This window comes from Streptomyces sp. NPDC005761 (assembly GCF_040630635.1).
Taxonomy (GTDB): domain Bacteria; phylum Actinomycetota; class Actinomycetes; order Streptomycetales; family Streptomycetaceae; genus Streptomyces.
On the sequence record NZ_JBEXXX010000050.1, the window covers coordinates 1 to 56,361 of the forward strand.

The 56,361-nt window shown below is 71.5% G+C and carries 53 protein-coding genes (1 of these 53 only partly in view); 17 read left to right on the forward strand and 36 right to left on the reverse strand.

Translation table 11 applies throughout. The features are described from left to right. Positions 1-107 precede the first annotated feature (107 nt). The 9 genes from ABZ434_RS31295 to infC all read right to left on the reverse strand — a co-directional run bounded on the left by ABZ434_RS31295 (position 108) and on the right by infC (position 9,964). The gene (locus ABZ434_RS31295; RefSeq protein ID WP_359143731.1) at positions 108-638 is read right to left on the reverse strand and encodes an NUDIX domain-containing protein; all 531 of its coding nucleotides are present in this window, start codon (positions 636-638) and stop codon (positions 108-110) included. Between the two features lie 51 nt (positions 639-689). Next, positions 690-2,030: a transcriptional regulator gene (locus ABZ434_RS31300; protein ID WP_359143734.1), complete on the reverse strand. Its 1,341-nt coding sequence runs from the start codon at positions 2,028-2,030 to the stop codon at positions 690-692. A 429-nt stretch (positions 2,031-2,459) separates the two neighbouring features. Continuing rightward, positions 2,460-4,970, reverse strand: coding sequence for a phenylalanine--tRNA ligase subunit beta (gene pheT / locus ABZ434_RS31305; RefSeq protein WP_359143737.1), 2,511 nt, complete (start codon positions 4,968-4,970; stop codon positions 2,460-2,462). Continuing rightward, on the reverse strand, positions 4,970-6,097 hold the full coding sequence (gene pheS / locus ABZ434_RS31310) for a phenylalanine--tRNA ligase subunit alpha (protein ID WP_359143740.1): 1,128 nt from the start codon (positions 6,095-6,097) through the stop codon (positions 4,970-4,972). Before pheS ends, pheT begins: the two co-directional genes overlap by 1 nt. Positions 6,098-6,222: 125 nt before the next feature. Next, on the reverse strand, positions 6,223-7,374 hold the full coding sequence (locus tag ABZ434_RS31315) for a PAS domain-containing sensor histidine kinase (protein WP_359143743.1): 1,152 nt from the start codon (positions 7,372-7,374) through the stop codon (positions 6,223-6,225). Positions 7,375-7,495: 121 nt separating this feature from the next. Then, the gene (locus tag ABZ434_RS31320; protein WP_359143746.1) at positions 7,496-8,338 is read right to left on the reverse strand and encodes an RNA methyltransferase; all 843 of its coding nucleotides are present in this window, start codon (positions 8,336-8,338) and stop codon (positions 7,496-7,498) included. A gap of 109 nt (positions 8,339-8,447) precedes the next feature. Continuing rightward, positions 8,448-8,831, reverse strand: a complete 384-nt coding sequence (gene rplT / locus ABZ434_RS31325; protein WP_003970214.1) for a 50S ribosomal protein L20 — start codon at positions 8,829-8,831, stop codon at positions 8,448-8,450. Positions 8,832-8,937: 106 nt separating this feature from the next. Beyond that, positions 8,938-9,132, reverse strand: coding sequence for a 50S ribosomal protein L35 (rpmI, locus tag ABZ434_RS31330; RefSeq protein WP_003970213.1), 195 nt, complete (start codon positions 9,130-9,132; stop codon positions 8,938-8,940). A gap of 121 nt (positions 9,133-9,253) precedes the next feature. Further along, positions 9,254-9,964, reverse strand: coding sequence for a translation initiation factor IF-3 (infC, locus tag ABZ434_RS31335; protein WP_359143749.1), 711 nt, complete (start codon positions 9,962-9,964; stop codon positions 9,254-9,256). Positions 9,965-10,305: 341 nt separating this feature from the next. On the opposite strand from infC, the gene ABZ434_RS31340 reads away from it, so the two are divergent. Then, positions 10,306-10,668, forward strand: coding sequence for a DUF1844 domain-containing protein (locus tag ABZ434_RS31340; RefSeq protein ID WP_136327541.1), 363 nt, complete (start codon positions 10,306-10,308; stop codon positions 10,666-10,668). Between the two features lie 154 nt (positions 10,669-10,822). Here ABZ434_RS31340 and ABZ434_RS31345 read toward each other — a convergent pair whose 3' ends face one another. After that, positions 10,823-11,551 (reverse strand): SseB family protein, encoded by a 729-nt coding sequence (locus ABZ434_RS31345; protein WP_359143753.1) that lies wholly within the window; start codon positions 11,549-11,551, stop codon positions 10,823-10,825. A gap of 86 nt (positions 11,552-11,637) precedes the next feature. Between ABZ434_RS31345 and ABZ434_RS31350 the strand changes: the two genes are divergently transcribed. Continuing rightward, entirely contained in the window at positions 11,638-12,549 is a 912-nt protein-coding gene (locus tag ABZ434_RS31350; RefSeq protein ID WP_359143756.1) for a serine hydrolase, read from the forward strand. A 6-nt stretch (positions 12,550-12,555) separates the two neighbouring features. Here the strand turns inward: ABZ434_RS31350 and mycP are convergent, their stop codons facing one another. Next, complete coding sequence (gene mycP / locus ABZ434_RS31355; RefSeq protein WP_359143759.1) at positions 12,556-13,749, reverse strand: type VII secretion-associated serine protease mycosin; 1,194 nt, start codon at positions 13,747-13,749, stop codon at positions 12,556-12,558. Then, on the reverse strand, positions 13,746-14,510 hold the full coding sequence (locus ABZ434_RS31360; protein ID WP_359143870.1) for a hypothetical protein: 765 nt from the start codon (positions 14,508-14,510) through the stop codon (positions 13,746-13,748). Before ABZ434_RS31360 ends, mycP begins: the two co-directional genes overlap by 4 nt. A gap of 654 nt (positions 14,511-15,164) precedes the next feature. On the opposite strand from ABZ434_RS31360, the gene ABZ434_RS31365 reads away from it, so the two are divergent. Further along, positions 15,165-16,367: an amino acid deaminase/aldolase gene (locus ABZ434_RS31365; RefSeq protein ID WP_359143762.1), complete on the forward strand. Its 1,203-nt coding sequence runs from the start codon at positions 15,165-15,167 to the stop codon at positions 16,365-16,367. A gap of 263 nt (positions 16,368-16,630) precedes the next feature. Here ABZ434_RS31365 and ABZ434_RS31370 read toward each other — a convergent pair whose 3' ends face one another. Genes ABZ434_RS31370 through ABZ434_RS31380 form a run of 3 tightly spaced genes read right to left on the reverse strand, consistent with a single transcriptional unit; the run spans position 16,631 to position 20,166 of the window. Continuing rightward, positions 16,631-17,419 (reverse strand): 3-oxoacyl-ACP reductase, encoded by a 789-nt coding sequence (locus ABZ434_RS31370; protein WP_359143765.1) that lies wholly within the window; start codon positions 17,417-17,419, stop codon positions 16,631-16,633. A gap of 6 nt (positions 17,420-17,425) precedes the next feature. Beyond that, entirely contained in the window at positions 17,426-18,790 is a 1,365-nt protein-coding gene (locus tag ABZ434_RS31375) for an aldehyde dehydrogenase family protein (protein WP_359143768.1), read from the reverse strand. 8 nt (positions 18,791-18,798) lie between these two features. Continuing rightward, entirely contained in the window at positions 18,799-20,166 is a 1,368-nt protein-coding gene (locus ABZ434_RS31380) for a glutamine synthetase family protein (RefSeq protein WP_359143771.1), read from the reverse strand. A gap of 114 nt (positions 20,167-20,280) precedes the next feature. Here ABZ434_RS31380 and ABZ434_RS31385 point away from each other — a divergent pair, with 114 nt between their 5' ends. After that, the gene (locus tag ABZ434_RS31385; RefSeq protein ID WP_359143774.1) at positions 20,281-20,976 is read left to right on the forward strand and encodes a gamma-glutamyl-gamma-aminobutyrate hydrolase family protein; all 696 of its coding nucleotides are present in this window, start codon (positions 20,281-20,283) and stop codon (positions 20,974-20,976) included. A 207-nt stretch (positions 20,977-21,183) separates the two neighbouring features. Next, positions 21,184-22,248, forward strand: a complete 1,065-nt coding sequence (locus tag ABZ434_RS31390; protein WP_359143777.1) for a methyltransferase domain-containing protein — start codon at positions 21,184-21,186, stop codon at positions 22,246-22,248. Positions 22,249-22,263: 15 nt separating this feature from the next. Here ABZ434_RS31390 and ABZ434_RS31395 read toward each other — a convergent pair whose 3' ends face one another. Both ABZ434_RS31395 and ABZ434_RS31400 read right to left on the reverse strand, forming a co-directional pair. After that, a complete protein-coding gene (locus tag ABZ434_RS31395; RefSeq protein WP_359143780.1) occupies positions 22,264-23,223 on the reverse strand; it encodes an aminoglycoside phosphotransferase family protein in 960 nt (319 codons plus the stop codon). 69 nt (positions 23,224-23,292) lie between these two features. Then, a complete protein-coding gene (locus ABZ434_RS31400) occupies positions 23,293-24,225 on the reverse strand; it encodes a LysR family transcriptional regulator (RefSeq protein ID WP_359143783.1) in 933 nt (310 codons plus the stop codon). Positions 24,226-24,295: 70 nt separating this feature from the next. Here ABZ434_RS31400 and ABZ434_RS31405 point away from each other — a divergent pair, with 70 nt between their 5' ends. Further along, positions 24,296-25,441, forward strand: coding sequence for a TDT family transporter (locus ABZ434_RS31405; protein WP_359143786.1), 1,146 nt, complete (start codon positions 24,296-24,298; stop codon positions 25,439-25,441). Between the two features lie 22 nt (positions 25,442-25,463). On the opposite strand, the gene ABZ434_RS31410 is transcribed toward ABZ434_RS31405, so the two are convergent. The 3 genes from ABZ434_RS31410 to ABZ434_RS31420 all read right to left on the reverse strand — a co-directional run bounded on the left by ABZ434_RS31410 (position 25,464) and on the right by ABZ434_RS31420 (position 29,878). Beyond that, positions 25,464-26,009 (reverse strand): helix-turn-helix domain-containing protein, encoded by a 546-nt coding sequence (locus ABZ434_RS31410; protein ID WP_359143789.1) that lies wholly within the window; start codon positions 26,007-26,009, stop codon positions 25,464-25,466. A 175-nt stretch (positions 26,010-26,184) separates the two neighbouring features. Further along, the gene (locus tag ABZ434_RS31415; protein WP_359143792.1) at positions 26,185-28,821 is read right to left on the reverse strand and encodes an ABC transporter permease/substrate binding protein; all 2,637 of its coding nucleotides are present in this window, start codon (positions 28,819-28,821) and stop codon (positions 26,185-26,187) included. Then, a complete protein-coding gene (locus ABZ434_RS31420; RefSeq protein WP_359143795.1) occupies positions 28,814-29,878 on the reverse strand; it encodes a glycine betaine/L-proline ABC transporter ATP-binding protein in 1,065 nt (354 codons plus the stop codon). Before ABZ434_RS31420 ends, ABZ434_RS31415 begins: the two co-directional genes overlap by 8 nt. A 320-nt stretch (positions 29,879-30,198) precedes the next feature. Here ABZ434_RS31420 and ABZ434_RS31425 point away from each other — a divergent pair, with 320 nt between their 5' ends. Together ABZ434_RS31425 and ABZ434_RS31430 are read left to right on the forward strand one after the other, a co-directional pair. Continuing rightward, positions 30,199-31,107 (forward strand): 5'-3' exonuclease, encoded by a 909-nt coding sequence (locus tag ABZ434_RS31425; protein WP_359143873.1) that lies wholly within the window; start codon positions 30,199-30,201, stop codon positions 31,105-31,107. 81 nt (positions 31,108-31,188) lie between these two features. Continuing rightward, on the forward strand, positions 31,189-32,031 hold the full coding sequence (locus tag ABZ434_RS31430) for a siderophore-interacting protein (protein WP_359143798.1): 843 nt from the start codon (positions 31,189-31,191) through the stop codon (positions 32,029-32,031). Positions 32,032-32,125: 94 nt separating this feature from the next. Here the strand turns inward: ABZ434_RS31430 and ABZ434_RS31435 are convergent, their stop codons facing one another. Then, the gene (locus ABZ434_RS31435) at positions 32,126-32,764 is read right to left on the reverse strand and encodes a MerR family transcriptional regulator (RefSeq protein WP_359143801.1); all 639 of its coding nucleotides are present in this window, start codon (positions 32,762-32,764) and stop codon (positions 32,126-32,128) included. Positions 32,765-32,871: 107 nt separating this feature from the next. Between ABZ434_RS31435 and ABZ434_RS31440 the strand changes: the two genes are divergently transcribed. Beyond that, positions 32,872-33,834: a hypothetical protein gene (locus ABZ434_RS31440; RefSeq protein ID WP_359143804.1), complete on the forward strand. Its 963-nt coding sequence runs from the start codon at positions 32,872-32,874 to the stop codon at positions 33,832-33,834. Then, positions 33,831-34,304, forward strand: a complete 474-nt coding sequence (locus ABZ434_RS31445) for an ABA4-like family protein (protein WP_359143807.1) — start codon at positions 33,831-33,833, stop codon at positions 34,302-34,304. The genes ABZ434_RS31440 and ABZ434_RS31445 overlap by 4 nt, the downstream gene beginning before the upstream one ends. Before the next feature lie 11 nt (positions 34,305-34,315). Here ABZ434_RS31445 and ABZ434_RS31450 read toward each other — a convergent pair whose 3' ends face one another. From ABZ434_RS31450 to ABZ434_RS31460, 3 genes are all read right to left on the reverse strand, one after another. Next, complete coding sequence (locus ABZ434_RS31450; RefSeq protein ID WP_359143810.1) at positions 34,316-35,095, reverse strand: ABC transporter permease; 780 nt, start codon at positions 35,093-35,095, stop codon at positions 34,316-34,318. Next, positions 35,092-36,123 carry an ATP-binding cassette domain-containing protein gene (locus tag ABZ434_RS31455; RefSeq protein ID WP_359143813.1) on the reverse strand — a complete coding sequence of 344 codons (1,032 nt, stop codon included), beginning with the start codon at positions 36,121-36,123 and terminating at the stop codon, positions 35,092-35,094. The genes ABZ434_RS31450 and ABZ434_RS31455 overlap by 4 nt, the downstream gene beginning before the upstream one ends. Positions 36,124-36,338: 215 nt before the next feature. Beyond that, a complete protein-coding gene (locus ABZ434_RS31460; protein ID WP_359143816.1) occupies positions 36,339-37,001 on the reverse strand; it encodes a PadR family transcriptional regulator in 663 nt (220 codons plus the stop codon). 190 nt (positions 37,002-37,191) lie between these two features. Here ABZ434_RS31460 and ABZ434_RS31465 point away from each other — a divergent pair, with 190 nt between their 5' ends. The 6 genes from ABZ434_RS31465 to ABZ434_RS31490 all read left to right on the forward strand — a co-directional run bounded on the left by ABZ434_RS31465 (position 37,192) and on the right by ABZ434_RS31490 (position 42,615). Beyond that, positions 37,192-37,776, forward strand: a complete 585-nt coding sequence (locus ABZ434_RS31465; RefSeq protein ID WP_359143818.1) for a sigma-70 family RNA polymerase sigma factor — start codon at positions 37,192-37,194, stop codon at positions 37,774-37,776. After that, on the forward strand, positions 37,773-38,549 hold the full coding sequence (locus ABZ434_RS31470; RefSeq protein ID WP_359143821.1) for an anti-sigma factor: 777 nt from the start codon (positions 37,773-37,775) through the stop codon (positions 38,547-38,549). Before ABZ434_RS31465 ends, ABZ434_RS31470 begins: the two co-directional genes overlap by 4 nt. Before the next feature lie 191 nt (positions 38,550-38,740). Continuing rightward, a complete protein-coding gene (locus ABZ434_RS31475; RefSeq protein WP_359143876.1) occupies positions 38,741-40,279 on the forward strand; it encodes a molybdopterin-dependent oxidoreductase in 1,539 nt (512 codons plus the stop codon). A gap of 102 nt (positions 40,280-40,381) precedes the next feature. Beyond that, positions 40,382-41,032, forward strand: a complete 651-nt coding sequence (locus ABZ434_RS31480; RefSeq protein ID WP_359143824.1) for a fasciclin domain-containing protein — start codon at positions 40,382-40,384, stop codon at positions 41,030-41,032. A 49-nt stretch (positions 41,033-41,081) separates the two neighbouring features. Further along, positions 41,082-42,035 carry an ADP-ribosylglycohydrolase family protein gene (locus ABZ434_RS31485; RefSeq protein WP_359143827.1) on the forward strand — a complete coding sequence of 318 codons (954 nt, stop codon included), beginning with the start codon at positions 41,082-41,084 and terminating at the stop codon, positions 42,033-42,035. Positions 42,036-42,168: 133 nt separating this feature from the next. After that, on the forward strand, positions 42,169-42,615 hold the full coding sequence (locus tag ABZ434_RS31490; protein WP_359143830.1) for an SPW repeat protein: 447 nt from the start codon (positions 42,169-42,171) through the stop codon (positions 42,613-42,615). A 346-nt stretch (positions 42,616-42,961) separates the two neighbouring features. Here ABZ434_RS31490 and ABZ434_RS31495 read toward each other — a convergent pair whose 3' ends face one another. The 12 genes from ABZ434_RS31495 to ABZ434_RS31550 form a co-directional block, all read right to left on the reverse strand. Beyond that, positions 42,962-45,796 (reverse strand): DEAD/DEAH box helicase, encoded by a 2,835-nt coding sequence (locus ABZ434_RS31495; RefSeq protein ID WP_359143879.1) that lies wholly within the window; start codon positions 45,794-45,796, stop codon positions 42,962-42,964. Positions 45,797-45,840: 44 nt separating this feature from the next. Next, positions 45,841-46,749: a diacylglycerol kinase gene (locus tag ABZ434_RS31500; protein WP_359143832.1), complete on the reverse strand. Its 909-nt coding sequence runs from the start codon at positions 46,747-46,749 to the stop codon at positions 45,841-45,843. Positions 46,750-46,767: 18 nt separating this feature from the next. Beyond that, the gene (tatC, locus tag ABZ434_RS31505) at positions 46,768-47,724 is read right to left on the reverse strand and encodes a twin-arginine translocase subunit TatC (RefSeq protein WP_359143835.1); all 957 of its coding nucleotides are present in this window, start codon (positions 47,722-47,724) and stop codon (positions 46,768-46,770) included. A gap of 49 nt (positions 47,725-47,773) precedes the next feature. After that, the gene (tatA, locus tag ABZ434_RS31510) at positions 47,774-48,064 is read right to left on the reverse strand and encodes a Sec-independent protein translocase subunit TatA (protein WP_359143882.1); all 291 of its coding nucleotides are present in this window, start codon (positions 48,062-48,064) and stop codon (positions 47,774-47,776) included. A 227-nt stretch (positions 48,065-48,291) separates the two neighbouring features. Then, the gene (locus ABZ434_RS31515; RefSeq protein ID WP_359143838.1) at positions 48,292-48,489 is read right to left on the reverse strand and encodes a hypothetical protein; all 198 of its coding nucleotides are present in this window, start codon (positions 48,487-48,489) and stop codon (positions 48,292-48,294) included. A gap of 47 nt (positions 48,490-48,536) precedes the next feature. Beyond that, positions 48,537-48,815, reverse strand: a complete 279-nt coding sequence (locus tag ABZ434_RS31520) for a hypothetical protein (RefSeq protein WP_359143840.1) — start codon at positions 48,813-48,815, stop codon at positions 48,537-48,539. An 18-nt stretch (positions 48,816-48,833) separates the two neighbouring features. Then, complete coding sequence (locus ABZ434_RS31525) at positions 48,834-49,790, reverse strand: WYL domain-containing protein (RefSeq protein ID WP_359143843.1); 957 nt, start codon at positions 49,788-49,790, stop codon at positions 48,834-48,836. Positions 49,791-49,803: 13 nt separating this feature from the next. Then, positions 49,804-50,757, reverse strand: coding sequence for a WYL domain-containing protein (locus tag ABZ434_RS31530; RefSeq protein WP_359143846.1), 954 nt, complete (start codon positions 50,755-50,757; stop codon positions 49,804-49,806). 114 nt (positions 50,758-50,871) lie between these two features. Next, the gene (locus ABZ434_RS31535) at positions 50,872-51,243 is read right to left on the reverse strand and encodes an FKBP-type peptidyl-prolyl cis-trans isomerase (protein WP_359143849.1); all 372 of its coding nucleotides are present in this window, start codon (positions 51,241-51,243) and stop codon (positions 50,872-50,874) included. Positions 51,244-51,286: 43 nt separating this feature from the next. Next, the gene (locus ABZ434_RS31540; protein WP_359143852.1) at positions 51,287-52,243 is read right to left on the reverse strand and encodes an FKBP-type peptidyl-prolyl cis-trans isomerase; all 957 of its coding nucleotides are present in this window, start codon (positions 52,241-52,243) and stop codon (positions 51,287-51,289) included. A gap of 140 nt (positions 52,244-52,383) precedes the next feature. Continuing rightward, positions 52,384-53,745 (reverse strand): Pup--protein ligase, encoded by a 1,362-nt coding sequence (gene pafA, locus ABZ434_RS31545; protein WP_123468669.1) that lies wholly within the window; start codon positions 53,743-53,745, stop codon positions 52,384-52,386. Between the two features lie 217 nt (positions 53,746-53,962). Further along, positions 53,963-55,222: an MFS transporter gene (locus ABZ434_RS31550; protein ID WP_359143855.1), complete on the reverse strand. Its 1,260-nt coding sequence runs from the start codon at positions 55,220-55,222 to the stop codon at positions 53,963-53,965. A gap of 133 nt (positions 55,223-55,355) precedes the next feature. Here ABZ434_RS31550 and ABZ434_RS31555 point away from each other — a divergent pair, with 133 nt between their 5' ends. After that, positions 55,356-56,361: the 5' portion of a LacI family DNA-binding transcriptional regulator gene (locus ABZ434_RS31555; protein WP_359143858.1), read on the forward strand. Its footprint extends 32 nt past the window's final position; only the first 1,006 of its 1,038 coding nucleotides appear in the window; it begins with the start codon at positions 55,356-55,358; the stop codon falls past the right edge of the window.

Genomic DNA, 56,361 nt, shown 5'->3' on the forward strand with positions numbered 1-56,361 from the left:
GGGGCGGGGTGGGGACAATCGGGGGGGGGGTTTAACACGGTAGGGTATCAACAACACCCCCCCCGGGGGGGGGGCCCGCGCCCCCCCCGCACGTGCGGGGGGCGGCTTCAGCCCAGCCGTAAGTGGTGCAGCATCATCAGCCCGGCGGCCATCCCCGCGGCCGGGACCTCACCGCGGGCGATCATGTCGGGCACCAGTTTCAGCGGTATCCACTCGCGGCGTGAGGACTCGAAGCCGTCGACCGGGTCGCCGGTCCAGCCCGCCTCCTCGCCCCAGTAGAAATGGTGCCGGGCGTCGGTCAGCCCGTTCGACGGCTCCACGGTCAGCAGCGGATGCAGGGGCCCGGGACGCCAGCCGGTCTCCTCCTCCATCTCCCGGGCGGCCGCGGCCGCGGGCTGCTCCCCGTCCTCGACCACGCCCGCGGCGAGCTCCCAGCCCCAGCTGTCGGTGATGAACCGGTGCCGCCAGAGCAGCAGGACCTCGTTCGCACCGTTCACGACCGTGGCCGCCGCGACGGCGCGGAGCCGGATCACGAAGTGGTCGAGGTGGTGACCGTCGGGGAGTACGACATCCGCCAGATTGACCCGGAACCACGGATTCTCGTACACAGTCTGTTCGTTCAGGTTCGTCCACTGCACAGTTCTGCCACCTTCTGACTTGTAGGTGGCCATATCGCAGCAGACCGTGGCTCACAGCGGTACACGCAGCGCCCCGTCGACGAGATCCGCGGCCCGTTCCGCCTCCGCGCTGCCGCTCGCGACCAGGTGTCCGCGTACCGCCCGCAACCGGTCACGCAGTCGCTGCGACTCCATGCCCCGGGCGCGCTCCGCCATCTCCGCGGCCGTGACGGCGGCCCTGTCGGCGTCACCCTGCCGGAGCTCGATCGTGGTCAGCATCGCCAGCCGGTGGACCCGGCCCCGGTCGTGTGCGGGGGTCCGCACCGCCGCGGCGGCGTGCTCCCTCGCCGCCGGCAGGTCCCCGAGGCGGAGCAGGGCCTCCGCCACCTGGACGTCGACCAGACCGGGCTGGACGTACCCCGTCTCGTCCGGCTCCGCACCGGCCCGGATCCGTTCCGCCTCGGACTCGGCGCGCCGGATGCACCGCAGGGCGCTCGGCCCGTCACCGAGGTGCGCGTACGCCTTGGCCTGCATCGCGTGGAGATCGGCCGCGAGCGCGGGGGTGATGTCGCGTCCGGCGGCCCGCAGCGCCGCCTCGGCGAAGGCGACCGACTGCCGGAAGTCGGCGAGGAAGAGCGACTGGTTCACCATCAGGGCGATCACGTAACCGCCGAGCCCGCGGTCCCCGCTCGCCTTGGCCAGCCGCAGCGCCTGGTGGAAGTAGCGCTGGGCGAGCCCGTGCGCGTCGGAGTCGTACGCGCAGATGCCCGCGACGGCGACCAGCCCGCCTGTCGCGCGGTGCAGTTGCCGCCCCATCGCATCGCTGTAGCCGCCGCGCAGCAGCGGGGCCGTCTCGGCGTTGAGGAAGCCGACGATGCGCGAACGCGTCGCGATTCCACCCGCCTTGCGATACATCAGTTCGTAGTGGGCACGGGCGGCCCGCAGGGTTGCTATGTCGGCCGGGCCGACGCGTTGCGGCCCGGCCCGGGACACGTCGGTGTCCTCCGGCGGGTTCTCCCATTCCCAGACGGGCATCACCGCGGTGGTCCCGGTGACGGCCGGGGCGGCGACGACATGCGGGCGCTGCTGCTCGTCGGAACGCCACAGGGCGGTGGCACGCTCCACGAATCCGGTGAGCGAGGAACCCTGCGCGGGCGCGTGGCCGCCGAGGCCCGCCATGCCGATGTCGTCGAGTGAGAGGGCCCTGCGCAGCCGGTCCCCCAGCACCTCACAGATCAGGTCGGGCACCTGGCCGCGCGGCCGCTGGCCCTTGAGCCAGCGCGCGACGGCGGTGTGTTCGTAGCGGAGGCAGAGCCCCCGGGTGCGGCCGGCCTGGTTCACGTGTGCGGCGAGCCCGGCTCGCGAGACCCCCGCCTCGTCGATCAGAGCCTCTAGCAAAGTGTTGGGCTCCATTGCCCCCATTGCCCCCTCCGATGGGTCGGCACGCCAGGACGTGTCGCCCCAGTGGAGCACGATTCACACGGGGTGTGAACGGAATGCCCGAACCGTCCCGCTGCGCACGCTGTCGCACCGGTCCGCGGATCGCTTGAATGAGTCCCTCGCAAGAGGCGGCCGGGTCGTCTGCTCCCCCTCGTACAGCACGACGACCCGCTCCCGCGCCGTCCGCTCTGCCGACCTGCCCGACACTCCGTGGCAGGGCGGACGGCGCCGGATCGCACGACCCACTGCCCACGGATCGGAGGGTTGTTGCGGGGCCGGCCGGACACCGGGTTCCCCCGGGCCGGGCCGGAGCCCGCGTGCGGTCCACCACCTCTGGGCGAGCACACAGGAGGGGCGTATCCGGTGGCCGGATACGCCCCTCCTCACTGTGCGGGTGCGCCGTTAGGCGCCGCGCAGCACCGCTCCCGTACGCTCGGCGGCCACGGCCACCGCCGCGTCACGGGCGGCGCTCGCCTCGTCCACCGTCAGCGTGCGGTCCGCGGCACGGAACCGCAGCGCGTACGCCAGGGACTTGCGGCCCGCGCCGATCTGCTCACCCGTGAACACGTCGAACAGCCGCAGCGACTCCAGGAGTTCACCTGCTCCGTCGCGGAGCGCCCGCTCCACGTCGGCCGCGGGAACGTCCTGGTCCACGACGAGTGCGACGTCCTGGGTCGCCACCGGGAAGGTGGAGATCCGCGGCGCCTGGAGGGCGCCGTCCACGGCCTGCTCCAGGACGTCGAGCTCGACCTCCATGGCACAGGTGCGCTCCGGCAGGTGGAGCTCCTTGATGACGCGCGGGTGCAGCTCGCCCGCGTGCCCGAAGAGGGTCTCCTCGCCGTCGACCGTGACGTACAGCGCGGCGCAGCGGCCCGGGTGCCACGGCGCGTGCTGGTCGGCGCGGACCGTGAGGTCGACACCCGCCTCACGGGCGATGGTGCGGGCGGCCTCGACGGAGTCCGCCCAGCCGGCCGGGCGGGCCTTGCCCCACCAGCCGGCCTGCTCGCGGGCGCCCGCGAGGACGACGGCGGCGCGGCGCGGCTGACGCGGGAGCGCGGCATCCAGCGAGGCGATCTCCTCGTCGGAGGGGCGCCGGTCGACGGGCAGCCGGACCGGCTTCGTCTCCTGACCGGTCGGCCGGAAGACCAGACCCGTCTCGAAGAGCGCGAGGTCGTGGCTGCCCCGGCCGTCGTTGCGCCGCAGCGCGCCGAGGAGGCCCGGCAGCAGCGTGGTGCGCAGCGACGGCTCCTCGTCGGAGAGCGGGTTGACGAGCTTGACCGTCCGGCGGCGGGCGTCGTCCGCCTCCAGACCCAGCTGGTCCAGGACCGCCTCGCCCGTGAACGGGTAGTTCAGCGCCTCGACGTAGCCGGCGCCGGCGAGTGCCCGGCCGACGCGGCGGTGCAGCCGCTGACGGTCGGTCAGGCCGCGGCCGGACGGCGGGGTGGGCAGCGTGGACGGGAGGTTCTCGTAGCCCTCCAGCCGGATGACCTCTTCGGCGAGGTCGTTCGGCTCGTTCAGGTCGGGCCGCCAGGACGGGGCGGTGACGAGGAGCTCGTCCTGCCCGTAGACGTCGCAGCCGACCTCCTGGAGGCGGCGCACGACGGTCTCGCGGCCGTACGCGACACCGGCCACCTTGTCCGGGTGGTCCGCGGCCATCGTGATGGTGCGGGGGCCGGACGGGGCGCTCACCTCGGTGACGCCCGCCTCGGCGGTGCCGCCGGCGAGGAGCACCAGCAGGTCGACGGTGCGCTGCGCGGCTGCCGCCGCGGCCTGCGGGTCGACGCCGCGCTCGAAACGCTTGGAGGCCTCGGAGGCCAGCTTGTGGCGGCGCGCCGTCCGGGCGATCGAGATCGCGTCGAAGTGCGCGGCCTCGATGACGACCTCGGTGGTGTGCGCGTCCTCGGAGGCGTCGGCGATCTCGGTGTTGGCGCCGCCCATGACGCCCGCCAGGCCGATCGGCCCGCGGTTGTCGGTGATGACGAGATCGGCGGCGTCCAGGACGCGGACCGTGCCGTCGAGCGTGGTGAGCTTCTCGCCCTGCTCGGCGCGGCGCACCCCGATCGGCCCGTCGATGCGGGTCCGGTCGTAGGCGTGCAGCGGCTGGCCGAGTTCGAGCATCACGTAGTTGGTGACGTCGACGGCGAGTGAGATCGGCCGCATGCCGGCCTTCTGGAGCCGACGCTGCATCCAGATCGGCGACCGGGCCTCGGGCTGCAGGCCGACGACGGTGCGCGCGGTGAAGCGATCGCAGCCGATCGGGTCGGCGACCTTGACCGGGTAGCCGTACGCGTTGGGCACGGGCACGTCGAGGAGCGCCGGGTCACGCAGCGGCAGGCCGTAGGCGATGGCGGTCTCACGGGCGACGCCGCGCATCGAGAGGCAGTAGCCGCGGTCGGGCGTGACGGCGATGTCGAGAACCTCGTCGACGAGCTGGAGCAGCTCGATCGCGTCGGTCCCGACCTCGTGCTCCGGCGGCAGCACGATGATGCCGTGCGTGCCGTCGTCGCCCATGCCGAGCTCGTCGGTGGAGCAGATCATGCCGTGCGAGGTCCTGCCGTACGTCTTGCGCGCGGCGATCGCGAAGTCACCGGGCAGCACGGCGCCCGGCAGGACCACGACGACCTTGTCGCCGACGGCGAAGTTACGGGCGCCGCAGACGATCTCCTGCGGCTCGCCGGTGCCGTTGGCGGTGCCGACGTCCACCGTGCAGAAGCGGATGGGCTTCTTGAAGCCCTCCAGCTCCTCGATGGTCAGCACCTTGCCGACGACCAGCGGGCCCTTGAGGCCGGCGCCGATCTGCTCGACCGTCTCGACCTCCAGGCCGACGGCGACGAGCTTGGCCTGTACGTCACGGCCGGTCTCGGTCGGCGGCAGGTCGACGTACTCCCGCAGCCAGGAAAGCGGGACGCGCATCAGATCTCCATCCCGAAGGGCCGGGTGAACCGGACGTCGCCTTCGACCATGTCTCGCATGTCTTCTACGTTGTGGCGGAACATCAGCATCCGCTCGATGCCGAACCCGAAGGCGAATCCGCTGTACTTCTGGGGGTCGACGCCGCAGGCGATGAGCACCTTGGGGTTGACCATGCCGCAGCCGCCGAGCTCGATCCAGCCCTCGCTGCCGCAGGTGCGGCAGGGACGGTCGGCGTTGCCCACGGACTCGCCGCGGCAGACGTAGCAGACCATGTCCATCTCGGCGGACGGCTCGGTGAACGGGAAGAAGTTCGGCCGCAGCCGGGTCTTCATGTCCGGGCCGAAGAGCGCCTGGACCATGTGGTCGAGGGTGCCCTTCAGGTCGGCCATGGTCAGGCCCTCGTCGACGGCGAGCAGCTCGATCTGGTGGAAGACCGGGGTGTGCGTGGCGTCGAGCTCGTCGGTGCGGTAGACCCGGCCGGGGCAGACGACATAGACCGGGGGCTCGCGGTCGAGCAGGGTGCGGGCCTGGACCGGCGAGGTGTGCGTACGCAGGACGACACCGGACTCGTCGTTCCTGGCGCCGTCGGCGCCCTGGACGAAGAAGGTGTCCTGCATCTGCCGGGCCGGGTGGTCGGGCACGAAGTTCAGGGCGTCGAAGTTGAACCACTCGGCCTCGGCCTCGGGGCCCTCGGCGATCTCGTAGCCCATGGCCACGAAGACGTCGGCGACGCGCTCCATGATGGTCGTGAGCGGGTGGCGGGCGCCGGCCGGGGTGCGGTCGTACGGCAGCGTGACGTCCACCGCCTCCTCGACCAGGACCCGGGCGTCCCGCTCGGCCTCCAGCTCCGTCTGGCGGGCCGCGAGGGCCCTGCCCACGGCGGCGCGGGCCTGGCCCACGCGCTTGCCGGCCTCGGCCTTCGCCTGTGGCGGCAGCGCGCCGATCTCGCGGTTGGCGAGTGACAGGGGCGAGGTACCACCGGTGTGCGCGGTCTTCGCCTGGGCGAGCGCGTCGAGGTCGCCCGCGGCGGCGAAGGCGGCGAACGCCTCGTCCCGGATGCGCTCGATCTCTTCCGGTTTCAGTGCCTCGACCTCGACTGGGTCGTACGACTTGTTCGGTGCCGACATCTCTTCCCGTACTTCCGATTGGCTGGTGGCGCGGCCCCGCTCGACGACCGGAGGACGCAAAGGTGCCAAAGGTCGAGTCTAAGGGCCACAGGATGCAGGGGCCGCCCGTGGGCCGCTCAGGCCCTCTACTTCATGTAGGCCGGCGTGCTCACGGGCAGGATAAATCGGAACTCTGCACCGCCGCCGGGGCCGCGGCCGACCGTGATCGTGCCGCCGTGCGCCTCGACGATGCCCTTGACGATGTAGAGGCCCAGACCGGTGCCGCCGCGCTTGCTCCCCCGCCAGAAGCGGGTGAAGACACGGGCCATCGACTCCTCGGGGATGCCGGGGCCTTCGTCGCTCACGGTGACCGCCGTTCCCTTCTCGTCGCTCTTCGCCGGTGCGGGTGCCACCTCGATGGTGACGGTTCCCTCGCCGTGGCGCACCGCGTTTTCCAGCAGGTTGCCCAGCACCTGGTCGACCTTGTCCGGGTCGGCCCACACGACGGGCAGCGGCTGGCAGGTGCGGACCAGGAACCGGCCGGGGTCCTGCCCCGAGGCGGTGAGCGCCTGGACGTGGCGTTCGACGGCGGCGGAGAGGTCCACGGGCTGGCGGCGCAGCTCGAGGCGCCCCGAGTCGATCCGGGAGATGTCCAGGAGCTCGGTGATCAGGCGGGTGACCCGGTTGGCGTCGGCGTCGACGGTCTCCAGCATCAGCCGCTTCTGGTCGTCGGTGAACCGCTCCCACTTCGCCAGCAGCGTCGCGGTGAAACCCTTCACGGACGTCAGCGGTGAGCGCAGTTCATGGGCGACGGTCGCGATGAGCTCGGCGTGGCTGCGTTCGTTGCGGCGGCGGGCCTCGGTGCCGCGCACGCTGACCACCAGCCGCCGTACCGGGCCGGTCGGGCTCTCGCGTACGTAGCGGGCGGAGACGAGTACCTCGCGGCCGCCGGGCAGCAGAAGGTTGCGTTCGGGCTGGCCGACGCGGGTGGCGAGGCCGCCGTAGGGGTCGGTCAGCTCCCACCAGCGGCGGCCCTTGAGGTCCTCCAGCGGCAGCGCGTGTTCCAGCGGACGGCCGAGGGCGGCTGCCCTGGGCACGGCGGTGATCCGTGCGGCGGCGGCGTTGAAGCAGATCACGCGGCCGCTCTCGTCCGCGACGACGAGTCCGTCGGGAAGGTCGTCCGGATCGAGCGCCTGCCCGGTGGGTCCGATGCCCGCAACCGTGACGCCGTCCGGGTCCTGGGCGGCGTGCACGACGGCCTCCGCGCGCGCCCGCGGCCCGCTCATGCCGACAGCCATATCCCGTACCCCACCTCTCGAACCGGTGCAGTGGGCCCCCGAGTTCGTCACCCTACTAGGCGCCGGTGACGGAGCGACACCCTGCGGGGGCCCTGGGCCGGGAGCGCCGGCGCGGCCGGCTTCAGCCGGCGCTTCGGCGGGGGCGCTGGGCGCGCGCGGAGGCGTAGAGGCAGACGGCGGCGGCGGTGGCGAGGTTGAGGCTCTCCGCCCTGCCGTGGATCGGTACGCGCACGACGGCGTCGGCCAGGGCCCTGGTCTCCTCCGGCAGGCCCCAGGCCTCGTTGCCGAAGACCCAGGCGGTGGGCCCGCCCATGGTGCCGGCGTCGAGTTCGTCGTCGAGGTCGTCCTGGCCCGCGCCGTCGGCTGCGAGGATCCGTACACCCGCGTCCCGCAGCCCCTGCACGGCCTGCTCGACGGGCACGCCGACGGCTACCGGCAGGTGGAAGAGCGAACCGACGGACGCCCGCACGGACTTGGGGTTGTACAGGTCCACGGACGCGTCGGTGAGGACGACGGCGTCGGCGCCCGCCGCGTCGGCACAGCGCAGCACCGTTCCGGCGTTCCCGGGGTCGCGGACGTTGGCGAGCACGGCGACCAGCTTCGGGCGCGCGGCGACGACCGTCTCGAAGGGCGTGTCCAGGAAGCGGCAGACGCCGATCAGGCCCTGCGGGGTGACGGTCTGCGACACGTCGGCCAGGACCTCGCTGTCGGCGAGGTGGACCCGGGCACCCGCCGCGTGGGCGGCGTCGATGATGGCTTCGTACCGCTCGGCGGCCTCGACGGTGGCGAACAGCTCGACGAGGGTCGGCTCGCCGTCGCTGCCGCGGTGGTCCGCGGCCTCACGCACGGCCTGCGGGCCCTCGGCGATGAACCTGCGCTCCTTGCCGCGGAAGTTGCGCCTGGCCAGGCGCCGGGCGGCGGCCACCCGTGGCGATCGCGGGGAGATCAGTTCAGGGGTGCCCATGTCGGCGGCGAGCCTCTCTGCGTACGAAGTGCTGGGTCTGCAACGCACCGGACCCGCAGACGGCGTGCGCCTGCGGGTCCGGCTCGAATACCGAGAAGTACAGCCTGGATCAGGCGGCCTTCGGGGCGTTGACGTCGCTCGGGAGGGCCTTCTGGGCAACCTCGACGAGGGCGGCGAACGCGTTGGCGTCGTTGACCGCGAGCTCGGCCAGGATCTTGCGGTCCACCTCGATGTTGGCGGCCTTCAGACCCTGGATGAGGCGGTTGTACGTCATGCCGTTCTGGCGGGCAGCGGCGTTGATGCGCTGGATCCACAGCTGACGGAAGTCGCCCTTGCGCTTCTTGCGGTCGTTGTAGTTGTAGACCAGGGAGTGGGTGACCTGCTCCTTGGCCTTGCGGTACAGGCGCGAGCGCTGACCGCGGTAACCGCTGGCGGCCTCGAGAATTGCCCGGCGCTTCTTGTGGGCGTTGACTGCCCGCTTGACGCGTGCCACTTGTTAACTCCTTGTAGCGGGGCCGTGGTCGTACTCACACGGCCCGGAAACGAATTGGTCCCGGTCGGATCGAGGGCGCGTCCCCGGTGTCACCGGGGACGAGGCCTCACTTGCCGAGAAGCTTCTTGATCTTCTTGGCGTCGGCCGGAGCCACGACGACCGTGCCGGTCAGCGAGCGGGTCTTCTTGGACGACTTGTGCTCGAGCAGGTGGCGCTTGCCGGCCCTCTCGCGGAGCACCTTGCCGGAGCCGGTGATCTTGAAGCGCTTGCTGGCACCGCTGTGCGTCTTGTTCTTCGGCATCGCGCCGTTCTCTCCTCGTCAGTGGCGCCCCTCTCGGTGCGGGCACCGGACTGCAGGGGCGTCAGATCTTGGTGGGATTCCGGGGGGACCCTGGGGGCGCCTGGATGGCAGCCCCCGGAGGTCACGCCTCGGAAGGTGTCTCGGCCGGAGCCTCGGAGGTCGCCTCGGCCGGAGCCTCGGCAGCCTCATCCGCATCCTCGGCGTCGGGGGTGTATCCCTGACGCTCCGCCTTGCGGGCGGCCTGGGCCTCGCGGGCCTCGGCCATGGCTTCGGTCTTCTTCTTGTGCGGGCCCAGAACCATGATCATGTTCCGGCCGTCCTGCTTCGGGTTGGACTCGATGAAGCCGAGTTCCTCCACGTCCGAAGCCAGACGCTGAAGCAGTCGGAAGCCCAGCTCGGGGCGGGACTGCTCACGACCACGGAACATGATCGTGATCTTGACCTTGTCGCCCTGCTTGAGGAACCGGACGACGTGACCCTTCTTGGTGTCATAGTCGTGCGGGTCGATCTTCGGCCGGAGCTTCATCTCCTTGATGACCGTGTGCGCCTGGTTCTTGCGCGCCTCACGGGCCTTCATGGCCGACTCGTACTTGAACTTCCCGTAGTCCATGAGCTTGCACACGGGCGGACGGGCGGTAGCCGCCACCTCGACCAGGTCGAGGTCGTACTCCTGTGCGAGTTCCAGGGCCTTGGCAAGCGGAACAATCCCGACCTGCTCGCCGCTGGGACCGACAAGTCGCACCTCGGGTACGCGAATCCGGTCGTTGATGCGGGGCTCGGCGCTGATGGATCCTCCTCGGTAGCACCACGCGGCCGCCTGGCGGACAGCCACGTAACGTCTGTTTCGACAGACCAACCGTGCGGGACCATGAAAAATGCCCCGCCGGGACACAGGCGGGGCTCCTGAACAACCGGAACACCGCCGCGGTCAACCGCGGGGCGCATCGGGCGGCTCCATCGTCCGTACGGAACGATGGGCGCCACCTGACCGGATGACCCGCCGTCCTGGGGACGGTCAGGTGGGAGATCGGAGCCTCCACTTGTGGGCCGGGCACATAGATGCCCAGCCGGTCGTTACACAAGGTTAGCAGCTCCCCCGGGCGGGCGCTAACCAGTGCTCGCATGGCACTCCCGCAGGCGGAGCAGGTTCACCGTGGGCCTATCGTATGGCGCATGAGTGACGCGACCCCCACCAGTGATTCCCCCGGCTTCGACGAGATGGCCCGCGACATCGCGGAGGTGCCCGCGGTCGAGGTGATCGTGACGGTCGCGGTCAATCTGATGAGCGCCGCCGCTGTGAAACTCGGGCTGACCGAGGACGGCGACGAGCACAAGGACCTCGACGAGGCCCGCAAACTGGTCCACGCGCTGGCCGGCCTGCTGGACGCGAGCACCACGGAGATCAGCTCCTTCCACGCGGCTCCGCTGCGTGACGGCCTGAAGTCCCTGCAGCTCGCGTTCCGCGAGGCCTCGCTCGTACCGGACGAGCCCGGCCAGGGCCCGGGCGAGAAGTACACCGGCCCGGTCTTCGGCTGATCCCGCCCGCCCCTTCCGTTCCTTCGCACCCGTGAGCCCCCTGCCGAGCCGGCAGGGGGCTCACGGCGTCCGGGGACGGATCGGGCTGCTTCCCGGGGATGAGGGTGAGCCGCCACGTGCGCGGCTGCTCCGCGCTCCCGGGACGTACGGGTGATCAGCGCGTGAACAGGGGCTCACCGGGGGTGTGGGCGTCGGCCGGGAGCAGGGCGAGGTCCAGGCCGCGGACCAGCCGGGCGCGCAGCACCTCGTTGGCCGCCAGCGACCGCGCGACCCGGCCGGCCGTCTCCGCGGGGTCGGCGTCCGCCGCCAGTACCAGCGCGAGGGTGCCGTCGGCGCGGCCCGGTCCGAGATGGGCTCGGAGCACCGCGGGCTCCCCGGCGACGGTGTCGCGCACCGCCGTCGTGACGGCGGGGTCGTCCAGCGGGTCGGCGCTGGTGCGGCCCTCGGCGAGGGCGAGCAGGGCGGAGCCGGTCAGCTCGAAGGCCACCGGCCCGGCGAGGTCGAGCACCACCGTGTCCGCCTTCTCGTGCGCGGCGGCCTGGAGGGCCTGGTGCAGGGGCACGGCGACGGGGCGGGCCTGCGGGTCCCAGCGGGCCAGCGAGGCCGTGGAGGTGAAGGCGGGCAGGGCGCGGCGGTCGCCGGCCTGGAGGGTGGGGACCGCCATGTCGCTCGTCTTCTCACGGCGCAGCCCGTTCTCGTCCTCCTCGACCTCGCCGAGGACAGCCACCACGGGGACGAGGAGGCGGGCCCCCCTGAGCGCCTCGAGTACCGGGCCGACAGCCTTGCGGTCCTCGGCCCAGGCGGCGAGTGCCGCTGTCAGGGAAGGGTCGGCCGTGCCGTCGTCGTCGGAGTATCCGGGGTCCGGAATGTTCTTCTGCGCCACAGGGCGAGCGTAGTGCCTGGGCATTCTCGTCCCGCCGACAGGTCGGACCCAGCCCCCTCCCGGCTGCGGTTCCTGACGTCCGGGTCATGTCCCGACACAGAATCCGCAGATGCGCGCTCTCCGCGTCCGTGGCGGCCACGGTCGTGCTCGCCGGGGGCGCGTACCTCACCGGCGGATCGCCGGATCACGCACCCGCCGCCGTAGCTTCCGTATCGTCCGTCCCACCGGCTGCGACCGCTCCGGCCGCGGCGGCGAGCGAGGAGCCCGTGGTGGAGCTCGATACGGAACTGGCCGCGGCCGTCGAGCCGCTGCTGACGGGTGCGGACACGGGTGCGGTGTCGGTGGCGGTGCTGGACGTCGGCAGCGGCGCGCGTGCGGTGTACGGGGGTACGGAGCCCTCGTACGAGACGGCGAGCATCGTCAAGGTCGACATTCTCGCGGCGCTGCTGCTCCGGGCTCAGGACGAGGACCGTGTGCTGACCGCCGGTGAGCGCGCTCACGCGGTGGCGATGATCGGGCGGAGCGACAACGAATCCGCCACCGCCCTGCTGGCGGACGTCGGCGGGGCGGCCGGTCTCGACGCCGCCAACGAGCGGCTCGGTCTCACCGCGACGACCGCCGCGAAGGCCTGGGGGCTGACCCGGACCACGGCCGCCGATCAGCTGACGCTGCTGGAGGCGGTGTTCGGCAAGGATGCGGACGGAAAGCTCAGCGAGGACTCACGGACGTATCTGAGAGGGCTGATGACGCGGATCGAGGCCGACCAGCAGTGGGGGGTGTCGGCGGCGGGCAGCGACTGGGCGCTCAAGAACGGCTGGATGCCGCGTAGCGCCACCGGGCTGTGGAACATCAACAGCATCGGGGAGGTGACGGCCGGCGGGCGGACCTACCTGGTGGCGGTGCTCTCCGGCGGTCAGTCGACCAAGGAGGCGGGCGTCGCGCTCGTCGAGGCGGTGGCGAAGGCGGCTGTGCGGGCGGTGCGCGCCGGGGCCGGGTGAGGACGTTCAGCGGCGGGGCGCGGAGGAGTAGCTGCCGCGGCCACGCCACAGGATGACGGCCAGGGCCAGCAGGACCGCGCCGAGGCCGCCCGCCGCCGCGGCGAACCAGCCGGCGGGGCCGTCGTCCTCGCGGGGCGGGGTGGGGCCGGAGCCGAAGTACTGCTTGCGGTAGCCGGCCGCGGCGGAGTCGGTGCGCAGCCCGGCGGGGCTCAGTGAGCGGCCGGCCTTGATGGCCGCTGCCGGGTCGACGATGCCGTAGCCCCGGGCGTCGTCGCGGCCCGCGGACGGGGAGCTGCGGGCGGTGTCCGTGAGGAGCTTCTTGATCTGGGCGGGCGAGAGGCCCGGATACGCGGCACGCACCAGCGCGACCGCGCCCGAGACGAACGCGGACGCCGCGGAGGTGCCCCACTCCACGTAGTACTTCCGGTCGGGCGCGGGGACGACGATGTCGACCCCGGGCGCGCTCACGGTGGCGTACCAGCGGCGGGTGGAGAACGATGCGTGCGTGCCGTACCGGTCGACCGCGGCGACCGCGATCACGCCCGGGTAGGCGGCGGGGTACGAGATGTGGTCGCCCTTCTCGCCCCCGTTGCCGGACGAGGCGACGACGACCGCGCCCTTCTTCAGCGCGTACTGGATGGCGGCGTCCTCGCCCGGCTCGGGGTGTGCGGACTCGCTGTCGTCGCCGAGGGAGAGGTTGATGACGTCGGCGCCGTGGTCGGCGGCCCAGCGGATGCCGTCGGCGAGGGCGGTCCCGCGGGTCTTGCGGGCCTTGGCGCGGGCCGGGTCGCTCGCTTCGAGGATGACCCGGACGGGGAGGATCTTCGCCTCGGGCGCGATGCCGATGACGCCCTCGTCCCCTCCGCTGCCGTGGCCCCGGCCGGCGATGATCCCCGCCATCGCGGTGCCGTGCCTGGCCCATGCCCGGTCACCGCGTCCGGCGCCGAAACCGATCATGTCCCGGCCCGCGAGAACCTGGCCCGTCAGGTCGGGCAGGCTGCCGTCGACCCCGGTGTCGACGACGGCGACGGTGATCCCCCTGCCGCGGGTGGTCTGCCAGGCCCGGTCGGTGTGGAGGGCGTCCAGACCCCACTGCTGGGCCCGGATGGTGTCCGCCGCGGCCGGGGACGCGGGCAGCAGCGCGAACGCGGTGGCGGCGCACAGGGCGCCGAGGAGTCCGCGGCGGAGGGGGCGGGTCATTCGGGCTTCTCCGTGAGGTCGGCGACGGTTCTGCGCAGTCCCCGCTCCACCCGGTCGGCCACGCCCTTGGCCTCGTGCCCGAGTCCGGCCTGTGCGGCCGCGGTCTTCGCGTTCGGCTCCATCGCCTTCTCGGCCGGCTGCGGGTCGGTGACCCCCCGCCCGTCGGCGAAACCGGAGACGGCGAACACCACGACGGGTATCTCGGTCAGCACATGCACGGTCCAGCTGGCCCGCTGGCGGTCGCCGAATCCGGCGGCGGGGCTGTTCTTCACCCCGTACGCACGGGGCATCAGGTCGGCGCGCGCGTCGAGTCGCTCATCTGCGTACCGGGAACCGAGCGCCCGCATCGCCTCGGTGTCGGCCTCGGTGAAGACCAGTCCGACGGTGGTGACGCTGCTGCTCGTCGCGTCGGTGTACGTGGCGCGGAGCAGGCGGGCGCAGCCGACCGGCCGGAGGGTCTTGAGCAGCAGCGGGTCGAGTGCGCCCGTGCAGCCGCTGTCGGGGGCCACGGCGATCCGGGTCCAGACCCGGTCGGCGCCGCCGGGTCCCGCGCCGTCGCCCTTGAGCGTCCGGGGAAAGAGCGTGTCGACCGGGATGCTGTGCCAGGCGTCGCGGCCGACGGTGTAGGCGCTGTGGGCCGCGGGATCGGCCGAGGAGTCGCTGATGAGCCAACTTCCGGTGGCGGCACCGCCGATCAGCCCGAGTCCGAGCACGGCACAGACCGCGGCGGCCGCGGTCCTGAAGGGATGCCGGGTCCGCACGGGCCGGAGCCGGGTGGTGGTCTCGGCCGGTGTCTCGGCCGGGGGCTGCGTGTGCGGGTGCCGGTGGACGTACGGCGCCGCTGCCCCGGGCGGGGCCGGCGGGCCGCCGAGTTCCACGGCGCCCACGGGCCGCCGTCGGGTCGGCGCGGGGGGCGTCCCCGGCGGCCTCGGCGGGAAGGCCGGGGCTCCGGAGGACCCGGGCGCCCCGGCGGGCCGGGCCGGGGGGACGGGGCGCAGTCGGGCGGTGGTCTCCACGTGCGGAGGCACGGCCGGAGCCTGGGAGGGCGGCCGTGGCGGGGCCGGAGTCCCGGCCGGCGGGGTCGGCGCCGGGCCGCTCGCCGCGGGCTCGGACGCACGGTCGACCTGGGGCCGGGCGGTGGTGTCGGTGGCCCCGGCAGGGGGTTCCGCGGGGTGCGGCGGTGGGGTGGTTGGGCGTGGCGGGACGGGAGCGCGCTGCGCCTCGGTACTCATCCGCCCCCCTGGTCCGTTCCGTACCGTACGCGGATCGGCTGCACCGGCAGGTTCGTTGCCCGCCGCGTGTCCGTCACTCTACGGGCTGAGGAGGCCGTGGTGGGAGCGGGCGGCCGCGCTCGCGGCCGATCTGCGCAGATCGTCCCCCTACCCAGCGGTACAGCCGTCTGGCAAGCTGCGGCCATGACTGCCCGCGCCGCTGACCGGACCCGCTACAACCGGGCCACCGCCCATCTCGACGCCCCGATCGCCGTAGTCGATCTGGAGGCGTTCGACGCCAATGCCGACGATCTCGTACGGCGTGCGGCCGGGAAGCCGATCCGGGTGGCGAGCAAGTCGGTGCGCTGCCGGGCGCTGCTGGAACGGGTACTGGCCCGCCCCGGGTTCGCCGGGATCATGTCGTTCACGCTCGCGGAGTCGCTGTGGCTGGCGCGTGCCGGGTTCGAGGACGTCCTGCTCGCCTATCCGTCCGCCGACCGCTCGGCCTTCGCGGAGCTGGCCGCCGACCCGAAACTGGCCGCCGCCGTGACCGTGATGGTGGACGACCACGCGCAGCTGGAGCTGATCGACGCGGCACGGGCGGGGGGCACGGAGGAGATCCGGGTCTGCCTGGAGCTGGACACCTCCCTGCGGATGCTGGGCGGCCGGGTCAGGATCGGGGCCCTGCGTTCGCCGCTGCGGTCCCCCGCCCAGCTGGCGGAGCTGGCCAGATCCATCGCCCGCCGGCCCGGTTTCCGGCTGGTGGGGCTGATGGCGTACGAGGGGCACATCGCGGGAGTGGGTGACTCGCTCGCGGGGCGGCCGCTGCGCTCACGGGCGATCCGGCTGATGCAGGCCACGGGCCGCAGGGAGCTGGCGGCCCGGCGGGCCGAGGTGGTGCGGGCCGTGCGGGCCGTGGCGCCGGACCTGGAGTTCGTGAACGGCGGCGGCACGGGCAGCGTGCAGCACACCGCGGCGGAACCGGCGGTCACCGAGATCGCGGCCGGTTCCGGCCTCTACGTGCCGCGGCTCTTCGACAACTACACCTCGTTCACGGCGCGCCCGGCCGCCCTGTTCGCCCAGCCGGTGGTGCGCCGGCCCGGGGTGGGCGTGGTGACGGTGCTGGGAGGTGGCTACCCGGCGTCCGGGGCCGCGGGCGCGGACCGGCTGCCGGTCCCGTATCTGCCGGAGGGGCTGCGCTACGACCCGCAGGAGGGCCCCGGTGAGGTGCAGACACCGCTGCTCGGCGCCCCGGCCGATGATCTGCTGATCGGCGACAAGGTGTGGTTCCGGCATGCGAAGGCCGGTGAGCTGTGCGAGCGGTTCGACGAGCTCCAGTTGATCGAGGGCGACCGGGTGACGGCGACCGTGCCGACGTACCGGGGCGAGGGGCGCACCTTCCTCTGAGCCGCCCGCCGCCCCTTCAGGGGGGCGATGGAGCTGCCGACGCCCCCCTCGGTGTCGCCGTCACCGAGGGGCCGGATGCCCTTGATGACGGTGTCCATGAGGGCGAGCGGCGGACCGTGGGGGCCCGCGTCGAAGGCGAAGCGGACGATGACGGGCGACTCGCTGCCGGCGGCGGAGGGGAAGACGAGGGGCTGCCACGTCGGGGTACCAGCCGGGCGGTGTCGGGTTGCTCATGGCACCGCCTCGGGGTCCGGGCCCTTCCCCTACAGGGGTGTGACGTACGCGCCGGAGATCCCGCCGTCGACGAGGAAGTCGGTGGCGTTGACGAACGAGGAGTCGTCGCTCGCCAGGAACGCCACGGCGGCCGCGATCTCGGTCGCCTCGGCGAACCGCCCGAGCGGAATGTGGACGAGCCGGCGGGCCGCGCGCTCCGGGTCCTTGGCGAAGAGCTCCCGGAGCAACGGGGTGTTCACCGGCCCGGGACACAGGGCGTTGACCCGGATGCCCTCGCGGGCGAACTGGACGCCCAGTTCGCGTGACATCGCCAGCACGCCGCCCTTGGAAGCGGTGTACGAGATCTGGGAGGTCGCCGCCCCCATCCTGGCGACGAAGGAAGCGGTGTTGATGATCGAGCCCCGGCCCTGGCGCCGCATGTAGGGCAGGGCCGCTTTGCAGCACAGGTAGACGGAGGTGAGGTTGACGTCCTGGACACGCTTCCACGCCTCCAGCCCGGTGGTGAGGATGGAGTCGTCGTCGGGCGGTGAGATGCCCGCGTTGTTGAAGGCGACGTCGACGGAGCCGTAGGTGTCGTACGCCGCCTTGAACAGGGCCTCGACCTGTTCGGGGTCGGTGACGTCGACCCGTACGAAGGTGCCGCCGACCGCTTCGGCTGTTGCCTTGCCGGCGGTCTCGTCGATGTCGCCGCAGACGACGTGCGCCCCCTCGGAGGCAAGACGGTGGGCGGTGGCCATCCCGATGCCGCTGCCCGCGCCGGTGATGACTGCCGTTCGGCCGACGAGGCGGCGGCAGATGTTCCCGTTGTCCGTGGTCATACCGGTTCAGACCTCCGTACTGAGGAAGACGTTCTTGGTTTCGGTGAAGGCGTCGAGGGCGTCAGGACCCAGTTCCCGGCCGAGGCCCGACTGTCCGAACCCGCCGAACGGGGTCCAGTAGCGCACTGCGGAGTGGGAGTTGACGGAGAGGTTGCCCGCCCGGACGGCCTGCGCGACGCGCAGCGCGCGCCCCACGTCTCGCGTCCAGAGCGATCCGGCGAGGCCGTACTCGGTGGCGTTGGCGAGCCGGACCGCGTCGGCCTCGTCCTCGAAGGGCAGGACGACGGCGACCGGTCCGAAGACCTCCTCGGTGGCGACGGGCGCGTCCGGTGGCACGTCGGTGAGGACGGTCGGCGGGAACCAGAAGCCGGGCCCCTCGGGCGCACTGCCACGGATCGCGGGGGCGCCTTCGGGGACGTAGCCGCGCACCCGGTCCAGTTGCGTCCGCGAGATGAGCGGGCCCATCTGCGTCTTCTCGTCGGCCGGGTCGCCGACGACGACGGCGGCGAGGGCCGGGGCGAGGAGTTCCAGGAAGCGGTCGTACACGGAGTGCTGGACGAGGATCCGGGTGCGGGCGCAGCAGTCCTGGCCCGCGTTGTCCAGGAAGGACATGGGGGCGGCGGCCGCGGCGGTTTCGAGGTCGGCGTCGGCGAAGACGATGTTGGGGCTCTTGCCGCCGAGTTCGAGGGTGACGCGCTTCACGCGTTCGGCGCACCTGGCCATGATCTGCTTGCCGACCCGGGTGGACCCCGTGAAGACGATCTTGGCGACTCCCGGGTGCTCGACGAGGGCGTTGCCCGCCTCGTCGCCCGCGCCCGGCAGCACCTGGAAGAGGTGCTCGGGAAGGCCCGCCTCCAGGGCGAGTTCCGCGAGGCGCAGTGCGGTCAGAGGAGTGGTCTCGGCCGGTTTCAGTACGACGGCGTTGCCCGCCGCGAGGGCGGGGGCGGTTCCCCAGGCGGCGATCGGCATGGGGAAGTTCCACGGGGCGATCACCCCGACGACGCCGAGGGGTTCGAGCAGGGTGATGTCGATGCCGCCGGGGACGGGGATCTGCCGGCCGCTCAGCCGCTCCACTCCCCCGGCGGAGAAGTCGAGCAGATCGCGGACGTTGCCCGCCTCCCAGCGCGCGTTGCCGATCGTGTGCCCGGCCTCCCGGACCTCCAGGCGGGCCAGCTCCTCGATGTGGGAGTCGACACGAACGGCGAAGCGGCGCAGCAGCCGGGCACGGTCGGCGGGTGCGAGCGCGGCCCAGACCCGCTGGGCCGCGGCGGCGCGGCCGACGGCTTCGTGCACCTCTGCCGCCGTGGTGGCGGGGACGGTGGCGAGCAGTTCCTCCGTCGCCGGGTTCAGTACCTGGTGCTCATGGCTCAAGAGGGTCCTCACAGGCGTTCGAAGGAGCGTCGGAGCTCCCAGTCGGTGACCGCTGCGTCGAAGGCGTCGAGTTCGACGCGCGCCATGTTGCGGTAGTGCGCGACGACTTCGTCACCGAAGGCCTCGCGCGCGATCTCGCTCTCCTCCCAGAGGCCGGCCGCCTCGCGCAGGGTGGTGGGGACGTGGTCGTACGCGGCGGCGTAGGCGTTGCCCTCGCACGGCTCGGGGAGTTCCAGCGCGTGCTCGATGCCGTACAGGCCCGCGGCGACGAGTGCGGCGACGGCGAGGTACGGGTTGACGTCGCCGCCCGGGAGGCGGTTCTCCAGGCGCAGGGACTGGCCGTGGCCGACGACGCGCAGGGCGCAGGTGCGGTTGTCGTGGCCCCAGGCGACCGCGGTCGGGGCGAAGGAGCCCGGCTGGAAGCGTTTGTAGGAGTTGATGTTCGGCGCGTACAGGAGGGAGAAGTCGCGCAGCGCGGCGAGCTGGCCGGCCAGGAAGTGGCGCATCACCGGGGCCATGGAGCCGTCGGTGTCCGCCATGACGCTGCGGCCGGGATCGCCGGTGGACCGGAGCGAGAGGTGGATGTGGCAGGAGTTGCCCTCGCGCTCGTTGAACTTGGCCATGAAGGTGAGCGCGACGCCCTCCTGCGCGGCGATCTCCTTGGCGCCCGTCTTGTAGACGGCGTGCTGGTCGCAGGTGACCAGGGCCTCGTCGTACCGGAACACGATCTCGTGCTGTCCGGGGTTGCACTCGCCCTTGGCCGACTCGACGGTGAGGCCCGCGCCCGCCATGTCGTTGCGGATGCGGCGCAGCAGGGGCTCGACTCGGCCGGTGCCGAGGACGGAGTAGTCGACGTTGTACTGGTTGACCGGGGTCAGGTCGCGGTAGCCCCGGTCCCAGGCCTGTTCGTAGGTGTCCTTGAAGACGATGAACTCGAGCTCGGTGCCGACGTGGGCGGTGTAGCCGTGCTCCGCGAGGCGCTCCAGCTGGTGGCGCAGGATCTGGCGGGGTGCGGCGGTGACGGGGGATCCGTCGGCCCAGGTGAGGTCGGCGGTGACCATGGCTGTGGCCTCGTGCCAGGGCACCCGGCGCAGGGTGCTGAGGTCGGGGTGCATGGCGAAGTCGCCGTAACCCCGGTCCCAGGAGGACATGGCGTAGCCGTCGACGGTGTTCATGTCGGTGTCGACGGCGAGGAGGTAGTTGCAGCCCTCGGTGCCGTGCCCCACGACCTCGTCGAGGAAGAAGGCGGCGGCGAAGCGTTTTCCCTGGAGGCGCCCCTGCATGTCGGGGAAGGCCAGGACCACGGTGTCGATCTCACCGCTGTCGACGAGGAGGCGGAGTTCCTCGACGGCGAGCGGGGCTGTTCGGTCGGACACGGGTGGATCCTCTCCTCGCGGGCCGACAGATGATCCAAATCTACGGGCGGGGCAAGGGATTTGGATACGGTGCCGGTTCGTTCCGCGTGCCGTGCGAGTGAAGTGAGGCGTCCGATGAACCGTCCGCTGATCGGGATCAGTACGTACCTGGAGGCCTCGGCGCGCTGGGGCGTCTGGGACCTGCCGGCCACGCTGCTGCCCGCCGGTTACGCCCGGCTGGTGCGGGAGGCGGGCGGCGTGGCCGTGCTGCTGCCGCCGGACGCGCCCGGCCTCGCGGCGTCGTTGGTGGACCGGCTGGACGCGGTGGTGGTGGCGGGCGGGCCGGACGTGGATCCTGCGCGGTACGGGGCGGAGCGCGGCCCGCGCACCGGGCCGCCCGCGCCGGAGCGGGACGGCTGGGAGGCGGCGCTGATCGGGGCGGCGCTGGAGACCGGCACTCCGCTGCTCGGGATCTGCCGCGGGATGCAGTTGCTGAACGTGGTGCTGGGCGGCACGCTGACGCAGCATCTGGACGGGCACGCGGGGCCCGCCGGGGCGACGGGGGTGTTCGGCACGCACACGGTGACACCGGTGCCCGGTACGCGCTACGCCTCCGTGGTGCCGGGCGCCTGCGACGTACCCACCTACCATCACCAGGCCGTGGACCGGCTCGGCGCGGGTCTGGTGGCCTCGGCGCACGCGGCGGACGGCACGGTGGAGGCGGTCGAGCTGCCGGGGCCGGGGTGGGTGCTCGGGGTGCAGTGGCACCCGGAGTGGGGTGAGGACGTGCGGGTGATGGCGGCGGTGGTGGCGGCGTCAGCGGGCGGCTGATGCGGGGCGCCCGGTACGCGTGGGAACCGCCGGGCACCCGGGGTGGTCCCACGGAATCGGCCGCTTCGCCGGGCGGCCGTCATCCCGCCCTCGGCGTAGCGTGGCCAGCAGGAGTATCCGTCGCCGTCTCGTCGGGCCGCCCGCCGTGAGCGCGGCCGGCCGCCTGTCCCGCCTCCCTCTCGTGGCCCGATGGTGAGAGGAGGAACGATGTCCGTCACAGCACCGGATGCGTTGAAGCAGGAAGCGTTCGCGGGCCGCATGGTTCAGGTGGTGAACGACACCTGCCTGGGCCTCATGGCGGGCCTGGGTCACCAGAGCGGCCTGTTCGACACGATGGCGGGGCTGGCGCCGGCCACGAGTGCGGAGATCGCGCAGGCCGCCGGTCTGAACGAGCGTTACGTCCGGGAGTGGCTGGGCGCGATGGTCGTCGGCGGCATCGTCGACTACGACGCCGGGCCGGGCACGTACGCGCTGCCTCCCGAGCATGCCGCCTCGCTGACGCGGGCGGCCGGGCCCGACAACCTGGCCAGGATCGCGCAGGACTTCGGCATGATGGGCGAGGTCGAGCAGCAGGTGCTGGAGGCGTTCCGGACCGGGGGCGGGCTGCCGTACTCGGCGTATCCGCGGTTCCAGAGCCTTCAGGCGGAGGAGTCCGGCGAGGTCTTCGACCTGGCTCTGGTGAACGGGATCGTGCCGCTCGTGCCCGGCCTCACGGAGCGCCTGCGCGCGGGCATCGAGGTGCTGGACATCGGGACCGGCCACGGCCACGCGGTCAACGTCCTGGCCAGGGCCTTCCCCGCGAGCCGCTTCCAGGGGCTCGACATGTCCGAGGAGGGCATCACCGCGGCTCGTGCCGAGGCGGCGGCGCTGGGGCTGTCCAACACCGCCTTCGACATCGGCGACTGCGCGGAGATCTCCGGCTCGTACGACCTGATCACGGCGTTCGACGTCATCCACGACCTGGCCCGGCCGTCGCGCGCACTGGCCGCCATCGCCGCCGCACTGGCCGAGAACGGCGTGTTCCTGATGGGGGACATCGCGGCGTCGAGCCGTCTGGAGGAGAACATCGACCACCCGCTGGGCCCCACGCTGTACACGTTCTCCGTCTTCTACTGCATGAGCGTCTCGCTGGGCGAGGGCGGTGAGGGGCTGGGCACCGTCTGGGGTGAGCAGACGGCCCGCAGGATGCTCGGTGAGGCCGGGTTCGGCCGGGTCGACACCCAGCGGGTCGAGGGCGACATCCTGAACGTGTACTACGTGGCGCGGCGCTGAGGACTGTCCGCGCGGTCAGCTGTCGGGCCCGTGCCCGGTCCGGCGCCGAAGCCAGTCCACCGCGGCCGCGCCCTGCGCCGCCTGGAACGCCCGGAGGGTCGGCAGGCCCGGCGGATCCGGGAGCAGCGAGTGCGCGACGAAGTAGCCGGCCAGCGCGCCGAGTACGGCGGTGACCCCGGCGGGGTCGGCGTCCCGTCCCAGCGGGTGGGCGGTGAAGGTGGTCTCCGGGTCGGGGCCGCCCTGGGCCGCCACGCACGGCAGCATCGTCAGCAGGTCGAACCAGGGTGCGGCCCGCATCGCGTGGGGCCAGTCGACGAAGACGACCCGGTCCTCGGTGAGCAGGATGTTGTCGGCGCGCAGGTCGCCGTGGGCGAGGCTGTCGCCGGTGGCGTGACCGGCCCAGCCGGACTCCAGTTCCGCGAGTGCGCCGAGCCGGCGAGCCGCCCAGGGGTCCAGCCGGGTCGTGTCACCGGCCGCGTACAGGGTTCGCCAGCCGGTGAACATCGTGGTTTTGCCCGTGGCGGCGGAGGGTGCGTCGACCGGGGCCGGCGTGAGGGACCGCGTCAGGTCGCCGACGGCCGCCAGGACGCGTGCCAGCTCGGCCGGATCCCAGGGGACGCGGGGCTGACGCCCCTCGATGTCCTCCAGGACCAGGGCGACACAGATGCCGTCGTCGTACGACCCGAGCAGCTTCGGTACGGGGGCCTGCGGCGGGAGCGCCGCGGTGTTCCGGGCCTCGGCACGGTGCTGGTCCGGGCTGTCGGCGTTGACCTCGGCACTCACGGCCTTCACGAAGGCGCGGCTTCCGTCCGCGAGCCGGACGCGGGCGGCGACCCCGGGCGAGAAGCCGCCGTTCTGGCTGCGGGCCTCGACGACCGGCGCGCCGAGGATGTCCTGGACGGCGTGGCGTACGGCGTGGGGCAGGTCGGCCCAGTGGTGGCGGACGCCGGTGGCAGGCGGTGCGGTCACGGTCATGCGCCCATCCTTCCCGCGCGGCAGACGGGCGGGCCAGCGGATTTCCGGGCCGCTGCGTAGGCGCGCGGCTCAGTCGCCGGAGGGGCTCGACCGCGTCAGGGAGAGCAGGTCACGGGCCGGGCCCGTGGGGCGGTGGCCCGCGGGCCAGACGGCGCGGAGCTGGCGGCGCAGACGGACGCCGGCGATCGGGACCTTGACCAGGCGCCGGGCCGAGAGTTCCTCACCGAGGGCCAGTTCGCTCAGGACGCAGGGTCCGGCACCGCTCTCCGCCGCCCCCTTCACCGCCGTGGTGGAGGAGAGCTCCAGGAGCGGCTGGGCCAGCCCGCCGTGCACGGCGAGGGCGGCGTCCAGGACCTGGCGGGTGCCGGAGCCGTGCTCCCGCAGGATCAGCGGCGTACCGGCCAGCTCCTGCGGGGTGAGCGGGGTCCGGCGGCGGGCCCAGGCGTGCGAGGGGGCGACCACCACGACGAGCCGGTCGTGCGCGATGACGGTGCCGTCGAGTCCCTCCGGAACGGACAGTCCCTCGACGAAGCCGAGATCCGCCTCACCGGTCAGCAGGCGCTGTGCGACCACGGCCGAGTTGCCGGCGAGGAGCGACACCGCCGTGTCCGGCCGTTCGCCGCGCAGGGCTATCAGCCAGCCCGGCAGCAGGTATTCGGCGATGGTCATGGATGCGGCGACCCGCAGCCGGGAGTCCCGGCGGTCCCGCAGTGCCTGGGCGCCCGCGTCGAACGCCTCGGCGGCCTCGACGATCCGGCGCGCCCAGTCGGTGACGAGTGCTCCCGCGTCGGTGAGGCGGGAGCCACGGGGCGAGCGGTCGAGGAGGGTGAGGCCGAGTTGCTGCTCCATCGAGCGGATGCGGCTGCTGGCGGCGGGCTGGGTGATGCCGACGTCCCGGGCGGCCCGTCCGAGGCTGCCGTGCCGGGCGACGGCGAGCAGCAGCTCCAGGGCGCCGAGATCGGGTACCCGGTGGGACAGGAGGGCGGGCGATTCGCTGGACATAAGCCCACCTTATGACCTCATAGGGCGGGACTCCCTGGTGGGGGAGGGTCGGGGCGCCGAGAATCGTGGCATGGCCATCTTTCCGCAGACCCGCACCGCTCCCCCGTACTCCCCCGCCCGGCGGCCGGCCCTGCGGCACTTCGGCCCCAACTGGTACGCGACCGTCATGGGCACGGCGATCGTGGCGAGTGCCGGCGTCGCCCTGCCCGTGCACGTCCCGGGGCTGCGGACGGCCTGCACGCTGGTGTGGGTGCTCTCCGCGGTGCTGCTCGCCGCGGTGCTGACCGCCCGCGCCGGGCATTGGGCCGCGCACCGCGACCAGGCCCGCGCCCACCTCATGGATCCGGCGGTCGCTCCGTTCTACGGGTGCCTCTCGATGGCGCTGCTCGCCGTCGGGGGCTCCGGGATGGTGGTGGGCAGGGACGTGATCGGCCATCAGGCGGCCCTGGCGCTGGACGTGGTGCTGTTCACCGCTGGCACGCTGACCGGGCTGGCCGCCGCAGTGGCGATTCCGTATCTGATGATCGTGCGCCACCGCCCGGAGCCGGGCACCGCCTCTCCGGTGTGGCTGCTGCCGGTGGTGGCGCCCATGGTGTCGGCCGCGCTCGGACCGCTGCTGGTGCCGGAGCTGCCCGAAGGGCAGTGGCGTCAGGCGCTGCTGCTCGCCTGCTACGCGATGTTCGGGCTGAGCCTGCTCGCGACGCTCGTGATGCTGCCGCTGATCTTCGCCCGGCTGGTGCACCGGGGCCCGCTGCCGCTCGTGCTGACGCCCACCCTGTTCCTGGTGCTCGGCCCGCTCGGCCAGTCGACGACCGCGGTCAACGCGCTGGCCGATGTGGCACCGGTTGCGATCCAGGCACCGTACGCCTCCGCGCTCGGTGCGTTCGCGGTGCTGTACGGGGTGCCGGTCATGGGCTTCGCACTGCTGTGGCTGGCGCTGTCCGTCGCCCTGGTGGTGCGGGCGGTGCGGGGCGGGATGAGGTTCGCCATGACGTGGTGGGGCTTCACCTTCCCCGTCGGCACGTGTGTGACGGGCGCTGCCGGCCTCGCCCGGCACACCGGTCTGGCCGCGTTCACCTGGCTGGCCGTGGCCCTGTACGTGCTGCTGGTGGCGGCCTGGGCGGTGGCCGGGGCGCGCACGGCGCGCGGGCTGCTCAGCGGGGCGCTGCTCGCGGCGCCGCAGGCGCCCGCGCCGGTGACGGCCCGGGCCGTGTGACGTACGCCTCGCCGGGGGTGTCTCAGCGCCGCGGGTCGAAGGTGGCGTCGACGTGCTCGGCCACGGCGACGAACAGCAGCCGGGTGCCGGGTACGGTGGCCCGCCAGCGGTGCCGCACCCCGCCCGAGAGGAACAGGGTGTCGCCGCGCTCCAGCCGGTAGGCCTGCCCCTCGGCCTCGACCTCGGCGGCGCCCTCCACGACGTACATCACCTCGTCGTTGCGGTGCTGGAACTCGCGCCCGAGGTCCAGCTCCCCGGTGAATTCGATGGCGCTGAGCTGATGACGGCCGCGCACCACCCTGCGTACCCCGTCCTCCTGGCCGCCCCGCACGACATCGACCGCGCGAGCCGAGTCCGCGGCCGCGCGCAGCCGTGCGGTGGTGGTCTCCAGGGCTTCGGCGACCCGGTCCAGGGAACGGGCACTGGGCCTGGCCCGCTCGTTCTCGATCTGGCTCAGGAACGGTACGGACAGCCCGCTGCGCCCGGCGACCGCGGCCAGGGTGAGTCCCAGGGATCTGCGCTGCCGGCGGACCGCGGCGCCCACCCGGAGTGTTTCCTTGTCGTCCATTGTCCGGCTCCCTCCCGACTCGCCATCCTTGCGGTTGCGAGCACCTTACGCACACCGTTGGGCGAGGTCGGCAGGAAAAGAGCCGTCCGGACAGCCGGAAGGGGTGGGGACCGCCGCCGGCGGTCCCCACCCCTTCCGTGCAGCGGCGCTGGTGGGCGCGCTGCCGCAGCTCCTGCTACTGCTGAGGAGCGATCTTGTCCGCGATGCCCGGATTCTTCTCCATCCAGGCCTTCACGGCTTCCTCCTCGTGGCCCGCACCGCGCTTCTGGATCTGGTTCTCCAGGCCGGCGAGCTGGTCCTCGCTCAGCTTGAAGTCCTTGAACCACTTCGTCAGCTGCGGGTAGTTCTCCGGGAACTCCTTGGAGGCGACGGTGTGCAGCCGGTCGCCGTCACCGAAGGCCTTCTTGGGGTCCTGGAGCTTGGTCATCCCGTACTCGCTGTACGCCCAGTGCGGGGTCCACAGCATGACGGCGATGGGCTCCTTCTTGGCGTAGGCACGCTTCAGCTCGGCGAGCATGCCGGGCGTCGAGGAGTCGACGACCTTGTACTCCTTGTCCAGGCCGTAGCCCGGCAGCACGTTCTTCTTGAGGTTCTCCATCGTGGCGGTGCCCGGTTCGATACCGACGATCCGGTTCTTGAACTGCGCACCCTTGCCCTTCAGGTCCGCGAGGGACTTCACGTCCTTGACGTAGTCGGGCACCGCGATCTCGAGCGAGGTCGGGCCGTACCACGAGCCGAGGTCCGTCAGCCGGGAGCCGTACTTGTCCCAGTAGTTCTTCTGGGTGTACGGCAGCCAGCCGTCGAACTGCACGTCGAGCTGGCCGCGGGACATCGCGGCGTACATCGGGCCGACCTCGAACTGCTTGAGGTTGATCTTGTAGCCGCGCTCCTCCAGGACGGCCTTCCACAGGTACGTGGCGGCGATGTCCTCCTCCCAGGGGAACCAGGCCATCTCCACGGTGCGGTCGCGCTCGTCCTTGCCGTCCGCGCCCTTGGACGAGGCGGCCTTCTTGACCGGGGTCCACTTGTCGGCGACGCCCGGATTGGCCTTCAGCCAGGTGCGGACGGCCTCCTGCTCCTTGCCGGAGCCGCTCTTCTGGATCTGCGCCTCGAGACTGGTGAGCTGATCCTCGGTCATCTTGAAGTTCTTGAGCCAGTTGCCGACCTCGGGGTTGTCGGCCGCGAAGCCCTTGCGGGTCAGCGTGTGGATGCCGTCGCCCTTGCCCCAGAGGTTCTTGGGGTCCTTGAGCTTGGTGAGCTCGTACTGGTTGTAGGCCCAGTGCGGCGACCAGAGGGGAACGACGATCGGTTCCTTCTTGGCGTACGCGCGCTTGAGCTCGGCCAGCATGGACGGCGTGGAGCCGTCGACGACCTTGTACTCCTTGTCCAGGCCGTAGCCGGGCAGGATCTTGTCCTTGAGCAGGCCCGTCTCACCGGCACTCGGCTCGATGCCGACGACCCGGCCCTTGAAGTCGGACGCCTTGCCCTTGAGGTCGTCGAGCGAGTCGACGCCCTTCACGTACGAGGGAACGGCGAGCTCCAGGGAGGTCGGGCCGTACCAGGAGCCCATGTCCTCCAGGCGGTCCTTGTACTTCTTCCAGTACGCGGCGTGGGTGACCGGCAGCCAGGAGTCGGTCTCGAAGTCGATCTGGCCGCCCGCCATACCGGTGTACAGCGCGCCGGCCTCGTACTGCTTGACGTCGACCTCGAAGCCGCGCTGCTCCAGCATCTCCTTCCACAGGAACGTGGAGGCGATGCCTTCGTCCCACGGGATGTATCCCATGCTGATCTTCTTGCCGGCCCCGATGTTCTTCGGGTCGGAGCTCGCGGTGCTGTCCGCGTCCGAGGAGCCGAACAGGCTCATGCTGCCGGCCACGAGCGCGAGGACGACGATGCCGGCCACGGCGACGACGGGCTGGGGGCGGTGGTTCCACACCTTGAGTCCACCGGTCACCGACTGCGCCTTGGCGAGCGCGCGGCGGGCGAGCGGGGAGACCTCGCGGCCCAGGGCGCTCGTCATGCGGTCCAGGTACATCGCGAGGATGACGATGGAGACGCCCGCCTCGAAGCCGAGGCCGACATCGACGTTGCCGATGGCGCGGTAGACGGAGCCGCCGAGGCCGCCGCCGCCGACCATGCCGGCGATGACCACCATGGACAGGCCCAGCATGATCACCTGGTTGATGCCCGCCATGATCGTGGGCAGCGCGAGCGGCAGCTGCACCCGCAGCAGGGTGTTGCGCGACGTGGTGCCGAAGGCCTCGGCAGCCTCGACGAGTTCGGGGTCGACCTGGCGGATGCCGAGTTCGGTCATCCGGACACCCGGAGGCAGCGCGAAGATGATCGTGGCGATGATGCCGGGGACCACGCCCACGCCGAAGAAGATGACGCCGGGGATCAGGTAGACCATGGCGGGCATCGTCTGCATGAAGTCGAGGACCGGCCGGGTCACCGCGCTCACGGTCTTGGAGCGGGACGCCCAGATACCGAGGGGGACGGCCAGGACCAGCGTCACGATGGTCGCGACGAGCACCAGGGTGAGGGTGTCCATCGCTTCGTCCCACAACTCGATCGAGTCGATGAGGGCGAAGCCGACGAACGCGAGCACACCGGCGAGCAGACCGCGCAGCCACCAGGCGATGACGGCGACGATGCCCGCGAAGAGCAGGGGGGCGGGGGCGGAGAGAACGGCGGCGATGCCGTCGAACATGCCGCTCACGACGGAGCTGATGGCGTCGAAGAGCCAGGCGAGGTGGGTCTGGAGCCAGTCGACGGCGGAGTCGACCCAGTCGCCGAGGTGAAGCCTAAACACTGGCCACCTTCTTCAGCGAGGCCGCGGCGTCCTGGGGAGCCTCGGTGGGGGTCATCGGCTCACCGAGCACGGCGAGCAGCCGGGCCCTCGGCACGACGCCGACGAGCTTGCCCTTGTCATCGGTCACGGCGACCGCGACCCCGCTCTGAGAGCAGGGGGTGAACAGCTCGATGATCGGGGTGGACTCGACGACGGTGGCCGGAGCCTCCCGAAGGACGTCGGCGGGCGTACGCAGTTCCCTGCCGTCGTCGGTCTTCATGCCCATCACCGTGTGCGGCTCGGCCATGATGGCGCCCGCGGTCAGCACCCGGGAGCGGTCGACGTCCTGGGTGAAGGAGGCGACGTAGTCGTTGGCCGGCGTGACGAGAATGTCCTCCGCCGTGCCGAGCTGGACTATCTCGCCGTCGCGCATCACCGCGATGCTGTCGCCGAGGCGCATGGCCTCGTTGAGGTCGTGGGTGATGAAGACGATGGTCTTCTTCAGCCGCTTCTGCAGCTCCAGGAGCTGGTCCTGCATGTCGCGGCGGATCAGCGGGTCGAGCGCGCTGAAGGACTCGTCCATCAGGAGCAGGTCGGCGTCGGTGGCGAGCGCGCGGGCCAGGCCGACGCGCTGCTGCATACCGCCGGAGAGCTCGTCGGGCCAGGACTTCTCCCAGCCGGCGAGACCGGTCAGCTCCAGCGCCTCGGTGGCGCGGCGGTTGCGCTCGGCACGCGGCACACCCTGCACCTCGAGGCCGTACGCGGCGTTCTCCAGGACGCTCCGGTGGGGGAAGAGCGCGAAGTGCTGGAACACCATGCTGATCTTGGTGGAGCGGACATGGCGCAGCTGGGCGGGGCTCAGGGCGGTCAGGTCCTGACCGTCGAAGAGCACCTTGCCGGCAGTGGGCTCCAGCAGCCCGTTGAGCATGCGCAGCAACGTGGACTTGCCGGACCCGGACAGACCCATCACGACGAAGATCTGGCCCGGTTCCACGGTGAATGATGCGTCGATCACCGCGGCGGTCGTTCCGTCGGCGCGCAGCGCGTCACGGTTCGTGCCGCTCTCGAGCTTCTGCACGGCTTGATCGGGTCGTCTGCCGAACACTTTGTACAAGTGTTCGGCTTGCAGCCTTGACACATACACCTCACGCGTTGAACCGAAAAACGGTCTGCCACCCCCTCCGGCAGACCGTGGAGCGGTGCGGATTCGGTCCGCATGGCACGTACACCAGTTGAAAATGCGACGTGGTCCGCTCCGATGCCGCGCCTGCCCCCGCTTACACGGAGCAAACGCAGGAGTGACTCAGCTCACAGAAGCCCGGCCCGGCTTCGGGAACCGCGTCCGCGGCGGCCACTGTCGGTGGGGTGCGGCATCATCGGGGTGTGACGCGACGCCTGATGCTCCTCGACACCGCCTCCCTCTACTTCCGCGCCTACTTCGGAGTGCCCGACTCGGTGCGCGCACCGGACGGGACCCCGGTCAACGCCGTGCGCGGGCTGCTGGACTTCATCGGCCGGCTCGTGCAGGACCACCGGCCGGACGATCTGGTCGCCTGCTGGGACGCGGACTGGCGGCCGCAGTGGCGGGTGGACCTGATTCCCTCGTACAAGGCGCACCGCGTCGCCGTGGAGACGGGCGCGGGGCTGCCCGACGAGGAAGAGACGCCCGACACACTGGCCCCGCAGGTGCCGGTCATCGCGGACGTCCTCGACGCCCTGGGCATCGCCCGGGTCGGCGCCGCGGGATACGAGGCCGACGACGTGATCGGAACGCTGGCCGGCCGCGCGGCCGGCCCGGTCGACATCGTCACCGGGGACCGCGACCTCTACCAGCTGGTGGACGATGCCCGCGGAGTGCGGGTGCTCTACCCGCTGAAGGGCGTCGGCACCCTCCAGGTGACGGACGAGGCCTGGCTCCGCGAGAAGTACGCGGTGGACGGCCCCGGCTACGTCGATCTGGCGCTGCTGCGCGGCGACCCCAGCGACGGGCTGCCGGGCGTGCCCGGGATCGGCGAGAAGACGGCGGCGAAGCTGCTGGACGCGTTCGGCGATCTGGCCGGGATCATGGCCGCGGTCGACGATCCGGCCGCCAAGCTGACGCCCTCGCAGCGCAAGCGGCTCGACGAGGCCCGCGACTACGTGGCCGTGGCGCCGACCGTGGTACGGGTCGCCGGTGACGTGCCGCTGCCGGAATTCGACCCCGCGCTGCCCTCCGAGCCGCGCGATCCCGCGACGCTCGAAGCGCTTGCGGAGCAGTGGGGGCTGGGTGGGGCGCTCCAGCGCCTGCTCTCCACACTCGCCGCCTGAAGTGTTAGGTTAGGTGACCCTAAGGCCGACGTTCGCATGTATCGGGCACCGGTCCGGCATCCGGAGCAGGGAGACAACCTCGTGGCAGAACGACCGGCGCGGCGGGCACCCAAGGCGCAGGGTGCGCAGGTCCTGCGCACCGAGCAGATCACCCCGCACATGATCCGGGTGGTGCTCGGCGGCGACGGTCTCGCCGACTTCGCGCTGTCCGGCTTCACCGACCACTACGTCAAGCTGTGCTTCGCGCCCGAGGGCGCCGATTACGCACACCCCTTCGACATGGCCCGCATCCGCGAGGAGTTCCCGCGCGAGCTCTGGCCCACGACACGTACGTACACGGTGCGCTCCTGGGACCCGGGCACCCGGGAGCTCGCGATCGACTTCGTGGTGCACGGCGACGAGGGCCTCGCGGGCCCGTGGGCGGCACGCGCGGCGACGGGTGACCAGGTGACCTTCCTGGGCCCCGGCGGCGGCTACGCCCCCGACGCCTCGGCCGACTGGCACCTGCTGGTGGGCGACGAGAGCGCGCTGCCGGCGGTGGCCGCGACGCTGGAGCAGATGCCCGCGGGTGCGGTGGTGCACGCGTTCATCGAGGTCTCGGATGCCTCAGAGGAGCAGAAGATCGCCTCGCCCGACGGCGTCGAGGTCACCTGGTTGCACCGCGGCGAGCGGCCGGTGGGCGAGGCACTCACCGCAGCGGTGAAGGATCTGGAGTTCCCCGCGGGCGACGTCCAGGCGTTCGTCCACGGCGAGGCCGGCTTCGTCAAGGAGATCCGTCGGCACCTGCGGCTCGACCGGGGGATCCCGCTGCCGCAGCTGTCCATCTCCGGCTACTGGCGGCTCGGCCAGAACGACGACGCCTGGCGCTCGGTCAAGCGTGAGTGGAACGAGCAGGTGGAGCGCGAGCAGGAGAGCGCCGCGTAACGGCCCTCCCCCGCAGCCGACCTCGCTGTGCCCCGGCCCATGGGCCGGGGCACAGTCATGTCCGTCGCCGTGATCGCGGCACGGCGTCACGGGCTCAGTCGCGCGCGTCCCCGCCGAACGCCCTCGCCGACGCATCGACATGCGCGAGCCGCCGCAGTGCGGCGAACATCGCCTCCCCGAGCACCGTGCCGACGACCACGCCCTCCACCAGGTCCTCCCGTGCCACGCGGCGCCCGACGTAGTCGATGTCCGCCCGCGCGACCTCTTCGGCGGCGGCCGCGTAGTCGTCGAGCAGTTCCACGAAACTGCCGTGGCCGGCCCGGCGCAGGGCCACCAGCACCTCGGCCAGGGACTCACCGCCGGGACTGCCGGCCTCGCACCGCCAGCCCTTGCGCCTGAGGAGTTCCGCCACATCCTCGCGGGCGTCCTCGAGTTCGGATCCGGAGTCCGCGCCCCGGGACAGCGCGATGCCCTTCGCCGCCGCGCCCAGCACGTCGAACAACGGCTGCTCGGGGTCCTCCATCACCCGGAGCACCTCCCCGATGGCCGCCAGCGGGAGCCCGCCGACGTCCAGCAGCGCGCGGATCAGCCGCAGCCTGCGCTCGTGTCCGTCGTCATAGCTCGCCTGATTGGGGCTGGTCAGCCGCCCGGCGGGCAGCAGCCCCTCCCGTACGTAGAACTTGATCGTCGGCACCGGGACCCCGGACCTGCGGCTCAACTCGCCGATGCGCACCGCGCGTTCTCCCTCTTTCCGCTTGCCAACCCCGCATCCCATCCTAGATAGTTCCACTACCGGATAGCGGGAAGTGCCGCTATCCATAATCATCTCAGGGGGATCCCATGCACCAATGGCGCACCTGGCACCGCCCGTTAGTCCTCTTCGCCGCCGCCATGGCGGTGATGACGGTCGTCTCGGGCGTGGGCCTGCTGGTCGACGACCGAGTCCTTACGGGCGCGGCGATCTGGTCCAAACCCTTCAAGTTCGCGGTCTCGTTCGTGGTGTACGCCCTCGCCCTCGCCTGGATGCTCACGCTGGTCACCCGGGGCCGGCGCACCGGCTGGTGGGCCGGTACCGTGGTCGCGCTCTCCAGCTTCGCGGAGATGGCGATCATCACCGCGCAGGTCGTCCGCGGGAAGCGCAGCCACTTCAACCACGCCACACCCTTCGACGAGTCCCTGTTCAACGCGATGGCCGTGACCGTCGTCGTCCTGTGGGCGGGCACCCTGCTCATCGCGATCCTGCTGCTGCGTGCCCGGATCGCGGACCGCGCCTCCGCCTGGGCCATCCGCTCGGGCGTGTCCTTGGCCCTGGTGGGCGCCGGCTTCGGCTTTCTGATGACGCAGCCCACGAAGGAGCAGCGGGCGGCCGGGAATCTCGACACGGCCGATGTGATCGGCGCGCACGCCGTGGGCGTACCCGACGGCGGGCCTTCGATGCCGCTCACCGGCTGGTCGACGACCGGCGGCGATCTGCGCATCCCGCACTTCGTGGGGATGCACGCGCTCCAACTGCTCCCCCTGTTCCTGCTCGCGGTGACCGCGCTGGCGCCGCGCTTCGTCCGGCTGCGCGATCCCCGGGTGCGGCTGCGCCTGGTGCAGGTCGCCTCCGGCGCCTATGCGGCGGTCACCGCCCTGGTCACCTGGCAGGCGCTGCGCGGCCGGCCGCTGATCCACCCGGACGGAGCGACCCTCACCGCCGCCGCGCTCACCCTGGCCGCCACCGCCGCCGGTACGTACGGCGCCCTGCGGACTGGTTCCGGGGCGCACACCTCCCCCTCCGCCGAGAAGGAGCTCGTGTCATGACCGGTGCACTCTTCGAGACCGCGTTCGTACTGGCAGCCCCGTTCTGGCTGCTCATGATCTTCCTGCCGAACCGGGCGTTCACGGCGCGTGTCGCCGCGTCGCCGCTGACCGTCCTGCCGGTGCTCGCCGTCTACCTGGTCATGGCCCTTCCGGTCCTTCCCGAGCTCTGGACTGCCGTGAGCAGCCCGGACATCGACACCTTCCGCGATCTGACGGCGCTGTCGAACGGGGCAGGAGCGGTCTGGGCGCAGGTCATCGCCTGGGACCTGCTGCTGGGCCAGTGGATGTTCCTGGAGAGCCGCCGGCTGGGCATCTCCCCGTACGTGGTGGGCCCGCTGCTGGTGCTGACCATTCTGCTCTCGCCGTTCGGACTGCTGCTCTTCCTGGTGCTGCGCGCGGCCCGGCTACGCGGAACCCGGCCCGGGAGGGGGCTCCCGGGCCGGGCGGAGAGGGTGACGGCGGACCGTTGACGGACCGCCCGTCAGACGGACTTCTGGTACGCGCGGAAGGTAAGGGTCGACAGCCACACCGCGACCACGGCCAGCGCCAGCAGGGCACCTGCGCGGCTGAGGACCAGGCCGAGGTCGGGATCCGCCGTCAGCGCCGACCGGCCCGCCACCATCGCCCAGTTGACCGGGTTGAAGTCGGCGATGTGACGCATCCAGGACGGCATCTGGCTCGGGGCCATGAAGGAGGTGGAGAGGAAGGTCAGCGGCAGGAGGAGGAAGGTGTTGATGCCGATGATCGACTCCCGCTGGCGGACCAGCATGCCGAGGGCGTTGGAGAGCGCGCCGAAGACCGTACCGAGCAGGATCGAGGCCACGACCAAGGTGAGCAGCCCGCCCGCTCCGCCCGGGTAGGTGGCGCCCGCGGCCCGGCCGAGCAGGACGATGATCACGGACTGCACCGCCGTACTGATGCCGTTCTGCACGACGTTGGCGTTCATCAGCGCGTTGCGGCTGACCGGCGTCGTCAGGAAGCGGTTGAGCGTGCCCCGCTCGATCTCCTCCAGCGTGCCCATTCCGGCCCACATGCTCGATCCGAGTGCGCTCATCACGACGATGCCGGGGACCAGGTAGTCCAGGTAGGACGTGGTGCCGAAGCCGCCGAGTTCGACGACCTTCCTGAAGAGGTTGCCGAACAGGAACAGCCAGATCACCGGCTGGATCAGCGAGATCACCAGGAAGACCGGCTGCCTGAGGATCGCCGTCAGCTGGCGCTGGGTCATGTACCAGGTCTGGGCCAATGCCTGACTGCTCATCGGGTACCTCCGGCGGCCGCCGGTGCGGGGGCGTGGTGCGGGCCTGCGGCCTCGGCCTCGGCTTCGGCTTCGGCTTCGAAGAAGCGGCGGCCGGCGTAACGGAGGTAGACGTCGTCCAGGGAGGGCCGGGCGACGGTGGCTGCGGCCACTGCCGCACCGGCCCGCTCCAGGGCGGCGAGCAGCACCGGGACGGCGGCGGCCCCGTCCTCGGCGCGGACGCTGACCCGGCGACCGTCCACGAGCACCTCGTGAACTCCGGGCAGGCCGGCGAGCGCGGCGGTGACGGCGTCGCGAACGCCGTCGGCGCGCAGCTCCATGTGGACGGCGTCGCCCCGCAGTTCGCCCTTGAGGTCGTCGGGGGTGCCCTCGACGACGATACGGCCGCGGTCGACGATCGCGATGCGTTCGGCGAGCCGGTCGGCCTCTTCCAGGTAGTGGGTGGTGAGCACGATGGTCAGCCCCTCCTCGCCCGCCAGCCGGGAGATCTCCTCCCACATGGCCGTGCGGGCCTCCGGGTCGAGACCCGTCGTCGGTTCGTCGAGGAAGAGCACCTCGGGGCGGTGCACCAGGCCCAGCGCCACGTCGAGCCGGCGCTGCATACCGCCGGAGTACCCCTTGACCTGCCGTCCCCCGGCGTCCGCGAGGTCGAAGCGGTCCAGCAGCTCATCGGCGCGGCGCCGGACGGCGGCGCCTCGCATTCCGTACAGCCGCCCCTGGAGCACCAGGTTCTCGCGCCCCGTGGCGACCGGGTCGGCACCGGACTTCTGGGCGACGACGCCGATGGCCCGGCGGACCCGGTCGGGGTGGCGCAGGACGTCGTGCCCGGCGACCGTCGCGGTGCCGGAGTCCGGGCGGGCGAGGGTGGTGAGGATCTTGACGGTGGTGGACTTCCCCGCGCCGTTGGGCCCGAGGAGCCCGAAGACGGTGCCGGGGGTGACGGTGAGGTCCATCCCGCTTAGCGCGGTGACGTCCCCGGGATAGGTCTTGATCAGCTGCCGCGCCTGAACGGCGGGCGCACGGGTGCTCATGGCGGAGCTCTCCTGTGGTCGGCGGGGCGCTCGGGTGTCCGAGGGCCCGGTGGGCCGAGCCGGTCCGCGCGTGGGGTGCCGGGCTATCCTGGGTGTGCCGCACCTCGATCGCCTGGCGTGCCTTCACGGCTTGTCCGGTCCGGGGTTCGAGACCCTGGCGGGCGCTGCTCCAACAGCTCCCGCCGGGGTCTTTTCTCTTGGTCCCTTACCTCCCGTCACACCGTGTGGTCGGGGTCGAGGACGATGTCCTGCTCGTCCAGGTCCTGCCAGTCCTGGGGCACCTCACCGGTCTCGTGGAACGACTTCCATTCCTCGATGCCGCTGATGGTGGCGTCGGTGAGCTCCTTACGGAAACCTCTGATCCACTCCAACTGCGCCTCGATCATGTGGAGCTGGTACTCGCTCTCCACGACGAAGACCCGGGGCAGCAGGTCCCCGAGCTGGGTGAGCACCCCCCGGAGCGCCGCGGCCCGGACGGTCTGCGCCTGCTCCCGGTCCGTGAGGAGCTCCGCCACCTCCTCCGGCGGCAGCACCGGAAGCAGGGACAGGGCGGTGTCGAAGACGGGGAACTCGGCGGCCGGCACCGCGATCAGGTCGGACAGCCAGTCCAGCATCTCGACACGCCCGGACTCGGTGATGCCGTACAGCGTGCGCTCCGGGCGGTTGCCCTGCCGCTGCACGCCCGTCACCTCTACGTAACCGTGCTTCTCCAGGTTCTGGACGACGGTGTAGAGCGAGCCGAAGTTGATCTTTACGCTGTGTTCCTTGCCGCGCCGACGCAGCGTCTGGGCGATCTCGTACGGATGCATGGGCCGCTCCGCGAGCAGCACCATCACCGTGAGCGCCAGTGGATTGCCGAGTTTGCGCCGCTTGGCCACCGCCCTCGCCGCCCCTCACTCCGTCGTCGAATACTCGTAGCCGAACATATCGCGAGCCACTTACGCCGTCAACCGCGATGTATCGCGAATCTGCGTAGGCGTGGAAGTATCTCGCCCTCTGACCAATCCGCGTTGCCCGCGGCTCCGAATCACCTCGCGAGACCGATGAGCACCCTGGGAGGAAGCCCGCGTGAAGGAAGCTGTTTACATCAGCGGACCGGCCCCGGTGGGGCCCGATCTGCAGAAGCTCCTGGGGATGGTCGCCCGGGGCGACCAGGACGCCTTCTCCCAGGTGTACGAGGCGGTCTGCGGGCCCGTGCTGGGACTGGTGCGCAGCGTTCTGCGCGACCCCGCCCAGTCGGAGGAGGTCGCACAGGAGGTACTGGTCGAGGTGTGGCGCACAGCGCCGCGCTTCCAGGCCACCCGCGGGAGCGCCATGAACTGGGTCCTGACGCTCGCCCATCACCGTGCCGTGGACCGGGTGCGTTCGGTGGAGGCATCGACGGCCAGGGAGCACAAGGCCGCACTGCTCGACCGCACCCCCGCCTTCGACGACGTCACCGAACAGGTCGAGACCCGGCTCGAGCGGGAACAGGTACGCCGCTGCATGCGGACGCTGTCCGAGCTGCAGCGGGAGTCCGTCACCCTGGCCTACTACCGCGGCCTGACCTATCGCGAGGTGGCGGAGCTGCTCGCCGTACCGCTCGGAACGATCAAGACTCGACTGCGCGACGGGCTGATCCGGCTGCGCGACTGCCTCGGGGTGAGCGCATGAGTGACGCCCGACTGCACACACTGACCGGGGCCTACGCCCTGCACGCACTTCCGGAGTCCGAACGCAGGGAGTTCGAGAAGCACCTGGGCGACTGCGAGGCCTGCTCGGTCGAGGTGCGCGAGCTCTCGGAGACCGCCACCCGGCTGGGGCTCGCCGTCGCCGCCGCGCCGCCGCGGGAGCTGCGCGAGAGGGTGCTGCGGGAGATCGCGACCGTACGCCAGGAGCCGCCGTCCGCCGGCCGCCGCGCCCGCTCCGGGGCCCCCGGCCGCACCGCGGCGGACCGGACCCGGCGGTGGCCGGCGTTCGCGCTGGCCGCGAGCCTGGCCGCGGCCGCGGGCTTCGGCGGCGTCGCGGTGTGGCAGCACCAGGAGGCGCAGGACGCCCGGCAGGAGGCGCGCGCCACGCAGGAGCGGAGCGAGCAGCTCGCCCGGGTTCTCGCAGCTCCTGACGCCCAGTCACGTTCCGCCACGCTGAAGGACGGCGCAACGGGCACCGTGGTGGTCTCCGAAAGCCGTGACCGCGCCGTGTTCCTGGCGTCGGGGCTGCCCGAGGCACCGAGCGGCAAGGTCTACCAGCTGTGGTTCGACGACGGCGGCACGATGCGTTCCGCGGGCCTGATGCGGGCGTCGGGCGAGGCCCCGGCGACGTACGCGACCCTGCTCGACGGACCGCTGGACGACGCCACGGGCATGGGCCTCACCGTCGAACCCGCGGGCGGCTCGGCGCAGCCGACGTCCGAGCCGCTGGCGCTGATGAACCTGCCGACGGCCTGAGCGGCCCCTGGGCGGCCCGGTACGGCCGTTCGGCCGGGACCGCTTCACATTCATTCGGATGACCGACCAATCCGCCGCGCATCGGGGAACGAATCCTGGTCGTGAGTGAAGATCGGAACGACACGCGGACCGAGACCCGTGGGCCCCGGCGGGCCGGCCGGGCACGCGCGGTCTGCGCCGCGCTCAGCGGCGTGATCGCCGGATTCTGCGCCCTGGCCGTCGCCGAGCTCGTCGCGGCGGTCGTGCGTCCCGAGGCGGGTCCCGTCACGGCGGTGGGCGGTGCGGTGATCGACCGTACTCCCCCGGCGCTCAAGGACTTCGCCGTACGGCACTTCGGGACGAACGACAAGCTGGTGCTGGAGCTCGGCATCCTGACGCTGCTGACGCTCTTCGCCGTGGCGGTCGGATTGCTGGCGCTGCGGCACCGGCTGGCGGGATCCGCGGCCGTGCTGGTCTTCGGAGTGGTCGGGGCAGTCGCGGCGGTCGGGCGGCCGGAGGGCCGGCCGGCCGACGCGCTGCCCTCGGCGGTGGGCGGGGTGCTGGCCTCAGGCGTGCTGTATTTCCTGATCGGACGGCTGGCACCGGCCTCCGGTCCCTCCCCCGCGGCTGGCGGGAGGGGCGGGGAGCCGGACCGCGGCACCTTCGACCGGCGTGGGTTCGTCATCGCGGCGAGCGCCGCGGCGGCGGCCTCGGCCGGCGCCGGCCTCCTGGGGAGGCGGCTGACCGCCTCGGTCCAGGCGGGGGCGGCGGCCTCACGGCGCGATCTGGTGCTTCCCGTACCCGACTCGGCGGCACCGGCCGTGCCCGCCGGCGCCGGTCTCCGCATCCCCGGACTGGGCTCGTTCGTCACCCCGAACAAGAGCTTCTACCGGGTGGACACGGCACTGGTCGTACCGCGCCTCGATGCCGCCGAGTGGCGGCTGAGGGTTCACGGCAGGGGCGTGGAGCAGCCCTTGACGCTCAGTTTCCAGGATCTGCTGCGCCGGGAGATCATCGAGCGCGACATCACTCTGGCCTGCGTCTCCAACGAGGTGGGCGGACCGTACATCGGCAACGCCCGCTGGATCGGCGTGCGACTGGCCGATCTACTGCGAGAGGCCGGGGTGAGACCTCCGTCCCGTGGCGGACGCGCCGACCAGCTCGTGGCGCGTTCGGTGGACGGCATGACGATCGGCACGCCGGTCGAGGACGTCATGGACGGACGCGACGCGCTGCTCGCCCTCGGCATGAACGGTGAACCCCTGCCGTTCGAGCACGGCTTCCCGGTCCGGATGGTCGTTCCCGGACTGTACGGATACGTGTCGGCCTGCAAATGGATCAAGGACATCGAGCTCACCACGTTCGACGACTACGACGCCTACTGGGTCAAGCGGTCCTGGTCCCAGCAGGCACCCGTCAAGACCGAGTCCCGTATCGACACCCCCCGCCCCTTCGCCTCCCCGAAGGCCGGCGTGGTCCCGGTCGCCGGGGTCGCCTGGGCCCAGCACCGCGGCATCCGGCGGGTCGAGGTCCGGGTGGACGGCGGCCCGTGGAACACCGCGCGGCTTGCGGCCGAGGACAACCGGGACACCTGGCGCCAGTGGGTGTGGGAATGGCCCGCCACCTCCGGCAACCACACCCTCGAGGTCCGCGCGACGGACCGCACCGGCGCCACCCAGACCGGCCGGCGCGTCGGCACCGTTCCCAACGGTGCGACCGGCTGGCACTCCGTGGTGGTCGACGTGTCCTGAGCGGACCCGCCCACGCGCGCGTACGCGTCGGGTTCCCCACCACACCCTGCACCGCACACAGCAAGTGACCATCCGGTCACCGATTCACACCAGGAGAACATCATGAAGGTCATCCACGCCCGTCGCGCCGCCGTCGCCCTCTCGGCTGCGGTCGTCCTGCCACTGGCTCTGACGGCCTGCTCCAGCGACTCCAAGGACAGCGCGTCCGGCTCCACCGCGAGCTCCGCGAAGGCATCGGACACGTCCTCGGCACCCGCCGGCGACACGATGCCGATGAACGAGCCCTTCGGGCCGGCCTGTTCGTCGGTGCCGAAGGACGGCGCGGGCTCCTTCGACGGCATGGCGAAGGCCCCGGTCGCCACGGCCGCCTCGAACAATCCGGCACTCTCGACACTCGTCACCGCCGTCAAGAAGGCCGGATTGGTCGATACCCTCAACAACGCCCAGGGCATCACGGTGTTCGCCCCGACCAATGACGCCTTCGCCAAGGTCCCGAAGGCCGACCTGGACAAGCTGCTCGCCGACAAGGCCGCGCTCACCAAGGTCCTCACCTACCACGTGGTGGGCCAGGAGCTGACGCCGAAGCAGTTGGAGAAGGGGTCCTTCGACACCCTGCAGAAGAGCGAGCTCACCACGTCCGGTTCAGGCATGGAGTACACCGTGAACGACTCCTCGAAGGTCGTCTGCGGCAACGTCCGGACCGCCAACGCGACGGTCTACATCGTCGACACGGTGCTGATGCCCGCCGAGTAACGGCCCTCCCGCGCCCGCCCGCCGCGAACCGCCTCCGTACGCTGTCCCGATGGTCTCCTCGAGCAGACAGGACCGGGCGGCGGGCGCCGTGGTCGGATCGGCGGTGGGCGACGCGCTGGGCGCGCCCTTCGAGTTCGGTCCGGCGGGCGTCTACACGGCCCGCTTCCCGGACCGGGTCGGCATGATGTGCGGGGGCGGTGGCTGGGACCCCGGCGAGGCGACGGACGACACACAGATGTCCGTCCTCGTCGCGGAGTCCCTGCTGGAGCGCGGCAGCCTCGACCTGCCCGACCTGTTCCGCCGCTTCCGGCAGTGGGCGGCCGGCGATCCGAAGGACATCGGCCTCCAGACGGAGGCCGTCCTGACCAGCGGCGACCCGTGGGACATCGCGGCGGCACTGCACTTCCAGCTCACCGGGCGGGCGGCGGGCAACGGTTCACTGATGCGGGCCGCCTGCTCCGCCGTGTACTTCGCCGGAGCAGGGCGGTCCGACGCGGACGCACGTTCCGCCACGATGGACGCGGCCCGACGGATCGCCGCGTTGACCCACGGTGACCGGGCCGCCTGGGAGGGAACGGCTCTCCTGCACGAACTGATCAGGGTGGCACTGGCGGGGGCCGACCCGCTCGCCGCCGTCCCGAGCGCGCTGGCTTCCGTCCACCCGGATCACCGCGAGCGCTGGGCCCGCGTCCTCGCACCCGACTGGGATCCGGACCGGGCCACGGAGTTCAACGGCGCGGTATGGCCCTGCCTGGGCACGGCCCTGTGGGCGCTGCGCTCGACGCCGTCGTACGAGGAGGCACTGGCTACGGCGATCGACGTGGGCGGCGACACCGACACGGTGGCCGCGGTGACCGGGGCACTGGCCGGTGCGGTGTACGGGTTCGGCGCCATCCCGACGCGCTGGACCGGGCCCCTGCACGTCCCGATGCCCGGGTTCGGGGACCGTGTCCTGCGCACCCCGGATCTGGTCGCGCTGGCCGGCCGGCTGGACCGCCGGTGAACCGATGCGAATCCTGCGGACATTCAGCCGCTTTGAATCTACACATAAGCGGCATATAAGAGCAGAATGGGATGGCAGGCCACACAACGCACCGACCGGCAGCCCGGCCTGCAGGATCGAAGGAGACGAACTCATGTCGAACGTCTCGCACACCGGCCACGACATGGCCGGACATCCCGATGTCACCGAAATGCGTGACCGCTACGACCGGATGCTGGGTGGCCGCGATGTGGCACTCGTGGACGGACCGGTGTTCCTGGTCGGTCTGTACTGCGCCGTCTCGCCCTGGGTGCTGCACTTCACCACCTCCCAGGCTCCCCTCGTGACGCACAACCTGATCATGGGCATCGCGATCGCCGTGCTGGGTCTGGGATTCACCGTGATGCCGCAGCGGATGTACGGCTTGAGCTGGGCCATCTGCGCCATGGGCGCCTGGATGATCATTTCGCCCTGGGTGGTGGGCAGCAGCCCGGACATGGGCGTCGTGCTCAACAACGTCATCATCGGCGGTCTGACCGTCCTGCTGGGGCTGGTCTGCGCGGGCGCCTCGATGAAGAGCGGCACCAAGGGCCGCGCCTAGGGCCTGTCGTCCCGCCGTCGCCCGGAGGGCGGCCGCGCGGCGTCCGGTGCGTGCAGTCGCAGCGCCCCGGAATGGTCTCGTAGCGGAGCTACCAGGGCATCTCGGCAACGCCGCGAGTGTGCGTGGCAGGCGTCACGCGGCAGGCGGGAGTGTGACGACAGCCCCAGGGCTGTACCCGAGGAGGAAGCACGCCGTCGGCCGGCCCCGCTGAACGCGGAACCGGCCGATGTCCCCTTCCCGCACTCCGACGCCTGAGGAGCAGTGGAGTACGGGCCCGGGGCCCCGTGACAGGAAGGGGCCGGCAGGGGACAAGGCACGCCCGGGGTGCCCCGCCCCGGTGCCCACGTCAGCCCACAGAGCTGTAGGCCACCACTCCGCGCAGCACCTCGTCCACAGCCTTCCGTGCGTTCCGCGCCACCGAACTGCCCTCGCGCGGCGCCGCGGCAGCCACCTGCCCCAGCACGTCGATCACCTGCTTGCACCACCGCACGAAGTCGCCCGCCGGCATCTCCGCCTCGCGCAGCACCTCGTCCAGGGTCCGGCCGGACGCCCACATGTACACCGCCCAGGCAAACCCGAGATCGGGCTCGCGCTGGCCGACCCCCTCCGCCTGATTGATCTTGAAGTCCTCCTCCAGGGCGTCGAGGCGGCCCCAGATACGGACCATCTCCCCCATGGCGGTCTTTGCCGGACCGGACGGCAGCTTCGGAGCCACCGCATCGTCCGCCTGTCGCGCCTCGTACACCAACGCCGAGACGCACGCGGCGAGTTCGGCGGGGTTGAGGCCCTCCCACACGCCTGCCCGCAGGCATTCGCTCGCCAGCAGGTCCAGCTCGCCGTACAGCCTGGCCAGCCGCCGCCCGTGCTCGGTGACTTCACTGCCCCGCAGATAGTCCAGCTCGGTGAGAAGCGCCACGATCCGGTCGAAGGTGCGGGCGATCGTGTTCGTCCGGCCCTCGATCCGCCGCTCCAACTGATGCGTGTCCCTCTGCAGCCGGTGATACCGCTCGGCCCACCGCGCGTGGTCCTCGCGCTCGTCGCACCCGTGACAGGGGTGGGCGCGCAGCTCGGCCCGGTAACGCGCGATCTCGCGGTCGTCCGCGGCGACGGACCGCCCCCGGTGGTGCCGGTCCGGCACGATGTGCCCGGCCTTGGTGCGCAGAGCGGACGCCAGGTCGCGGCGCGACTGGGGCGAGCGCGGGTTGAACGACTTCGGGACACGCATCCGCTCCAGCGCCTCGACGGGCACCGGGAAGTCGATCGAGGCCAGCCGCTTGACCTGGCGCTCCGCGGTCAGCACCAGGGGCCGCGGCCCGTCGTGGTATTCGAGCCCCCGGTGCCCGTGCCCGTTGGTCCGCCCGGCCGGCAGCCCCGGATCGAGGACGAGCGCCAGACCGGCGAACTTGCCGGTGGGCACGTGGATGACGTCGCCGGGCTTGAGCTTCTCCAGGGACGCCGCCGCCGCGGCCCGCCGCTGCGAGGCGCCCTGCTTGGCGAGCTCCGTCTCCCGGTCCTTGAGGTCGCGGCGCAGTCGCGCGTACTCCTCGAAGTCACCGAGGTGGCAGGTCATGCCCTCGCGGTAGCCCTCCAGGCCCTCCTCGTTCTTCTGGACCTGGCGGGAGATCCCGACGACCGAGCGGTCCGCCTGGAACTGGGCGAAGGAGGTCTCCAGCAGCTCGCGCGAGCGGTGCCGCCCGAACTGCTGCACCAGGTTGACGGCCATGTTGTACGACGGCCGGAAGCTGGAACGCAGCGGATACGTACGCGTGCCCGCGAGTCCGGCCAGCGCACCCGGGTCCATGCCGCGCTGCCAGAGCACCACGGCGTGGCCCTCGACATCGATGCCGCGCCGGCCTGCCCGCCCGGTCAGCTGGGTGTACTCGCCGGGGGTGATGTCGGCGTGCTGTTCGCCGTTCCACTTGACGAGCTTCTCCAGGACCACCGAGCGCGCGGGCATGTTGATGCCGAGCGCGAGGGTCTCCGTCGCGAAGACCGCCTTGACGAGCCCGCGCACGAAGAGCTCCTCGACGACCTCCTTGAAGGTCGGCAGCATCCCGGCGTGGTGCGCGGCGATGCCCCGCTCCAAGCCTTCGAGCCACTCGTAGTACCCGAGGACGTGCAGGTCCTCGGTGGGGATGGACGCCGTGCGCTGCTCGACGATCTCCCGGACCAGCCGGCGCTTGTCCTCGTCGTTGAGCCGCAGTCCGGCGTGCAGACACTGCTGTACCGCGGCCTCGCAGCCGGCCCGGCTGAAAATGAACGTGATGGCGGGCAGCAGCCCCTCGGCGTCGAGCCGGTCGATGACCTCGGCCCGCGACGGTGTCCAGATCCGGCTGCGCTGGCGCCGCTCGCGCTCGCGGTCCGCCTCGCGCACCATCTTCCCGCGGCGGCGTTCGCGCGGGTTGTACCCGCGCTGGTTCTCCATGCGGGCGAGCCGGACCAGGTCGGGGTTGACTTCCCGGCGTCCGACGCCGCGGCCGCCGTGGTCGCTCTCCTCCTCGAAGAGGTCGTACATCCGTCGGCCCGCAAGCACGTGCTGCCAGAGCGGCACCGGCCGGTGCTCGGAGACGATCACCTCGGTGTCCCCGCGGACGGTGTCCAGCCAGTCCCCGAACTCCTCGGCGTTGGACACGGTCGCCGACAGCGACACCAGCGTGACGGACTCGGGGAGGTGGATGATCACTTCCTCCCAGACGGCACCCCGGAAGCGGTCGGAGAGGTAGTGCACCTCGTCCATGACCACGTGACCGAGACCGGTCAGCGCCTGGGAGCCCGCGTACAGCATGTTCCTGAGCACCTCGGTGGTCATGACGACCACCGGTGCGTCGGCGTTGACGCTGTTGTCCCCGGTGAGCAGGCCGACCTTGTCCGCGCCGTAGCGTTTGACCAGGTCGGCGAACTTCTGGTTGGACAGGGCCTTGATCGGCGTGGTGTAGAAGCACTTGCGGCCCTGGGCCAGGGCGAGGTGCACGGCGAACTCGCCGACGATCGTCTTGCCCGAACCCGTCGGGGCGGCGACGAGCACGCCCTTGCCGGCCTCCAGCGCCTTGCAGGCCTCGATCTGGTAGGGGTCCAGATCGAACTCGTACATCTCGCGGAACGGTCCGAGCGCGGTCGCCTGCTCGACGGCTCGGATCCGGGAAGCCTGGTATCGCTCAGCTGGTGAGAGGTCCTCTGTCATCTTGTCCACGAGCCTACCCGTCACCTATGACAGTGAAGCGATCTTTAATTCCCCGTCGCAGAACCCGCTCCGAGCACCCGGACCGCACCCGGTACGCACGTGGCGGTCAGCGGAAGCGCACCGAGCGGTTCACCGTCCGCGTACGCGGTGACACCGGCCGCTTCGAGCGTGATGGAGGAGACCCGGTGCACGGTGACGGCGGGGTGGCCGAGGTGCGTCCCCTTGTAGACCTTGGGGAACACCTTGAGAAGGGTGGTGCGGCTGCAGTCGCCGACGACGGTCACGTCGAAGAGGCCGTCGTCCATGACGGCGTCGGCGCAGATCCGCATGCCGCCGCCGTAGGTCGAGCCGTTCCCGACCGCGATGAGCGTCGCCTCGATTTCCCGGGACGGTCCGCCGTCCGTACTCACGCGGTACGTGATCGGCTTGAAGGCGGCGAGTTCGGCGAGGATCGCCAGGTCGTACTTGAACCGGCCGCCGACCCAGCGCATCCGGTTGCCGCGGTCGTTGACGCGGGAGTCGAAGCCGGAGGCGAGCACCGAACCGAACCAGCGCTCACCGGCCCGCCCGAGGTCGATCTCGCGGACGGCACCGCACTTCAGCGCCTCGGCGGCCAGCCGCCCCGCCGCCGCCGGGTCCCGTATCGGCATGCCGAGGGCGCGGGCGAAGTCGTTGCCCGTACCGACGGCGACGACACCCAACGGCGTCAGCGTGCCGGCGACCGCCTGGAGGGCGAGGGACATCATCCCGTCGCCGCCGACGGCTATGAGCGCGCCCGTCCCCCCGGCCACGGCCTCGCGCGCCCGCCGCAACGCGTCGTCGGCGTCCTCACCGAGCACCGTACGGACGGAGAAACCGGCGTCCCGCAACGCGGAAGCGGCCGGCTGCGCGGCGTGCGCGCCCCGGCCGCGTCCTGCGGTGGGATTGACGAAAAGGGTGATCTCGCTGGTCACCCGGGGGACCTTACAAGGTCAGGTGATGTCGTCGTAACCGTCTCGCCGGGTCGAACGTCCGCCGTCCTGTGCCCCATCGGCCTGTGCGGGCAGCGAAGCCGACACGTTCTCCATCTCGCCGATGTCCTCGGGGGTGAGATCCAGCTCCGAGGCCTCGTCGTCGTCGAGATCGGCGTCGGGGTTGCTGCGACGCCTCCGCCGGTCGTTGACGATGCAGATGCCGAGCGCCATGAAGTAGAGCAGCACGATCGGCGCGGCCAGCGAGATCATCGTGAGCGGGTCACCGGTCGGGGTGGCCACTGCGGCGAAGACCGTGATGCCCATGACCATGGCGCGCCACCAGGACGCGAGCCGCTTGGCCGTGAGGACTCCGGTGAAGTTGAGCAGGACGAGCAGGAGCGGCAGCTCGAAGGCCAGCCCGAACACGATGACCATGCGCGTGACGATGTCGAGGTAGTCGTCGACGGGCAACAGGTTCGTCGTGTTGTCCGGTGTGAAGTCGAGCAGCACCGCCGCCGTCTGCGGCATCAGGATGTAGGCGAGAGCGGCCCCGACACAGAACAGCGGCACGCCGGCGCCGACGAAGCTCAGCGCGTACTTCTTCTCGTTCCTGTGCAGCCCCGGAGCCAGGAACGCCCAGAGCTGGTAGAGCCAGACGGGAGTGGAGAACACCACGCCCGCCATGAGGGAGACCTTGAGAGCGATGGAGAACGGCGCGACCAGCCCGTTCACCGTCATCTCGGCGCAGGGGCGACCGTTCGCCTGCTTCTTCTGTCCGTCGGTGCATCCGACCGACTCCAGGATCGGGCGGATCAGGAAGTCGATCAGATCCTGGTAGAAGAAAGCCGTGACCGCCGTGATGACGACGACCGCCACCACCGCGATCAGCAGTCGGTTACGCAACTCACGCAGGTGATCAGCGAGAGGCATCCGCCCCTCGCCGTCCTTCTCCTGCTTGCGGGCAGACTTGAGCAACCCACTTCCCTCGTCTCGTGCGGCAGCTGCCGGATGGATCCGTCAGCTATCAGCTCTGGGTGGTGGGCTTCGCTTCGTTCACCGGGCGGGAGCTCGTCACATCGCCGGGAGCGGCCTGGATCGTGCGCGCGGCGGCGGGCTGCTGAGCACCCTGGTCGGCGACCGTGTCCGTCGTGGCCACCGGCTCGTCGTCCTTCTTCATCGCCTTGGCCTCGCTCTTGAGGATGCGGGCCGACTTGCCGAGGGAACGGGCCATGTCAGGAAGCTTCTTGGCACCGAACAACAGCAGGATGACAGCGATGATCAGAACGATCTCGAGAGGCTTCAGATTGCCCATGATGTGCTTCCTTCTCGCTGAGGCGGCTGGAGGTGGGCTCGCTGCCCTTGGATCGGACACACGTCCGACCATTTCGCTGGGAGCGATCGTAACCCGCGGGAGTAAACGCGAGGCAATGCCTATGCATACTTTCGCTGCGGCCCGCGCCTCCTGCCAGGGCCGTCACCAGCAGCGTACCCCCCGCGACTATGAAAGAGGAGGCCGCGCCCGGCCGGATCAAACAGGCCCCGTCAGCGCAGGGTTTCGCCTGTGGCCGCGAGGTTCACGGCCGCCCGTTCCAGGTCCTCGGCCGCCCGGTTGATGCGTTCAGTGGTGCTTGTCACCTGGTGACCGAGGCGCTGGGCCTCGACGAAGACCTTGACGGCCAGCACGCCCAGGACGGCGATCCCGAGGAATCCCAGGGCGATGGCGAGCATGGGCCAGAACATGCGCAGTGCCTCGATGTGTCTAGTGTCCGAAGGGCCGGAGTGATGTCTCAGGCGCCGGAGTGCAGGCGCAGCGTCCGCACGCCGCCGCCGGTGAGGAGTTCCACTATCCGCTCCCCCGCGGGCCGGCGGACGGACACGTCGCACACGGGGCAGGTGAAGGAGTAGAACGTGGTCCGGCTGCTCGCGCCGATCGCGAGACGGAACTCCGCCGCCGCCAGTTCGAACCGCGCGCGGCATTCCGGGCAGGCGGCCTTGAACCGTACGGACTCGGGGACGACCACGGTCGGCACATCGGAAACTCCGGACACCACAGACATATTGCCCATATCTCCTCAGGTCTCCCCTCAGGCCAGTCCGTCGTACGCGGCGAGCGCCGCACGGGCCGCGGTCCGTGCGCTCCCTGCCAGCTCCGGCGGCGAGACGATGCGTCCCTCCCGGCCGAGCCGGAGCGCCAGCCTGCGCAGCGATGCCGGGTCGGGGGTGCGCAGCGTGATCCGCAGGCCGCCGTCGGGCAGTTCGTCCGCACTGTCGTGCGGGTAGTACTCGGCGACCCAGCGTCCGCCGGGCCCGACCTCGACCACGACCTCGGGGTCCTCCGCAGCGGGCTGGACCAGCCCTTCCGACAGATCCCGGAGCTCCAGCTCCGGCGGCGCGGCCGGCTCGTCGAGCAGCCTGATCTCGGCGACCCGGTCGAGGCGGAAGGTACGCCGGTCCTCGGAGGACCGGCACCAGGCCTCCATGTAGGTGTGTCCGACGGCGAACAGCCTGATCGGGTCCACCTCGCGCTCGGTGAGTTCGTCACGCGCGGGTGAGTAGTAGCGCAGCCAGAGCCGGCGGCGCTCGGAGATCGCCCGGTCCACGTCGGCGAAGACGCCCCCCTCGGACTCGAAGGTGACCGAGAGCCGGGAGCTCGCGGCCCCCACCTCACCGGCGGCGGCCTCCAGCTTGGCAGTGGCCCGCAGCAGTGCCTGGCGGTCGCTCTCGCGCAGTCCGGGCAGCGTCGCGACGGCGCGCGCCGCGACCAGCAGAGCCGTCGCCTCGTCGGCCGCGAGGCGGAGCGGCTCCGCGACGTCGTCCGGGTTGTGCCACCAGATGCGGTCGCCGTCGGTGTCGATGTCCAGCAGATCGCCGCCGCGGAAGCTGGTGCCGCACATGGGCAGGACGTCGAGGTCCGAGATCAGCTCGTCCTCGGTGATCCCGAAGGCCCGGGCGACGTCCTGGACGTGGGCGCCGGGGCGCTCACGCAGATACGTCACCAGGGAGAGCATCCGGCGGGTCTGGTCGATGGCGTTCGTGGCCATGAATACGGTCCCCTCAGTCCTTGGCCACGGCGCGCAGCCGGTCCACCACGTCGGCCCGCAGATCCGCAGGTTCCTGTACGACGACGTCCGGGCCGAACTCGACGAGCCAGGCGTCCAGACCGTGTCCGTACGGGATCTCCAACTCCTCCCACCCGTCCCCGAGTTCCCGAACCGATATCGCCCTCGCCCGGAGCGGGTAGCCGGAATCGGCCCGCAGCCTGATCAGTGCCGTGCGCGTCGCCGTCTCCCCCGCCCAGCTCTCGACGGTCTCGCGGACGGTGACCACGTCGGGGACCTCGGCGGTGAAGGCACCGGCCCGCGAACGGACCTTGCCGGAGATCCGGGAGAGCCGGAAGACCCGCTCGGCCCCCCGCCCACGGTCCCAGCCGGCCAGGTACCAGTGCCCGCGCCAGCACTCCAGCGTCCACGGCTCGACCTGACGCTGCTCAGGGCGGGCGGCGTTGGCCTTGCGATAGTCGAAGGTCACCGGCCGGCGGTCGCGGCAGGCCAGCATCAGCGGCTCGAACGCGGCTTCGTGCACGGGGATACGGGGTTCGAGGGCGCTGTGCACCTCGTAGGCGTCCTCCGCCTCGGGCATGCCCGCGGCCCGCAGCTTCTGCAGGGCGCCGCTGGCGGCGCCCGCCAGCCGGGCCTGCTGCCAGACCTTGGCTGCCAGCCCCAGCGCGGCGGCCTCCTCGGCGTCCAGCGTGATGGGGGGCAGCCGGTTGCTGTCACGGCGGGCGAGGTAGCCGGTGTCGCCGTCCAGGTTCTCCACGGTCTCGATGACCAGACCGAGCTCGCGCAGATCGTCCTTGTCGCGCTCGAACATCCGGTTGAAGGCGTCGTCGGATCCCGCCTCGAGGTACGCCTCGATGGAACCGCGCAGTTCGCGCTTGCTGAGCGGGCGCCGGGTCCCCAGCAGACACAGTGCCAGGTTCATCAGCCGCTCGGCCTTGGCAATCGCCATCGACGCCCTCTCTGTTTTGCTCTACGACCGTCGACCGTACCGCCCCGGGGTGTCCGGACAAAAGCGAGGGCCCGTGCCTTGCGGCACGGGCCCTCGGAGCGTGGGGGTGCTCGGTCAGACGGCCATCAGGTCGCAGACGAAGATCAGCGTCTCGCCCGGGGCGATCGCGCCGCCGGCGCCGCGGTCACCGTACGCGAGGTGCGCGGGGATGGTCAGCTGGCGGCGGCCGCCGACCTTCATGCCCTCCAGGCCCTGGTCCCAGCCCTTGATGACCCGACCGGCACCGAGCTGGAACTGGAGCGGCGTGCCGCGGTTCCAGGAGGAGTCGAATTCCTCACCGGTGGAGAAGGCCACGCCCACGTAGTGCACGGAGACGGTCTGGCCGGCCTTGGCCTCGGCGCCTTCGCCTTCCCAGATCTCCTTGATCTCCAGGTCGGCCGGCGGCTCGCCACCCGGGAAGTCGATCTCGGGCTTCTCGATGCTCACTGACTTGCTCCTCTGAATGATGAACTGGGCAACCGGGACAGTCTTACATCTTTGCCAGGATGTCCACGGCGAAGACGAGCGTGGAGTTCGCCGGCACGGACTGCTGCGCCTTGTCACCGAGGCCCTGGTCCGGCGGGATGACGAGCAGCACGCGGCTGCCGATCTTCTTGCCGATCAGGCCGTTCTTGAGGCCCTTGAGGGTGACCTGGGCCAGCGGGAAGGAGGCGGTCTTGCCCGTGGTGTACGTGTTGTCGAACTCCTTGCCGTCCTTCCACAGCTTGGCCACGTAGTTCACGACGACCGTGTCGGTCTCCTTGACGACCTCGCCCTTGGACTCCAGCACGTAGTTGGAGACGAGCTTCTTGGGCGGGGCGACCTTGCTGGGGATCGTCAGGGTCGGCGCCTTGCCGTCGGTGTTCGTGCCCACCTTCGGCAGGTCGACGTTGTCCTGGGCGACCGGGGTGCCCTTGGCCGACGCCGGGATCTGCTTCGCCTTCAGGACGTCCACGACGAAGACGAGGGTGGCGTTCGGCTTGATGTCGCCCTGGCCCTGCGCGCCGTACCCGAGGTCCGGCGGGATGACGAGCTCGACCCTGCTGCCGACCTTCTGGCCGACGAGACCCTTGTCCCAGCCCTGGATGACCATGCCTGCGCCGAGCGTGAGATCGAACGGCTGCTTGCGGTCGAAGCTGTTGTCGAACGGCTTGTCGGAGTCCCAGGCCTGCCCCAGGTAGTTGACCTGGATCGCGTCGCCGTTCTTGAGCGTCGCGCCGTCACCCTCACTGATGACCTTGGTCTTCAGCTCTTTGGGCGGCGTTCCCGTGCCCTTGGCCAGGGTGGGCTTCTCACCGAACTTCGCGCCCGCGGTGATGGCGGGGAACCCGCCCTTCGTGGGGGCGGACGCGGAGGCGGAAGCGGAGTCGGAGCCCTTGTCGTCGCTGCCGCAGGCCGCTGACACCAGCAGCAGGGGGACGACGAGAAGGCCGGCAATTCGGCGCACAGGTTCCTCAGATCTCAGACGACACGTTTGGTGGGACACGGCCCTGGGGGCCTCCGACACTCTAGGGCGTGCACAGGGCCCCGTACGAGGAACGTACGGGGCCCGAGTCGCACGGGAGCCGAGGCGCGTCCTGCGGCGGCTCACATACCCGCGATCAGCTTCTCCACTCGGTCGTCGACGGATCGGAACGGGTCCTTGCACAACACGGTGCGCTGCGCCTGGTCGTTGAGCTTGAGGTGGACCCAGTCGACGGTGAAGTCCCGCCGCTGCTCCTGGGCCCTCCGGATGAAGTCGCCCCGCAGCCGCGCCCTGGTGGTCTGCGGAGGCACCGACTTGCCCTCGAAGATCTTCAGGTCGTTGCAGATGCGGGCGGCCTGACCCTTGCGTTCCAGCAGGTAGTACAGGCCTCGGCGGCGGTGGATGTCGTGGTAGGCGAGGTCTATCTGGGCGACCCGCGGATTCGACATGGTCATGTTGTGCTTGGCCCGGTACCGCTCGATGAGCTTGTACTTCATGACCCAGTCGATCTCGGTGCCGATCCGGTCGAGGTCCTCGGCCTCGATCGCGTCGAGCGTGCGGCCCCACAGTTCGAGGACCTTCTCGACGTTGCCCGTGCGGATGCCGCGGCGGTCCACGAAGTCCACGGCCTTCTCGTAGTACTCGCGCTGCACCTCTATGGCGGAGGCCTCACGGCCGCTGGCGAGGCGGACCTTGCGCTGCCCCGTGATGTCGTGGCTGACCTCGCGGATCGCCCGGATCGGGTTCTCCAGGGTCAGGTCCCGCATCACCGTGCCCGCCTCGATCATGCGGAGCACCAGGTCGGTGGCACCGACCTTGAGGAGCATGGTCGTCTCGGACATGTTGGAGTCACCGACGATGACGTGGAGGCGGCGGTAGCGCTCCGCGTCCGCGTGCGGTTCGTCGCGGGTGTTGATGATGGGACGGGAACGCGTCGTCGCGGAGCTGACGCCCTCCCAGATGTGCTCAGCACGCTGGCTGACGCAGTAGACGGCACCCCGCGGGGTCTGCAGCACCTTGCCGGCACCGCAGATCAGCTGCCTCGTGACGAGGAAGGGAATGAGGATGTCCGCGAGCCGCGAGAATTCTCCGTGCCGGGCCACGAGGTAGTTCTCATGGCATCCGTAGGAGTTTCCCGCCGAGTCGGTGTTGTTCTTGAAGAGATAGACGTCGCCTGCGATTCCCTCCTCGTGCAGGCGGCGTTCGGCGTCGACAAGCAGGCCTTCGAGAATGCGCTCGCCGGCCTTGTCGTGGGTGACCAGTTCGGTCAGGTTGTCGCATTCGGGGGTTGCATATTCCGGATGCGATCCCACGTCGAGGTAGAGGCGGGCGCCGTTCCGCAGAAAGACATTGCTGCTGCGGCCCCATGACACAACACGGCGGAAGAGGTAGCGCGCCACTTCATCAGGAGACAGTCGGCGCTGTCCCCTGAACGTGCACGTGACGCCGTACTCGTTCTCCAGCCCGAAAATGCGGCGGTCCATGACTGAACATTACGCCTGATGGCCCGAGCTGAAACCGGGTTCGACGGCACCGTTTCGATCATTTTCCGATCCTCACCACGACAGCGCTACGCCCGGGAGCTGCGAGGACCTTTCCGGTGGCCCGCGGAACGAGCCGCGCCACCACTCCACCGGCCCCCGTGACGGCCATGTCGCGGCGCCGCGTCCAGGCGTACCCGGACGCCCGGGCGACGCCCCGTCACGCCTGGTGGCCCGGGCTCAGTCCGGGCTCGGCGGCACCGCTCCGGTCGCCTTCCGGGCCACGCAGCGCGACAGCACTGTGCCCGGGGGCCGCGAGGATCCCGCCGGTGGCGAGCAGGACGAGCAGAGCGGCCACTCCGCCCGCCCCCGCGACGGCGAAGCTCCACGACGTCCCGCCCAGCTCCACGGCCGGGCCCGCCACGGCCGTCCCCGCCGCCGCGCCCACGCCGAACGTCGTCACCAGCCAGGAGAACGCCTCCGTCACCGTGCCCCGGGGTGCGTGCCGGTCGACGACGATGAAAGAGCAGGCGATGGCCGGGGCCAGGAACACCCCGGCGACGGCGGCCAGCACGGTCATCGCCACCACACCCGGCGTCAGCATGAGCGGCAGATAGCCCAGGGCCAGCAGCGCCACGATCACCCGGAGCCTGCGCTCGGGAGGCCCGGACCACTGCCGGGCCCCGTACACCGCTCCCCCGATCAGCGCGCCCAGGCCCAGGGCCGCCATCAGCCAGCCGTAGACGGACTCCCGCCCGTGGTCGTCGGCGTACGCCACGCCGGCCACGGTGATGGAGCCCAGCGCCATCCCGACGAAGAAGAACGAACCGAGCAGGGCCAGCAGCCCGCGCGAGCGCAGCGCGCCCAGCCAGTGCGCCTCGCGCGGGGCGGAGCGCCAGGACCTGGAGGGCTCGGACAGGATGACGGACAGCGCCCCCAGGACGCCGATCGTGTTGATGACGAGCAGTGCGGCGGCCGGTGACCAGAGGGACACCAGCAGGGTCACCAGCAGCGGTCCGACCGTGAACATGATCTCCTGGGCGACCGCGTCCATCGCGTACGCGCGGTGCACCCGGTCCTCGCTGCCGAGCACGCTGGGCCACAGGGCCCGCAGTCCGCCTTCCAGAGGCGGCGTGAACACTCCGGCCAAGGCCACCGCCGCGTAGGCGAGCGGAAGCGATCCGAGACCCGCCACGGCGAGCAGAGCCATTCCGAGGGCGGAGAGGACGGAGGCGGGGAGCTGGACCCGGGGCTGGCCGTAGAGGTCGACGGCGCGGCCCAGCAGCGGCTGCCCGACCGCCGTGGCCAGCCCGTACACCGCGGCGAGCGCACCCGCGAGGGTGTAACTGCCGCCCTCCGCGCGGGTGAACAGGACGATCGCGATGTGCGCGGTGCCGTTCGGCAGCCGTCCCACCAGGGTGCCTGTCAGCAGCCGCGCGGCATGCCGCGCCCGGAGGATGTCCAGATATCCCGCGGCCATGTCCCGCCCCTCTCCTTGGAGCGCCCTTCCGGCCACCCGAGGTTTTACGTATAACTTCCAGGTTCATACGTACCATGAGCCCTGTCCGCAGGTCCACCTCATCGCGCCTGCCCCGACCGGCCCGGAGGCCCGCGTGTCCAGCCCAGCAACGCCCGGCCCGCCCCGGCCCACCAGCCGCGACGTCGCGCGGGCCGCAGGCGTCTCGCAGGCCACCGTCTCCCTGGTCCTCGGCGAGAAGTGGCCCGGCCGGGTCTCCGAGGCCACCGCCGGGAGGGTGCGTGAGGCCGCCCGCGACCTCGGCTACCGGCCCAACCTCGCCGCCCGCAATCTGCGGCTCGGCCGCACCAGGACCGCCCTCCTCGTGGTCCCCGCGCTGACGAACGAGTTCTTCGCCCGGGTCTACACCGGCGCCGCAGCGGTCGCCGCGGAGCACGGCTTCGGCGTCGTCCTCTACCCCTCCCCCGACGGTACGGGCCCGGCCAGGGACCCCTTCGCCTCCGCACGCGCCGCCCTGGACGGGGTGATCGCCTCCTCCATGGCCGCCGACGCCCTGGGGGCCCTGCGCGGCGCGGGACTACCCCTGGTCATGCTCGACAGCGACCCCGCGGCCCCGGGGCCCGCGGCCAGGGTCAACCTCGACATCGCGGACGGGATGCGCCAGGTCGCCGGGCACCTGCTCGCCCTCGGCCACCGCCGCTTCGTCCATCTCTCCTCGGCGGTCGACTCCTGGACCTTCGAGGTCCGCGCCCACGCCCTCCACGAGACCCTGCGCGGGGTCCCCGGCACCGAAGTGCGGACCGTTCCGGCCGCGCTGGACGTACGAGCCGGCCGCGAGGCCACGGAGCGCGCGCTGGCCCTCCCCGGGCCCCGCCCCACCGCCGTCGTCTGCGACGACGACATCCTGGCCGCGGGCGCCTGCAAGGCCGCCCGCCGGCTCGGGATGCGCGTACCGGACGACCTCTCGGTCACCGGCTTCGACGACCTGGCCCTGGCCACGGCGGTCGAGCCGGAGCTGACCACCGTGCGACTGCCCGCCGAACAGGTCGGCGAGCGTGGCATGAGCGCCCTGCTGGCCGTGCTGGAGGGCAGGCAGGCCGAGTCCGGCAGCCTCCCGGTGCAACTGGTGGTCCGTGGCTCAT

Bases quoted from the DNA above. Each gene is read 5' to 3' on its own strand.
- ABZ434_RS31300 (WP_359143734.1), bottom strand. From the start codon at position 2,030: ATGGAGCCCAACACTTTGCTAGAGGCTCTGATCGACGAGGCGGGGGTC.
- pheT (WP_359143737.1), bottom strand. From the start codon at position 4,970: ATGCGCGTCCCGCTTTCCTGGCTGCGGGAGTACGTCGACCTGCCGCCG.
- pheS (WP_359143740.1), bottom strand. From the start codon at position 6,097: ATGTCGGCACCGAACAAGTCGTACGACCCAGTCGAGGTCGAGGCACTG.
- ABZ434_RS31315 (WP_359143743.1), bottom strand. From the start codon at position 7,374: ATGGCTGTCGGCATGAGCGGGCCGCGGGCGCGCGCGGAGGCCGTCGTG.
- ABZ434_RS31320 (WP_359143746.1), bottom strand. From the start codon at position 8,338: ATGGGCACCCCTGAACTGATCTCCCCGCGATCGCCACGGGTGGCCGCC.
- rpmI (WP_003970213.1), bottom strand. From the start codon at position 9,132: ATGCCGAAGAACAAGACGCACAGCGGTGCCAGCAAGCGCTTCAAGATC.
- ABZ434_RS31340 (WP_136327541.1), top strand. From the start codon at position 10,306: ATGAGTGACGCGACCCCCACCAGTGATTCCCCCGGCTTCGACGAGATG.
- ABZ434_RS31350 (WP_359143756.1), top strand. From the start codon at position 11,638: ATGTCCCGACACAGAATCCGCAGATGCGCGCTCTCCGCGTCCGTGGCG.
- mycP (WP_359143759.1), bottom strand. From the start codon at position 13,749: ATGACCCGCCCCCTCCGCCGCGGACTCCTCGGCGCCCTGTGCGCCGCC.
- ABZ434_RS31365 (WP_359143762.1), top strand. From the start codon at position 15,165: ATGACTGCCCGCGCCGCTGACCGGACCCGCTACAACCGGGCCACCGCC.
- ABZ434_RS31370 (WP_359143765.1), bottom strand. From the start codon at position 17,419: ATGACCACGGACAACGGGAACATCTGCCGCCGCCTCGTCGGCCGAACG.
- ABZ434_RS31385 (WP_359143774.1), top strand. From the start codon at position 20,281: ATGAACCGTCCGCTGATCGGGATCAGTACGTACCTGGAGGCCTCGGCG.
- ABZ434_RS31390 (WP_359143777.1), top strand. From the start codon at position 21,184: ATGTCCGTCACAGCACCGGATGCGTTGAAGCAGGAAGCGTTCGCGGGC.
- ABZ434_RS31395 (WP_359143780.1), bottom strand. From the start codon at position 23,223: ATGACCGTGACCGCACCGCCTGCCACCGGCGTCCGCCACCACTGGGCC.
- ABZ434_RS31400 (WP_359143783.1), bottom strand. From the start codon at position 24,225: ATGTCCAGCGAATCGCCCGCCCTCCTGTCCCACCGGGTACCCGATCTC.
- ABZ434_RS31405 (WP_359143786.1), top strand. From the start codon at position 24,296: ATGGCCATCTTTCCGCAGACCCGCACCGCTCCCCCGTACTCCCCCGCC.
- ABZ434_RS31410 (WP_359143789.1), bottom strand. From the start codon at position 26,009: ATGGACGACAAGGAAACACTCCGGGTGGGCGCCGCGGTCCGCCGGCAG.
- ABZ434_RS31425 (WP_359143873.1), top strand. From the start codon at position 30,199: ATGCTCCTCGACACCGCCTCCCTCTACTTCCGCGCCTACTTCGGAGTG.
- ABZ434_RS31440 (WP_359143804.1), top strand. From the start codon at position 32,872: ATGCACCAATGGCGCACCTGGCACCGCCCGTTAGTCCTCTTCGCCGCC.
- ABZ434_RS31445 (WP_359143807.1), top strand. From the start codon at position 33,831: ATGACCGGTGCACTCTTCGAGACCGCGTTCGTACTGGCAGCCCCGTTC.
- ABZ434_RS31450 (WP_359143810.1), bottom strand. From the start codon at position 35,095: ATGAGCAGTCAGGCATTGGCCCAGACCTGGTACATGACCCAGCGCCAG.
- ABZ434_RS31455 (WP_359143813.1), bottom strand. From the start codon at position 36,123: ATGAGCACCCGTGCGCCCGCCGTTCAGGCGCGGCAGCTGATCAAGACC.
- ABZ434_RS31470 (WP_359143821.1), top strand. From the start codon at position 37,773: ATGAGTGACGCCCGACTGCACACACTGACCGGGGCCTACGCCCTGCAC.
- ABZ434_RS31480 (WP_359143824.1), top strand. From the start codon at position 40,382: ATGAAGGTCATCCACGCCCGTCGCGCCGCCGTCGCCCTCTCGGCTGCG.
- ABZ434_RS31485 (WP_359143827.1), top strand. From the start codon at position 41,082: ATGGTCTCCTCGAGCAGACAGGACCGGGCGGCGGGCGCCGTGGTCGGA.
- ABZ434_RS31490 (WP_359143830.1), top strand. From the start codon at position 42,169: ATGTCGAACGTCTCGCACACCGGCCACGACATGGCCGGACATCCCGAT.
- ABZ434_RS31495 (WP_359143879.1), bottom strand. From the start codon at position 45,796: ATGACAGAGGACCTCTCACCAGCTGAGCGATACCAGGCTTCCCGGATC.
- ABZ434_RS31515 (WP_359143838.1), bottom strand. From the start codon at position 48,489: ATGTTCTGGCCCATGCTCGCCATCGCCCTGGGATTCCTCGGGATCGCC.
- ABZ434_RS31520 (WP_359143840.1), bottom strand. From the start codon at position 48,815: ATGGGCAATATGTCTGTGGTGTCCGGAGTTTCCGATGTGCCGACCGTG.
- ABZ434_RS31525 (WP_359143843.1), bottom strand. From the start codon at position 49,790: ATGGCCACGAACGCCATCGACCAGACCCGCCGGATGCTCTCCCTGGTG.
- ABZ434_RS31530 (WP_359143846.1), bottom strand. From the start codon at position 50,757: ATGGCGATTGCCAAGGCCGAGCGGCTGATGAACCTGGCACTGTGTCTG.
- pafA (WP_123468669.1), bottom strand. From the start codon at position 53,745: ATGGACCGCCGCATTTTCGGGCTGGAGAACGAGTACGGCGTCACGTGC.
- ABZ434_RS31550 (WP_359143855.1), bottom strand. From the start codon at position 55,222: ATGGCCGCGGGATATCTGGACATCCTCCGGGCGCGGCATGCCGCGCGG.